Source organism: Corallococcus sp. CA047B (assembly GCF_003612065.1).
In the GTDB taxonomy this organism is placed as follows: Bacteria; Myxococcota; Myxococcia; order Myxococcales; family Myxococcaceae; genus Corallococcus; species Corallococcus praedator.
Map to the genome: position 1 here is coordinate 1 of NZ_RAWD01000025.1, position 50,927 is coordinate 50,927.

23 protein-coding genes are annotated in these 50,927 nt (G+C 71.6%); 11 read left to right on the forward strand and 12 right to left on the reverse strand.

Features of this window, described 5'->3' with window-relative positions; all coding sequences use genetic code 11:
* The 3 genes from D7X74_RS06745 to D7X74_RS06755 all read right to left on the reverse strand — a co-directional run.
* Positions 1-917 (reverse strand): metallophosphoesterase (locus tag D7X74_RS06745; protein ID WP_120532094.1); only part of this gene is annotated, 917 nt, incomplete at its 3' end.
* 76 nt (positions 918-993) lie between these two features.
* Positions 994-1,296, reverse strand: a complete 303-nt coding sequence (locus tag D7X74_RS06750) for a hypothetical protein (protein ID WP_199741781.1) — start codon at positions 1,294-1,296, stop codon at positions 994-996.
* A gap of 79 nt (positions 1,297-1,375) precedes the next feature.
* Complete coding sequence (locus D7X74_RS06755) at positions 1,376-2,743, reverse strand: hypothetical protein (RefSeq protein WP_120532095.1); 1,368 nt, start codon at positions 2,741-2,743, stop codon at positions 1,376-1,378.
* Between the two features lie 79 nt (positions 2,744-2,822).
* Here D7X74_RS06755 and D7X74_RS06760 point away from each other — a divergent pair, with 79 nt between their 5' ends.
* Positions 2,823-3,281, forward strand: a complete 459-nt coding sequence (locus tag D7X74_RS06760) for a YaiI/YqxD family protein (RefSeq protein WP_120532116.1) — start codon at positions 2,823-2,825, stop codon at positions 3,279-3,281.
* 9 nt (positions 3,282-3,290) lie between these two features.
* On the opposite strand, the gene D7X74_RS06765 is transcribed toward D7X74_RS06760, so the two are convergent.
* Both D7X74_RS06765 and D7X74_RS06770 read right to left on the reverse strand, forming a co-directional pair.
* Entirely contained in the window at positions 3,291-3,815 is a 525-nt protein-coding gene (locus D7X74_RS06765; protein ID WP_120532096.1) for a hypothetical protein, read from the reverse strand.
* Positions 3,816-3,927: 112 nt separating this feature from the next.
* Positions 3,928-5,262, reverse strand: coding sequence for an amidohydrolase (locus tag D7X74_RS06770; protein WP_120532097.1), 1,335 nt, complete (start codon positions 5,260-5,262; stop codon positions 3,928-3,930).
* Between the two features lie 244 nt (positions 5,263-5,506).
* On the opposite strand from D7X74_RS06770, the gene D7X74_RS06775 reads away from it, so the two are divergent.
* The 7 genes from D7X74_RS06775 to D7X74_RS06805 all read left to right on the forward strand — a co-directional run bounded on the left by D7X74_RS06775 (position 5,507) and on the right by D7X74_RS06805 (position 39,797).
* Positions 5,507-6,124, forward strand: a complete 618-nt coding sequence (locus D7X74_RS06775) for an outer membrane beta-barrel protein (protein ID WP_120532098.1) — start codon at positions 5,507-5,509, stop codon at positions 6,122-6,124.
* Between the two features lie 101 nt (positions 6,125-6,225).
* Positions 6,226-35,427 carry a non-ribosomal peptide synthase/polyketide synthase gene (locus D7X74_RS06780; RefSeq protein ID WP_120532099.1) on the forward strand — a complete coding sequence of 9,734 codons (29,202 nt, stop codon included), beginning with the start codon at positions 6,226-6,228 and terminating at the stop codon, positions 35,425-35,427.
* 7 nt (positions 35,428-35,434) lie between these two features.
* A complete protein-coding gene (locus tag D7X74_RS06785) occupies positions 35,435-36,223 on the forward strand; it encodes a hypothetical protein (RefSeq protein ID WP_120532100.1) in 789 nt (262 codons plus the stop codon).
* 110 nt (positions 36,224-36,333) lie between these two features.
* Positions 36,334-37,440 carry an acyltransferase gene (locus D7X74_RS06790; RefSeq protein WP_120532101.1) on the forward strand — a complete coding sequence of 369 codons (1,107 nt, stop codon included), beginning with the start codon at positions 36,334-36,336 and terminating at the stop codon, positions 37,438-37,440.
* Positions 37,441-37,530: 90 nt separating this feature from the next.
* A complete protein-coding gene (locus D7X74_RS06795) occupies positions 37,531-38,271 on the forward strand; it encodes a YqjF family protein (protein WP_120532102.1) in 741 nt (246 codons plus the stop codon).
* A gap of 51 nt (positions 38,272-38,322) precedes the next feature.
* A complete protein-coding gene (locus D7X74_RS06800; protein WP_120532103.1) occupies positions 38,323-38,745 on the forward strand; it encodes a DUF2089 domain-containing protein in 423 nt (140 codons plus the stop codon).
* Between the two features lie 5 nt (positions 38,746-38,750).
* A complete protein-coding gene (locus D7X74_RS06805; protein WP_147444240.1) occupies positions 38,751-39,797 on the forward strand; it encodes a hypothetical protein in 1,047 nt (348 codons plus the stop codon).
* 24 nt (positions 39,798-39,821) lie between these two features.
* On the opposite strand, the gene D7X74_RS06810 is transcribed toward D7X74_RS06805, so the two are convergent.
* Together D7X74_RS06810 and D7X74_RS06815 are read right to left on the reverse strand one after the other, a co-directional pair.
* A complete protein-coding gene (locus D7X74_RS06810; protein ID WP_120532105.1) occupies positions 39,822-40,472 on the reverse strand; it encodes a hypothetical protein in 651 nt (216 codons plus the stop codon).
* Positions 40,473-40,482: 10 nt separating this feature from the next.
* A complete protein-coding gene (locus D7X74_RS06815) occupies positions 40,483-41,232 on the reverse strand; it encodes an endonuclease I family protein (RefSeq protein WP_120532106.1) in 750 nt (249 codons plus the stop codon).
* 298 nt (positions 41,233-41,530) lie between these two features.
* Here D7X74_RS06815 and D7X74_RS06820 point away from each other — a divergent pair, with 298 nt between their 5' ends.
* Together D7X74_RS06820 and D7X74_RS06825 are read left to right on the forward strand one after the other, a co-directional pair.
* Entirely contained in the window at positions 41,531-42,490 is a 960-nt protein-coding gene (locus tag D7X74_RS06820) for a TIGR01777 family oxidoreductase (protein ID WP_120532107.1), read from the forward strand.
* A 3-nt stretch (positions 42,491-42,493) separates the two neighbouring features.
* Positions 42,494-43,375, forward strand: a complete 882-nt coding sequence (locus tag D7X74_RS06825) for an alpha/beta hydrolase (RefSeq protein ID WP_120532108.1) — start codon at positions 42,494-42,496, stop codon at positions 43,373-43,375.
* Here D7X74_RS06825 and D7X74_RS43615 read toward each other — a convergent pair.
* A complete protein-coding gene (locus D7X74_RS43615) occupies positions 43,370-44,434 on the reverse strand; it encodes a helix-turn-helix transcriptional regulator (RefSeq protein ID WP_199732712.1) in 1,065 nt (354 codons plus the stop codon). The two genes, D7X74_RS06825 and D7X74_RS43615, sit on opposite strands and share 6 nt — an antisense overlap.
* Before the next feature lie 189 nt (positions 44,435-44,623).
* On the opposite strand from D7X74_RS43615, the gene D7X74_RS06840 reads away from it, so the two are divergent.
* Positions 44,624-44,962 (forward strand): TerB family tellurite resistance protein, encoded by a 339-nt coding sequence (locus D7X74_RS06840; protein WP_120532110.1) that lies wholly within the window; start codon positions 44,624-44,626, stop codon positions 44,960-44,962.
* A 3-nt stretch (positions 44,963-44,965) separates the two neighbouring features.
* Here D7X74_RS06840 and D7X74_RS06845 read toward each other — a convergent pair whose 3' ends face one another.
* The 4 genes from D7X74_RS06845 to D7X74_RS06860 are packed head-to-tail and all read right to left on the reverse strand — an operon-like array spanning position 44,966 to position 50,741.
* Positions 44,966-46,690 carry an ABC transporter ATP-binding protein gene (locus D7X74_RS06845; RefSeq protein ID WP_120532111.1) on the reverse strand — a complete coding sequence of 575 codons (1,725 nt, stop codon included), beginning with the start codon at positions 46,688-46,690 and terminating at the stop codon, positions 44,966-44,968.
* 29 nt (positions 46,691-46,719) lie between these two features.
* Positions 46,720-48,315, reverse strand: a complete 1,596-nt coding sequence (locus D7X74_RS06850; RefSeq protein ID WP_120532112.1) for an MBL fold metallo-hydrolase — start codon at positions 48,313-48,315, stop codon at positions 46,720-46,722.
* A 21-nt stretch (positions 48,316-48,336) separates the two neighbouring features.
* Positions 48,337-49,371 (reverse strand): nucleotidyltransferase domain-containing protein, encoded by a 1,035-nt coding sequence (locus D7X74_RS06855; RefSeq protein WP_120532113.1) that lies wholly within the window; start codon positions 49,369-49,371, stop codon positions 48,337-48,339.
* On the reverse strand, positions 49,371-50,741 hold the full coding sequence (locus D7X74_RS06860; RefSeq protein WP_120532114.1) for a TAXI family TRAP transporter solute-binding subunit: 1,371 nt from the start codon (positions 50,739-50,741) through the stop codon (positions 49,371-49,373). Before D7X74_RS06860 ends, D7X74_RS06855 begins: the two co-directional genes overlap by 1 nt.
* Positions 50,742-50,927: the final 186 nt, after the last annotated feature.

Sequence of the window (50,927 nt, forward strand, 5' to 3'; positions counted from 1 at the left end):
ATGGGGAGCAGGGGCACGCGGCCCTCCGGGTAGAGGGCGGTGAGGCGGTCCCCGCGCAGCTCCAGCGCGGCCAGGTGGCGGCCGTAGTGGGTGCTGAGCCCGGTGTCGATGACGATGACGCGGCCTGCGAAGCGCACGGTGAGGCGGCCGTCCTTGGAGGGGGTGTGGCCCATCACCATGCGGCGGGCGCCGAAGCGCTCCAGCACCTGGGTGAGGCCCGCGTCCCACTTCGCTTCCTCGTCCAGCGCGTAGCCGCGGAACCACACCGGGCCGTTCGGATCCACGGCGCCACCCGGCGGCTGGCCCGGCGTCAGGTCCTGCCACACCCAGCGGTTGACGGCGTCCAGCGTCGCGCCCGGGACGCTGGGGGAGAGGCCCCCGTGCATGAAGAGCGTGTCGTTGACGCGGATGACGGCGGGATGGCTGCGCAGCCATTGTCCGTAGCGTCCGTCCGGGGCGTAGGCGGCGGCGTGGCCGTGGAGTCCCTTCGCTTCGCCCGGGCCGTCCACGGTGGGCGACTGGTCCGCGAAGGAGGCCAGCTCGCCCGGCGTGACGTAGCGCAGGTCTCCGCGCATGTTCATGCACTCGTGGTTGCCCAGCAGCGCGTGCACGCGGCCGCCGGCCTTGCGGGCCTCGGTCTCCAGGCGCATGAGCAGTTCGAAGGCGTCGCGGGTGCGGTCGCCCCGGTCGGGCAGGTCGCCGGTCTGCACGAGGTGCGCCTTGCCCCCAACCCAGCGGTCCTTCGCGTCGATGAGGCCCGCCAGCCGGAGCACCTCCTTGAAGGCCTCCACGTCGCCGTGGACATCCGCGACGGCGACGACGCGCTCCACGCCCTGGAAGGTGAAGGGGTCTTCCGCCCTGGGGGCGGCGGCGGTGGCGAGCGCGGGCAGCAGCAGGCAGAGCAGGACGGGACGCACGGGCTTCCTTCTTCGCCGCGAGGAACACCGCGCGCGGCGGTCAGGGGAGGAAACCTATCGCACATCCCGCCCGGGCCTACGCGCGCGCGGCGGCGTAGATGTCCAGCAGCGTGACTCCCGCGACGGCGCCGGTGGCGGCCAGCAGGCGGCCCTTGCGCGCGCCCGGTTCACGGAGGCCGTAGCCCAGCGTGGCCAGGTCCATGGCGTCCCCCGCCACCCGGGCCCAGAGCCACGGACGCTTGCGCGCCGGACCCAGCAGGGCCATGCCCGCGGCGAGCTCACGAACACCGTACCCGCGCATCAACCGGTGCCCTTGCGAGAAGCCAAGGAACCGCAGCAGCGGCTTCGCTCCCAGAAGCTCCGTGATGCCCAACCCCACGCTGAACCAGCCCAGCGCACGCGGCAGCTGCCTCTTCCAGCAGGCGGGCGACGGAGCCCCTGCCCTCCTTGAGTCACCCTCACCGATAGCGGGCGGGGATGGCGCGCAGGAACTGCGCATCCTTCCAATCCCAGACGCGCGAGGGGTCGCGATCCACGTCCGACGGCAAGGAGTTCCAGGCGTGGACGTCATAGGAGGTGGAAGCGCGCCAGTGGACGACGACGCTGAACACGGCCGTCACGGCGAGCACGCCCGCGAGGACGCGGTGCCGCGACGGGGCCTCCAGCACGCTCTGCACGGGGTACGCGAGGAAGTAGACGAGGAAGGGCAGCGCGTCGGTGAAGAAGCGCGGACCAATGGAGTGCCCGGCCCACCAGATGGCGAAGGAGGAGATGGCCACCCAGTGCAGGACCAGGATGACGGCGAAGACGACCTCGTAGGCCTCCAGGCTCCCGCGGCGCCACTGCTGGACGAAGCCCACGACGCCCAGCACGAGGAACGGCGAGAAGGCGAACAGGCCGCGCGAGGGGCTCACGAGGTTGGCGGCCAGGGCCATGAAGAACCGGCTGGCGAGCGGATCCAACGAGTGCCGGTAGTAGGGCGACAGCAGCGCGCCGTAGACGGACAGGTTGTAGGCGCAGAAGGGAATCGCCACGAGCACCGCGCCCGCGAAGTAGGCCGGCAGCTGGCGCCGGTACTTCAGGACCATGAACCCGGTGACGACGATGACGCTGATGGAGTGCGTGGGCCGGCAGACGTAGGCGAGCGCGACGCTGAGGCCCAGGAGGAACGCGGAGCGCGCGGTCTGCGCGGGCCGGACGAGCAGCAGGATGATGCAGGCGATGGCGAGCAGACCGGGCCCGTGCTGCCAGAGCACCCGGCTCGCGGTGGAGTACGCCGTGGTGCCCAGCCCGAAGAGCAGCACGGTGACGAGCGCCGCGCCCGGGGACACCCGCTTGCGCAGCGCGATGAGGAGCACCGCCGCCGCCGCGCAGACGTAGAACGAGGCGATGAGCTGTTCGGTGCGGTTGTAGGCCCCCAGGTCCACCGAGCCGGTGCGCCGGAACAACTCCAACCACGACAGCGCGCCGGCACCGAACTCCCCCAGGTGGGGCAGCACCGGCCGCATCAGGGAGAAGAGCCCTTCGGCGGCGGCCACGAACGGGAGCGCGGAGACCACCACGCCCGGCGGGTACACGTAGTACGTGTGGCCGCCGGCCTCGTTGCGCGCATAGGCGGTGCCGGGAAAGAACGTGGGCCGGAACTCGTCCAGGTCGGTGTTGCCTTCGTGGAGGATGCTGGCCGCCGAGGGAATGGACCACAGCGAGTCCGTCTGCATCCGCACCTGGCTCATCGAATAGATGACGAACAGGGCCAGACACATCAGCCAGAGCGCGAGCGGCGAGGCCGCGAAGTCACGACGGGGCGATGCGGAGGGGGTCGGCACGCGGTGACTTCTAGCGAATCCGACCGCTCCCCGTCTTGGGTGTTCGAATCCCGCCGTGGAATCAACGAGGATGGGCCCCATGCAAATCTGGGTTGATGCCGATGCATGCCCTGGCCCCGTGCGGGACATCCTCCTGCGCGCCGTCCAGCGCCTGAAGGTCCCCATCGTCTTCGTGGCGAACAAGCCGCTGGCGCTGCCGCGACTGGCCTATGTCTCCACGGTGCAGGTGGGCGCGGGGCTGGACGTGGCGGACCGGCACATCGCCACCTCCGCGCAGCCGGGGGACCTTGCCGTCACCCAGGACATCCCCCTGGCCGCGCTGCTCGTGCCCAAGGGCGTGGTGGTGATGGATCCGCGCGGAGAGCTGTTCACGCCGGAGAACATCGACGAGCGGCTGTCGGTCCGCAACTTCATGCAGGACCTGCGCGACAGCGGCGTCACCACCGGCGGCCCCAGCAGCTTCTCGCAGCAGGACCGCCAGCAGTTCGCCGCCACGCTCGACCGGGAGCTCACCCGGCTCGTGAAGCAGCAGGGCTGAGAAGGTCGCCTATCGGCCGCTCGCGCCGCCACTGCCCTCCACCGCGGGCGTGCCCGTGGACGGCGACACGGGGCTGGTGCCGATGGCCTTGTTCTTCTTCCAGGCGTCCGGGGTGATGTCGAACCGCGCCCCGGGGTTCTGCGGCGCGACGAGCGGAATCAGGGGCGTCGCACCCACCGGGTCCGTGGCGGATTCACCCGAACCGCCCGTGCCCACCGGGTCGGCGTCCACGCACTCGTATTCGTCCGACGACGCCTGGGTTTGACCGGAGCTGCCAGAGCCTCCCACGGCCACTTCGGAGTCGGAGTCTCCGTAGAAGTTCATCCCGTGGTCGCGCAACATCGCCTGCGTGCGCGGGGACGCCTCCGCGTCCCAGGACAGCTCGTCACTGGCCCCCACCGCGGGCTCCATGCGCTGCGCTTCTGAACCCGACCCTCCGGTGCCACTGGCTTCCTTCGATGCGTGGGAGGCCCCCTCGTGGGCACAGCCTCCCAGCAGGAGTGCGGTCAGCGCGGCCATGAGCGGAAGCTTCATTGGGGGTTCCTCCGGAAGTGTCGTCCGTCATTCAAGGTGGACGCACTTGCGTCCGGGGCAAGCGACAGGAACCCTCCAGGCCAGCGCCCCCGTCGCCCCTCCCCTCCTTGGCTCAGTGGTCGGTGGGCGTCGTGCCGCCGTGCAGGCAGGCCAGCGCCGCCACGGTCAGCGACTCACAGCCCTTGCGCAGCGAGCCCGCCCGGTCCGGCGCATAGAAGGGCGAATGCGGCCCCGGCACGTGCGCCACCTTCTCCATCGGGGTCGTGCCCGGAGCCTCCGCCCAGGTCTTCAGCGGCGTGATGCCCACGTACCAGTACGCCGTGGGCACCGGGCGCTCCGGCCCCTGCGCGAAGAAGGGGAAGTCCTCGCTCGCGGTGACGAGCACGCCCGGCACCAGCGCGGCCTGTCCGAACCACTCCGCGTGCGCGGCCTGGACCTTCCGGAGCAGCGCCGGATCATTGCGGTTCACCGGCGTGCTCAGCTCCACCTCCACCTCCGGAGGCTTCGGTGAGCCCGAGGCCAGGGCCTCGCCCTTCACGATGCGCTCGATGGCGGCGAGGACGCGGGCCTGCACCGCTTCGTCCTCCGTGCGCACCGTCACCTCCAGCAGCGCTTCGTCCGGAATCACGTTGGCGCGCGTGCCCGCCTGGAAGCGCCCCACCGTGACCACCGCCGCCTCCAGCGGGGACAGCTCGCGCGACACGATGGTCTGCAGGCGCAGCACCACGCAGGCCCCCAGCACCACCGGATCCACCGACAGCTCGGGCTGCGCGCCGTGCGCCCCCCTGCCGAAGAGGCGGATGCGCACGCTCGCGGAGCCCATCATCGTCACCCCCTCGCGGTGCATGAGCGCGCCCACCGGCAGCGGCGCGGTGTGCTGCCCCAGCACTGCGTCCGGCGTGCCGAAGCGCGCATACAGCCCGTCCTCCAGCATCGCCTTCGCGCCCTTCGCGGTCTCTTCCGCGGGCTGTCCCACCACCAGCACCGTGCCGCGCCACGCGTCGCGCGAGCGCGCCATCAGCGCCGCCGTGCCCACGAGGCACGCGGTGTGGACGTCGTGGCCGCACGCGTGCATCACCGGCTCGCCGTCCTCCGTCTTCACCTGGCTCGCGTACGGCAGCCCTGTCTTCTCCTCCACGGGCAGCGCGTCCATGTCGCCGCGCAACAGCACCATGGGGCCCTCCCCGTTGCGCAGCCGCCCCACCACGCCGTGGCCGCCGATGTCCCGGCTCACCTCGTAGCCCTCGGCCTCCAGCCTTCGGGCCACCTCCGCCGCCGTGTGGGCTTCCTGCCCGGACAGCTCCGGGTATTCGTGCAGGTCGCCGTAGAACGCGTCCACGTCTGGCAGCACGGCGTCCAGGTGTTCGAGCACGCGACAGGCGCGGGCCTTCAGGTCGGTGTCGGGGGGTTCGTGAACCGGGACATGTGGGGTGCCGGTGTCGTTCATTGCTTTCGCTCCTGGGATGGATGCGCGTTGGGGGACATCGCGCGGACCACCGCTCAAGGTGGAAGTTCCGCGGGGCGCGTCACAGGTGGAAGCAGGGCGGCAGGCGGGGGCTCGCGAGGTGGCGACGGATGCCCGGTCCGCCAGGGTGACGTGGGCCTTCAGGGCAGCGCCTGTCCGTTCGTTGTCCGCCCATCCCTGGGAGGCCAGCTTGAAGACGCGCAGCCAACAGAGGAAGGGAGCCGTCATGAAGCGAGGCATCGGATTGGGGCTCTGCCTGGTGGGATTGACGGGCGGAGCCGCGGGGGCCCAGGCACCTCCGGATGACGCGCCCGTGCGGTCGCGACAGGTGGAGTGGAAGGGCCCCTACTTCCTGCTGGGACTAGGGGTGGAGGGCTACACGGGGAAGCTCGCGCCCAACCTGGATCCGGGTCCGTCCTACGGCGTCATCGTCGGCTACCGCCCCAACGACTTCCTGGGCCTGGAGGTGGGCTACAGCGGCGGCGCCAGCAACCTCGCCGTGTCGGAGAGTCCTTCCATCGGCAACCCGGACATCGTGCGCAACGGCGCGCAGGCGGGCGTCACGCTGGGCTTCACCTCCAAGCGGCTCCAGCCGTTCGCGCTCGCGGGCATCGGCGTGGAGCGCTACTCGGTGCGCTCGGGGAACTTCTTCCAGTTCCTCGACGACACGGGTGGCTACGCACCTGTAGGCCTGGGTCTGCGCTACCAGCTCAGACCCCGGCTCACGGCGGAGGTGCGCGGCAGCTACAGCTTCCTGTTCGGGCAGGACTTCTCGAGGGCGCAGGACCTGGGCGCCGGAGACGGCCGCTACCAGGGAACGCTCCAGATTGGCGGCAGCTACTGAAGGGACTCCCGCCCGCGGCCGGGTTCGCGGGCGCGGCGAGGTCTTGAGGTATCGTCCGGGCAGGTGCGGGCTCCCCCCGAAGCGCCCGCGTCTCCGCTCCCATGCCCGTGACCCTGATCGATCTCCTCGAAGAGCGAAGCACGCGTCGTCCGGACCAGCGCCTCTACACGTTCCTGGAGGACGACGCGGAGGTGACCCTCACGCAGGGTGGACTGGCCTCGCACGCCCACCGCATCGCCGCCGCGCTCCAGGCCCTCGCCGCCCAGGGGGAGCGCGCGGTCCTGCTCTACCCGCCGGGCGCGGACTACCTGGCGGGCTTCTTCGGGTGCGTGTGTTCAGGGCTGGTGGCGGTGCCCGCGTACCCGCCGGATCCCTCGCGGCTGGAGCGCACCCTGCCCCGCCTGCGCGCGCTCATCGCGGACTCGGGGGCGACGGTGGTGCTCACCACCTCCGTCATCCTGTCGATGGCGGAGTTCCTCTTCACGGACGCGCCGGAATTGCGCGCGCTGAAGTGGGTGGCGACGGACGCGTTGGAGGCGGGCGGCGAGGCGGCGTGGAAGCGGCCGGACGTGACGGCCGACACGCTGGCCTTCCTGCAATACACGTCGGGCAGCACGGGCACACCCCGGGGCGTGATGCTGAGCCACGGCAACCTGCTGCACAACCTGGACGCCATCCGCCGCGCCTTCCAGACGCGCGACGACAGCGTGGGCGTCATCTGGCTGCCGCCGTACCACGACATGGGGCTCATCGGCGGCGTGCTGGTGCCGCTGGCGCAGGGCTTCCACACGGCGCTGATGTCGCCGCTGTCGTTCCTCAAGCGCCCGCGCGCGTGGCTGGAGGCGCTGACCCGCTTCGGCGGCACCATCAGCGGCGGCCCCAACTTCGCGTTCGAGTTGTGCGTGCGGCGCATCCCGCCCGCCGAGCGCCAGGGCCTGGACCTGAGCCGCTGGGAGGTGGCGTTCTGCGGCGCGGAGCCCATCCGTCCGGACACGCTGGCGCATTTCACGGAGGCCTTCGCGCCCCACGGGTTCCGCCGCGAGGCGTTCTACCCGTGCTACGGGCTGGCGGAAGCGACGCTCATCGTCTCCGGAGGCGCGAAGGAGGCAGCGCCCATCCTGCGCGACGTGGACGCGTCCGCGCTGGAGTCGGGACAGGCGAAGGCGCCCTCGCGGCAGCCCCGGACGCTGGTGGGCTGCGGCACGACGCTTCCTGAGCAGCGACTGCTCGTCGTGGAGCCGGAGTCGGGCCGGGTGCTGGCGCCGGGCGAGGTGGGCGAAATCTGGGTGAAGGGGCCCAGCGTGGCCCAGGGGTACTGGCGGCAGCCGGAGGAGTCCGCGCGGGTCTTCGGCGCGCGCATCGCCACGGGGGAAGGGCCGTTCCTGCGCACCGGGGACCTGGGGTTCCTGGACGCGGGGGAGCTGTACGTCACGGGCCGCGCCAAGGATCTGATCATCCTGCGGGGCAGGAACCTGTACCCGCAGGACCTGGAGGTGGTGGTGGAGGAGAGCCACCCCGCGCTGCGGCCCGGGTGCGGCGTGGCCTTCGGCGTCGAGGTGGACGGCGAGGAGCGGCTCGTCGTGGTGCAGGAGGTGGATCCGCGCAAGTGGGATGGGGACGCGGCGCAGTTGCTGGGGGCCATCCGTCGGCGGCTGGCGGAGACGCATGAGGTGATGCCCCACGCAGTGGTGCTCATCGAGTCCGGGAGCCTGCCGAAGACGTCCAGCGGCAAGGTGCAGCGGCGGGCCACGCGCGCGGCGTTCCTCGCGGGCGGACTGCGGGAGCTGCATGCGTGGCGTGCACCCGAGTCGGAGACGCACGGGCCTGCCGCGGGCCGCGCATCAGGACCCGAGCAGCGGAACGCACCGCCTCCGGCCCCGGCGCTGGAATCACGTACGGGCGCGAGGACGGAGGCGTTCGATGCGCACGCCTCGGCTTCGGAGCTGGAGTCCCACGTGCTCGCGCTGGTCGAAGCGCAGGGGGAGAAGGCCGATGCACGGGCATCGGCGTCGGATCCGGTGGGCGGAACCGACTCACGCACTCCACCTTCGGAGCTGGAATCCCGCGTGCTCGCACGGGTGGCAGCGCGACTGGGCTCCCGCGTCGAGGACCTGGATGTCGATGTGCCACTGACGCAGTACGGGCTGGACTCGCTGGCGGCGGTGGAGCTGGCGCACACGCTGGAGCAGACGCTGGGCGTGCCCGTTTCGATGGAGACGCTGCTGCGCGGCGCGAGCGCGGCGGAGCTGGTGCGCGAAGCGACGGCCTCCGGGTCCGCTTCGCGTCCGGCGCCGACTCGCGTGCCCCGCACGGAGTCGATGCCGCTGTCCTTCGCGCAGGAGCGCCTGTGGTTCCTGGACCGCCTGGAGCCGGGCAGCGCCTTCTACAACGTCCCCATCGTGTCCCGACTGGACGGGACGCTCGACGTGTCCGCGCTGGAGAAGGGCCTCCAGTTCCTCGTGCGGCGACATGAAGCCCTGCGCACCGTGTTCGTGGAGACGCGCGGTGAGCCCGGCCAGCGCATCCTCGCGGACCTGAAGCTGTCGCTGCCCGTCGTGGACCTCGCTTCGGTTCCCGCCGATGCGCGCGAAGCCGAGGCCCGGAAGCTCGCGAACGAAGAGGCCCGGCGTCCCTTCGACCTTGCCCGGGGCCCGCTGATCCGGGTGACGCTGCTGCGCCTGGAGCCCGCGCGGCACTGGCTGCTGCTCACCGTGCATCACCTGGTCGCGGACGGCTGGTCCATGCGCGTGCTGCTGCGGGAGCTGGCGGAGGCCTACGCGGCGCTGTCCGCCGGGCGCGTCCCCACCCTGCCCGAGCTGCCCCTCCAGTACGCCGACCATGCGTCGTGGCAGCGCTCGTGGCTGCGCGGTGAGCGACAGGAGGATCTGCTCGGCTGGTGGCGCGAGCACCTGGCCGGAGCCCCGCCCGTGCTCGACCTTCCCGGCGATCGTCGCCGGCCCCGCGTGCAGTCCTACCGGGGCGCCCAGCGGACCCACCGGTTGGAGAAGGCGGCCTGGGACCGGGTGAAGACACTCGCTTCGCGCGAGGGCACCACGCCCTTCGTGGCGCTGCTCGCGGGCTTCCAGGTGCTGCTGCACCGCTACACCGGGCAGGAGGACGTGGTGGTGGGCGTGGACACCGCGCACCGCGCGCGGCCGGAGACCGCGGGCATCGTCGGCCTGTTCGTCAACCAGCTTCCGCTGCGTGGCGACCTCTCCGGCGCGCCGTCCTTCCGTGAGCTGCTGCGCCGCGCCCACCGCACGTCGCTGGAGGCGTGGGCCCACCAGGACCTGCCCTTCGACGCGATGGTGCGCGGCCTCAATCCGGAGCGCAGCCTCGCGCACGCGCCCCTCTTCCAGGTGAAGCTCGTCCTCCAGGACGCCGCGTCCCACCCGGTGCACCTGCCCGGCCTCACGCTGAGCAGCACGCTCGGAGACACCGGCGCCACCAAGCTCGACCTGACGCTCTCCGTCACCGACTCCGGGAACGGGCTGGAGCTGATGTGCGAGTACGCCACCGACCTCTTCGACGCGGACACCATCGCGCGGATGCTCGGGCAGTTGGACACGCTGCTGGTCGGCGCGGCCGCGCACCCCGAGCAGGCCATCACCGCCCTGCCCCTGCTGACCCCGGACGACCGCCGACAGGTGATGGAGGCATGGCGCTCCACCGGCCCCTCCGTGGCCCCGGACCTCGCGCACCGTCTCTTCGAGGCGCAGGCCCGGACCACGCCCGAGGCCATCGCCGTCGCGCTGGGCGAAACGACGCTGACGTACGCACAGCTCGACGCCCGCGCGAACCAGCTCGCGCGGCACCTCATCGTGGCAGGCGTCCGTCCGGATCAAATCGTCGGCGTGCAGTTGGAGCGCACCCCTGACCTGGTGGTGGCGCTGTTCGGCGTGCTCAAGGCGGGCGCCGCCTTCCTGCCGTTGGATCCGGGACAGCCCCCGGCGCGCCTGGAAGCGATGCTGCGCGAGGCACGGGGGGCCGTGCTGTTGAGCAACGAAGCGCTGGCGGACCGGCTGGCGCCCCAGGGTGAGTTGCTGGTGCTGCTCGACGAGGAGCGCGCTTCGCTGGAGGCACGGTCCCCCCTGCCTCCCGAACCCGCGCCGGCCATCACGCCCGCGCACCTCGCCTACGTCATCTTCACCTCCGGCTCCACCGGCACGCCCAAGGGCGCGCTGCTGGCGCACCACGGCCTGTGCAACACCGCCTCCGCCCTGGGCGACGCGCTCAAGCTGCGTCCGGGCAGCCGGCTGCTGCAACTGGCGTCCATCGGCTTCGACGCGTCGGTGGGTGAGATCTTCGCCGCCCTCCTGTCCGGCGCGACGCTGGTGCTCGCGCCGCCGGAGTCGCTGCTGCCGGGGCCTCCGTTGCAGCAGGTGCTCGCCTCCGAGCGCATCACCGCCGTCACCGCCACGCCCACGTCGCTTGCGCCCCTGGAGCCCTCCGCGCTGCCCCTGCTGGAGGTCGTGGCGTCCGTGGGCGAGGCGTGCACGCCGGAGCTGGCCTCGCGCTGGAAGCCGGGCCGCCGCTTCCTCAACGCCTACGGCCCCACGGAGATCACCATCTGCGCGACCCTGGACCCGGACGTGGACGCCACGCGTCCGTCCATCGGCCGCGCCATCCCTGGCGTGCGCATGTTCGTGCTCGATGGACGCGGTGAGCCCGTGCCCGTGGGCGTGCCGGGAGAGCTGTACGTGGGAGGCGTAGGCGTGGCGCGCGGCTACCTGGAGCGGCCCGCGCTCACCGCCGAGCGCTTCGTGCCCGACCCGTTCTCCCAAGAGCCCGGCGCCCGGCTGTACCGCACGGGGGACCGCGTGCGCACGCTGTCCAATGGCCGCCTGGAGTTCCTGGGCCGCCGCGATGCCCAGGTGAAGGTGCACGGCATCCGCGTCGAGCTGGGTGAGGTGGAGGCCGCGCTGGCCCAGGTCCCGGGCGTGCGTCAGGCGGTGGTGCTCCCACGCGAAGTCGCGGGCGAGACCCAGCTCCGCGCCTGGATGGTGGCGGATGAATCCCTGGAGATTCCGGCCGTGCGCCGCTTCCTCAAGGAGCGACTGCCCGATGCCTTCGTGCCTTCCTCCTTCGTGCGGATGGACGCGCTGCCCCTCACCCCGGGCGGCAAGCTGGACCGCGACGCCCTGCCCGCGCCCACAGTCGCGCAACCCGCGTCGGACGCGCCCTTCGCCACGCCCGGCACCGCGATGGAGCAGCGCATCGCCGAGGTCTGGGCGCGCGTGCTCGACGTGCCGCGCGTGGGCCTGCACGCGCACTTCTTCGAGGACCTGGGCGGCGGTTCGCTTCTGGTGGTGAAGGCCAGCACGCAGCTTCGCGAGGCCCTGGGCCTGGACATCCCCGTCACCCACTTCTTCGAACACCCGACGGTCGCCCAGCTCGCCGCGAGGCTGGAGCGCGAGGCCAGCGCGCCCCGTCCCACGCCCCGCCCGGAGGTGCCCCGTGAGGCGTCCGGGAAGGACTCCGGCGACATCGCCATCATCGGCATGGCGGGCCGCTTCCCCGGCGCTCCGGACGTGCACGCGTTCTGGCGCAACCTGCGCGAGGGCGTGGAGTCCATCACGCGCTTCACCAAGGAGGAGCTGGAGCCCTCCCCGCTGTTCCCGGACGCGCTGCGCGACCATCCCGACTTCGTGCCGGCGGGCGGTGTGCTGGAGGAGGCGGACGGCTTCGATGCAGCGTTCTTCGGCCTGTCCCCGCGCGAGGCGCAGTGGATGGATCCGCAGCAGCGCCTGTTCCTCCAGTGCGCGTGGAACGCCCTGGAGGACGCGGGCTACGACGCGGAGCGCCTCTCCGAGCCCGTCTCGCTGTACGCGGGCGCGGGCAGCTCCAACGTGCACCTGCTGTCGCTCCTGGGACAGACGCGCAAGGACCCGGCCTCCCTGTTCGAGGCGCTGGGGACGACCGGCGGCGAGAACGTGGCCACCAAGACGGCCTACAAGCTGAAGCTCGGCGGAGAGAGCCTCAACGTCTTCACGGCGTGCTCCACCGGGCTCGTCACGGTGCATCTGGCCTGCCAGAGCCTGCGCACCCGGCAGTCGGACCTGGCGCTGGCGGGCGCGGTGAAGGTGTCCCTGCCGCAGCGCACGGGCTACCTCTTCCAGGAGGGGATGATCCTCTCGCCGGACGGCCATTGCCGAGCCTTCGACGCGAAGGCCCGGGGCACCGTGCTGGGCAGCGGCCTGGGCGTGGTGGTGCTCAAGCGGCTCGACGACGCCATGCGGGACGGGGATCGCGTGTACGCGGTCATCAAGGGCTCCGCGCTCAACAACGACGCGGCGGCCAAGGTCAGCTACACCGCGCCCAGCATCCAGGGGCAGAGCCAGGTGATTGCCCGGGCGCTCGCGGCGGCGGGCGTGGACGCGGACAGCGTGGAGTACGTGGAGGCGCACGGCACCGGCACCTCGCTGGGCGACCCCATCGAAGTGGCGGCCCTCACGCGGGCGTACAGGGCGCACACGCAGCGCACGGGCTACTGCGCGCTGGGTTCGGTGAAGACGAACATCGGGCACCTGGACACGGCGGCGGGCATCGCCGGTCTCATCAAGGCCGCCCTCGCCCTGCACCACGGCGAGCTGCCCCCCAGCCTCCACTTCGAGCAGCCCAACCCGGAGATCGACTTCGCGCGCAGCCCCTTCTTCGTGAACACCACCCTTCGCCCGTGGGAGCGCACCGGCGGGCCCCGCCGCGCGGCCGTCAGCTCGTTCGGCATCGGTGGCACCAACGCTCACGTGGTGCTGGAAGAAGCGCCCGCGCGCGAGCCCGTCTCCGGAGGACGTCGTTCACGGCAGCTCGTCACGCTGTCCGCCCGCACGCCCGCCGCGCTGGAGACGGTGACGCGCGAGCTGGCCGACGCGGTGGAAGCCCGCTCCGACGTGGAGCTCGCGGAGGTGGCCTTCACGCGCAACGTGGGGCGCAAGGGCTTCGAGGTGCGCCGCACGGTGGTCGCGGAGGACGTCACCGGACTCGTGGAGGCCCTTCGCAAGCCCGGCACGACGTCCACCGTGCGCGACGTGGAGGCTCCGCCGTCGCAGCGCGTGGCCTTCCTCTTCCCGGGTCAGGGTGCGCAGTCCGTGGGGATGGCCCGCGAGCTGTTCGACGCCGAGCCCCGCTTCCGACAGGAGCTGGAGGCCTGCCTCGCGCTGCTGCCGTCCATGGGGCTGACACAGGACCTCAAGTCCGTGCTGTTCCCGTCCGCCGGAGAAGAGGCCCGTGCGGAGGCGGCCCTCGCGGAGCCCCGCTTCGCGCTGCCCGCGTTGCTGGCCGTGGAGGTCTCGCTCGCGCGGTGGTGGATGGGGCTGGGGTTCAAGCCTGGCGCCCTGCTGGGGCACAGCTTCGGTGAGTACGCGGCGGCCTGCGTCGCGGGCGTGCTGTCGCTGGAGGACGCGCTGCGGCTGTCCGTGGTGCGGGGCGAGCTGATGTCGCGGCTGCCCGCGGGCGGGATGCTCGCGGTGGGCCTGTCCGCGGAGGACGTCCGTCCGCTGCTCTCCGACTCACTGGAGATCGCCGCCCTCAACGGTCCGGACCGGTGCACGGTGTCCGGGCCGCTGGAACCGCTGGCCGCGTTGGAGCGCACGCTCGTGGGGCGGCGCGTGGGCGTGGTGCGGCTGCCCGCGTCGCATGCGTTCCACTCGCGCGCCGTGGAACCGCTGATGCACGAGCTGGAGCGGGCCGTCGCGGGCCTCACGCTGAAGGCCCCGGCCGTGCCCTACGTGTCCAGCCTCACCGGCACGTGGATCCGTCCGGAGGAAGCCACCTCGCCTCGCTACTGGGCGCGGCAGATGCGGGAGCCGGTGCGCTTCGGCGCCGGCCTGGAGGCGCTGCTGCAATCCGGCCATGGCCTGCTCATCGAGGCAGGGCCGGATCAGGGCCTCACCGCGCTCGCACGGCTGCGGCTGCGCACGGCGCCGGACACCGTGGCCGTGTCCTCGCTGCGCCGCGCGGGCACCTCCACGTCCGATCTCCAGACCCTGCTGGAGTCCGTGGGCACGCTGTGGCGCCTGGGCACGAGCGTGGACTGGGAGGCACTGCACGCCCACGGTCCCCGCCGCCGCATCTCCCTGCCGGGCTATCCGTTCGAGACCGTCCGCATCACGGTGGACGTCCGGCCCGCGCTCCCCCTGCCGGAGGTCGCGTCCCCGGTCGCGGTCGCGCCGTCGCCTGCGGTGGAACCCGTGGCCCCGGTGGCCGTCGTGGCCGCGCCCTCCGGCCTGAGCGACATCGAGCAACGGCTGATGGAGCTGTGGCGCGAGCGGCTGGGCATCACGGACATCGGGCTGGACGACAACTTCCTCGACCTGGGCGGCAACTCGCTCATGGCGGCGCAGCTGCTCACACGGCTGCGTGAGACGTTCCGCACGCAGGTGCCCCTGAGCGACCTGTTCGAGGCGCCCACCGTGGCGGGCCTCGCGGAGCGCATCGAAGCGCGACTCCAGGCGGAGGGCTTGCTCGGCGCGGATGAAGGGGAAGCTCCGACCGCGGCGGCAGCGGCCATCCAGCCCTGGCCCCGCAAGGAGCCCCTGCCCCTGTCGTACGTGCAGGAGCGCGTCTGGGAGATGGGGGCCCGGGAGCCGGGCAGCTCGCTGTTCAACGAGCCGCTCGCGGTCCGCATCTCCGGTGCGCTGCGCCCGGACCTGCTGGAGCGCGGCGTCAACGAGGTCATCCGCCGCCACGAATCCCTGCGCACCGTCTTCGTGGACGTGAATGGCCAGGGTGTGCCGCGCCTGCTGCCCGAGGTGCGCATCTCCATTCCCGTGGTGGACCTGCGCGGCTTCGCCGGGGACCTGGAGGCGGAGGCCCTGCGGCGCGCGCGTCTGGAGCCGGCGGCGCCGTTCGCGCTGGACCGGGGCCCGCTCGTGCGCGTGAGCCTGCTGCGGATGGCGGACACGGAGCACGTGCTGCTCGTGACCATCCATCACATCGTCGCGGACACGCTGTCGCTGGTGAACCTCATCCGCGAGGCGCTGGCCCTCTACACCGGCTTCGTGCACGGCGTGACCGTGCCGCTGCCGGCGCTGTCCATCCAGTACATCGACTTCACGCTCTGGCAGCGGCATGTGCTCGCCGACGGCACGCTCGCGGATCAGCAGGCGTACTGGCGACGCCAGCTCGCGGGACGTCCCGGGGCCCTGTCCCTGCCGCTGGACCGCCCGCGCATCCCCGGTGCGAAGCGGCGCGGGGCGCGGCACGCGTTCACCTTCTCGGAGGAGCTGAGCGTCGCACTGAACGCGTTCAGCCAGCGGGAGGGGCTCACGGGGTACATGACGCTGCTCGCCGGCTTCACGGCGCTCCTGGCCCGGTGCTCGGGGCAGGACGACATCCTGGTGGGCACGTCCATCGGCAACCGGACGCGGCCGGAGCTGGAGCCGCAGATCGGCTACGTGGCGCACGCGCTGGCGCTGCGCACGAGCGCCGCGGGGGATCCGGACTTCCGCACGCTCGCGATGCGGGTGCGCGACACCACGCTCGGGGCCTTCGCGAACCCGGACGTGCCCTATGAGCAGTTGCTGGGGGAGCTGGAGCCCGGAGAGGAGCACCGGCTGGGCCGCCTCTTCGACGCCATCTTCCTGCTGCACGCGGAGAGCGTGTCCGCGCCCATCGAGGACTTCCCCGGCCTGCGGCTGGTCTACTACGACGTCACCGAGCTGCCCGCGCAGTACGGCACGTCGCTCGCGGACCTCACGATGTTGATGCGGGAGGACGCCCGGGGCTTCTCCGGGACGCTGGAGTACGCCGTCGATTTGTTCGACGCGGAGACCATCGCGCGGCTGCTGTCCCAGTTGCAGGCCCTGCTCTCCGACGCCGTCGCCTCGCCCACGAAGCCGCTGTCCCGGTTGTCGCTGGACGCGATGCCCGTGCGCGCACGGAGCACCGAGGTCCGCGTCTCCGGAAACGGCTCGCTGCCGGCCCTGCTCGCGTCCCGCGCGGAGCAGACGCCGGACGCGATGGCCGTGGGGCAGCACGAGCGGGTCCTGTCGTGGCGGTCCCTGCGGCAGAAGGCACTGGCGCTCGCGGCTCAACTGCGGGCGCGAGGCGTGGGGCCGGGCGTTCCGGTCGCCGTGTGCGTGGAGCCGTCTCCCGAGCGCGCCGTCGCGCTGTGGGGGGTGCTGGCGGCCGGGGGCGCGTATGCGCTGGTGTCGCGTGACGGGCTCGGGGAGCTGGCGTCATTCGGACACGAGGGCGGCCCGCTCCTGGTCGTGACCGACGCAACGCTCACCCTTCCGTCCGGTGTGTCCGCGTCCGTCCTCCGCGTGGAGGACGCTTCGGCCGGAGGCGCCGCGCCAGGGGCACACGGGCCGGAAGTGGCCGTGGACGGCCTCGCGTGCCTTGTGCGCGAAGGCACGGACCTGTCGCGTCCCCGCGTGATGCTGAGCCACCGCAACCTCGTCCACCGCCTCGCCGCGCTGGATGCGCGCGTGGAGTCACGGCCGGGCGAGCTGTGGCTGAGCACGTCGGATGCGGATTCGGATCCGGCGGGCCTGGAGCTGCTGTGGGCCCTGTCCCGTGGGCTTCCGGTGGTGCTGCCCTCGCGCGCCGAATTCCGAGAGGAGTCACGTCGGACGGGCACCGCCACGAAGCGGGCCCTGGACTTCAGCCTCTTCTACTTCGCCAATGACGCGGAGGCCTCGGGGCGGAAGAAGTACCAGTTGCTCATCGACGGCGCGAAGTTCGCGGACGCCCATGGGTTCAGCGCCGTCTGGACGCCGGAGCGCCACTTCCACGACTTCGGGGGCCCCTACCCCAGCCCCACCGCCACCAGCGCCGCGCTGGCCATGGTGACCGAGCGGGTGTCCATCCGCGCGGGCAGCGTCGTGCTGCCGCTGCATGATCCGCTGCGCGTCGCGGAGGAGTGGTCGGTCATCGACAACCTCTCCAACGGCCGCGCGGGCGTGTCCTTCGCCACGGGCTGGAACGCGAACGACTTCGTCTTCGCGCCGCAGAACTTCCACCAGCGTCCGGAGGCCGTGCGTCGGGGCGTGGAGGAGGTACGCAAGCTGTGGAAGGGCGGCACGGTGCGCCGCACCAACGGCGCGGGCGTGGAGGTGGACCTCGCCATCCGTCCCCGCCCGGTGCAGGCGGAATTGCCGGTGTGGATCACCGCCGCCTTCAACCCGGAGACCTTCCGGCTCGCGGGCGAGCTGGGCACGGGCCTGCTCACCAACGTGCTGGGCCTGGGCCAGGACTTCGTGGAGCTGGAGCGGAAGATCGCCATCTACCGCGAGGCCCGGCGCAAGGCGGGCCACCCCGGCCGCGGCCACGTCGTGTTGATGCTCCACACCTTCGTCACCTCCAGCCGCGAGGATGTGAAGCGACAGGCGCGTGAGCCGCTGCTGCGCTACTTCCGCAGCTCGGTGGAGCTGGTGAACGGACTCGTGGCCAGCCAGGGCCCGGGCTTCGACGTGCGCTCGCTCACGCCCCAGGACATGGATGTGCTCCTGGAGCAGGGCGTGTCGCGCTACCTGGAGTCGGGCGGCCTGTTCGGCACGCCGGATTCGCTGGCGGCCCGCGTGGAGCAACTGCGACAGGCCGACGTGGACGAGGTGGCCTGCCTCATCGACTTCGGCATCGCCCCGGAGATCACCCTGGAGGGCCTGCGGCACCTGGACGTGTTGCGCCGCCAGAGCCAGGAACACACCGCGCCCATGACGGACGCCGCGCCCGTCGAAGAGGACCGGGCAGGGATGCTCGCGCGCCTCCTGCGCATGGGCCCGTCGGTGCACCTGCGCGGCTCGTTCGAGATCGCGAGGACGCTCGCGGAGATGCCAGATGCGGCCGGCGTGTTGGGGCAGGTGCGGACGCTGGTGCTGGACGACGCGGAGGGCCTGTCGCCGGACCTCGCGCGCGCGCTCCAGCGCGCCACCTCCGCGCGGATTGTCTCGCCCGTGTCGCTGCTTCCTGGAGCCCGGGAGACCACGACGCCAGGGCCGCGCTTCGTGCTGGATGCCGCCGGTCGGCGTGCTCCGGTGGGCGTGGTGGGGGAGCTGTTCCTGGGCGGGGATGCCGTGCCGCTCGGTTTCTGGAAGGCCCCGGAGTTGACCCAGGCGCGCCTGCCGGCGTCACCGGAAGGCACGGGAGCAAGGCTGTACGGCACTGGCGCTCGAGCGCGTTATCGCTCGGACGGTGAGGTGGAGCTGCTCACGCCCGCTCCGCGCGTGCCGCCCCCGTCCCCGGCTTCGACTCCGGGCATGATCGCGAGACCTGCGACGACGGCGGATGCTCCATCGAGGTCCACGCCGACGCCGGGTGGCGCTGTCCACACGGCTGCACTGCCGAGCACCAGTGCCCCATCCACGTTTCCGATGGGATCCACTGCTCGCACAGTGACCTCGCAAGGTGCCACGGCTCACGTCACGCAACCGGGCGCCACCGCGCACGCCGTGACGCCGCAGGGTGCCACGGTCCGCGCAGCGCAACTTGACGCTCCCGCGCACACCGCTTCCCCCCAAGCCGCCACGGTCCGCGCCACGCCGCCAGCGGCACCCGCTCGCCCCGCCGCCTCCCCGGGTTCGCAGTCCATCCAGCGCGTGCCCCGCACGGGGACGCTGCCGTTGTCGTTCGCGCAGCAGCGCCTGTGGTTCCTGGACCAGTACGAACCCGGCAGCGCGCTCTACAACATCCCGTCCGCGATGCGGCTGGAGGGCACGCTGGACGTGTCCGCGCTGGGCCGCGCCTTCGCGGAGGTGATGCTCCGCCACGAGGCCCTGCACACCGCCTTCCAGGTCCAGAACGGCGATCCCATCCAGGTCATCGCGCCCACCGCGGACTCCACCCTGGAGGTCGAGGACCTGCGCGACTGGCCCGCCGCCGAGCGCGAAGCCGAAGCCCTGCTCCGCGTCCGCGAGGAGGCCCGCGCCCCGTTCGACCTGTCGCGAGGCCCCCTGCTGCGCACCCGCCTGCTGCGCCTCGCGGAGCGCGAACACCTGCTGCTCGTCACGATGCACCACATCGTCTCCGACGGCTGGTCCATCGGCGTGCTCATCCGTGAAGCCGTCACCCTCTATGAAGCCTTCACCGCCGGACGGCCCTCGCCCCTGCCGGAGCTGCCCATTCAGTACGCCGACTTCGCCATCTGGCAGCGCGACTGGCTCCAGGGCGCCCTGCTGGACAAACAGGTCGACTACTGGCGCAAGCAACTGGAGGGTGCCCCGCCCGCGCTGGAGCTGCTCACCGACCACCCGCGCACCGGTGACACGAGCAACCCCGGCGCCACGCACCGGGAGGTGTTCCCGCACGCGCTGATGCAGGGCCTGCGGGCCCTGTGCCGCCGCGAGAAGGGCACGCTCTTCATGGGCCTGCTCGCGGGCCTCCAGGCGCTGCTGTCGCGCTACACGGGCCAGGACGACGTCAGCATCGGCGCGCCCATCGCCGGCCGCAACCAGCCGCAGACCGAGGGGCTCATCGGCTTCTTCGTCAACACGCTGGTGCTGCGCACGCAGTTGGACGGCGACCCGACCTTCGTGGAGCTGCTGCGCCGGGTGAAGGCCGTGACGCTGGGCGCGTACGCGCACCAGGACGTGCCCTTCGAGAAGCTGGTGGAAGCGCTGCAACCGCCCCGGCAGGCGGGCCACACGCCCTTCTTCCAGGTGACGCTGGTGCTGCTCAACACGCCGATGGCGGAGCTGACCGGCCCGGGCCTCACCTTCCGCACGGTGGACGTGGACAGCGGCACGTCCAAGTTCGACTTCACCCTCGTCTTCACCGAAACGCCGCGAGGACTCCAGGTCGCCTTCGAGTACCGCAGCGACCTCTTCGAGGCGACCACCGCCGCGCGGATGATGGAGCACCTGCGCGTGCTCCTGGAGGACGCGGTCGCGAACCCCGAGCGCCGCCTCTCCGAGCTCAACCTCCTGAGCGACGCCGAGCGCCAGCGCGTCCTCGTGGACTGGAGCACCACCGCGTTCGACGGCCCCCCCGAACCGCTGGTGCACGAGTCCTTCGAGGCCCAGGCCCGCCGCACGCCCGACGCCGTGGCGGCCCTCTTCGAAGGCCAGGCCCTCACGTACGCGGAGCTGGACCGCCGCGCGAACCAGCTCGCGTGGCACCTGCGCGACAGCGGCGTGCGTCCGGGAGACCGGATCGCGCTGTGCCTGGAGCGGTCGCTGGAGATGGTGGTGAGCGTGCTGGGCGTCCTCAAGTCGGGCGCGGCCTTCGTCCCCATGGATCCGGCCTATCCGGCGGAGCGCCTGTCCCTGATGTTGGAGGACTCGGGCTCGCAGGTGGTGCTCACCCAGTCATGGATCCTCCCCAGGATTCCCGCGACGGATGCGCGCGTGGTGTGCATGGACACGGAGGCCGCGACCTTCGCCGCCCTGCCGTCCCATGCGCCGCCGTCCGCCATCTGGCCGGACTCGCTCTGCTACATCATCTACACGTCCGGCAGCACCGGCCGTCCCAAGGGCATCGCGGTCGCGCACCGCACGCTGTCCTGGGTGGTGGCGTGGACGCGCCAGCGCTCGCCCAAGGTGGACGCCGTCACGTTGCAGTTCGCGTCGCTCAACTTCGACATCACCTATCAGGAGATGTTCACGTCCTGGTCCGTGGGCGCCTCCATCGTGGTGCCCACGTCGGAGACCCGTCAGGACATGCCGGCGCTGCTGGCCTTCATGGACCGTCACGGCGTGGAGCGGTTCTTCCTGCCCTTCATCGCGTTGCAGACGATGGCGGACTCCGTGGCCCACGGCGCGCCCGTGCCGAAGCGGCTGGTGGAGGTGGTGACGGCCGGTGAGCAGTTGCAGGTGACGCCCGCGCTCGTGGCCCTCTTCGAACAACTGCCCCACTGCACACTGGAGAACCAGTACGGCCCGTCCGAAGCGCACGTCGTCAGCGCCTACCGCCTGCGCGGCCCGCCGAACACCTGGGAGCGGCTGCCCCCGGTGGGAATGCCCGTGCCCGGCACGCGGCTGTACATCGTGGATCCCACCGGCCGCCCCTGCCCCGCCGGCGTCCCCGGCGAGGTGATGGTCGGAGGCCCCCAGGTGGCGCTCGGCTACCACGAGCGCCCGGAGCTGACCGCGGAGAAGTTCGTCCCGGATGGCCTCTCCGGAGAAGCCGGCGCGCGGCTGTACCGCACTGGAGACCGCGCCCGCTGGCGCGAGGACGGCGCCATCGAGTTCTTCGGTCGGCTCGACAGTCAGGTGAAGGTGCGGGGCTTCCGCATCGAACTGGGAGAAGTGGAAGCGGCCCTGCGCGACGTGCCGGGCGTGCGCGCGGCGGCGGCGCTGGTGCGTGAGGACGTGCCCGGCGACAAGCGGCTCGTGGGCTACGTGGTGCTCCAGCCGGACACCGCGTGGGAACCGGAGGCCCTGCGGCAGGCCCTGGGACGGCGACTGCCGGAGTACATGCTGCCCACCGCGCTGATGCGCCTGGACGCGCTGCCGGTGATGCCCACGGGCAAGCTGGTGCGCCGGCTGCTGCCCGCGCCGGACGTGGACAGCCTGCGCGGCGGGGCGCTCCTCATCACGCCCCGCACGCCGCTGGAGCAGACGCTGGCGGACATCTTCGCGCAGGTGCTGGGCCTGGCCCACGTCGGCATCACCGACAGCTTCTTCGACCTGGGAGGCCACTCGCTGCTGGCCACGCAGGTGACGTCGCGCCTGCGCACCGGCCTGGGCGTGGACGTGCGGCTGCGCGAGGTGTTCGACCACCCCACGGTGGAGACGCTCGCCCGCCGCATCGAGGACCGCGTGCCCGAAGCGGACCGCGCGCCGCGCCCGCCCGCCATCACCGCGCGCCCCGGCGTCACGTCCGCCGAGCTGTCCTTCGCGCAGCAGCGGCTGTGGTTCCTGGACCAGTACCAACCGGGCAGCGCGCTCTACAACATGCCCGCCGCGCTGAGCCTGGAAGGCGTGCTGGACGTCACCGCGCTCACCGAGGCCTTCACGGAGCTGGTGCGCCGGCATCAGGTGCTGCGCACCACCTTCCAGGTGATTGACGGCACGGCCGCCCAGGTCTTCGCGCCCCCCGCGCCGTGGACGCTGTCGGTCGAATCGCTGGAGCACCTGCCCCTCGTTGAACGCGAGGAAGAGGCGGGACTGAGGGCGAAGGACGAAGCCCGTCAGCCCTTCGACCTGTCGCAAGGGCCGCTGTTGCGCACGCGCCTCTTGCGGCTCGCGGAGCACGAACACCTGCTGCTCGTCACGATGCACCACATCATCTCGGACGGCTGGTCCATCGCCGTGCTCATCCACGAGATGGTCGCGCTGTACGAGGCGCGGCTCGCCAGCCGGCCCTCGCCGCTGCCGGAGCTGCCCATCCAGTACGCGGACTACTCCGCCTGGCAGCGCGAGTGGCTGCGCGGGGACGTGCTGGAGGCGCAGGTCGACTACTGGCGCAAGCAGTTGGAGGACGCGCCTCCCGCGCTGGACCTGCCCACGGACCACCCGCGCACCGCGGACACCCGCAACCCGGGCACGTGGCTGGAGGTGGAGCTGCCGCTGGAGCTGGTGCAGTCGCTGCGCTCGCTCTGCCAGCGTGAAGGCGCCACGCTGTTCATGGGCCTGCTCGCGGGCCTCCAGACGCTCCTGTCGCGCTACTCGGGCCAGGACGACATCTGCGTGGGCGCGCCTGTCGCGGGCCGCACGCAGTCGGAGATGGAGGGACTGGTCGGCTTCTTCGTCAACACGCTGGTGATGCGCACGAAGCTGGACGGCGACCCCACCTTCCGCGAACTGCTGGGCCGGGTGAAGGACGTCACGCTCGGTGCGTTCGCGCACCAGGACGTGCCCTTCGAGAAGCTGGTGGAAGCGCTTCAGCCGCCGCGCATGCCGGAGCGCACGCCGTTCTTCCAGGTGGCGCTGGTGATGCTCAACACGCCTTCGGCGGAACTGACCGTGCCGGGCCTCCAGATGCAGCTGCTGGAGCTGGACAGCGGCACCGCGAAGTTCGACTTCACCTTCACGCTGAGCGAGTCACCCCAGGGCGTCCGTGGCGCGCTGGAGTACCGCACCGACCTGTACGAAGCGGCCACGGCCGAGCGGCTGGTCACGCACCTGCACGCGCTCCTCAAGGACGCGGTGGCCCGGCCCGAGCAGCGCCTGTCCACGCTGTCGCTCCTGTCCCAGACGGAGCGGCAGCAGGTGTTGGTGGACTGGAACACCCGTCCCGCCCTGCCCGTGACGACCACGGTCCACGGCCGCGTCGAGGCCCAGGCCGCGCGCACGCCGGAGGCCGTTGCGGTGAAGTTCGAAGGCCAGCACCTCACGTATGCCCAACTGGAGCGACAGGCCAATCAGGTCGCCCACGACTTGCGCGAGCTGGGCGTGCGCACCGGGGACCGCGTAGGGCTGTGCGTGGAACGCTCGCTGGAGATGGCGACGGGCGTGCTCGGCATCCTCAAGGCAGGCGCGGCCTACGTGCCGCTCGATCCCACCTATCCAGCCGAACGGCTGGCGCTGATGCGCGAGGACGCCGGGATCCGCGCGGTGCTGACCCAGGCGGCGCTGGAAGCCACGCTGCCCAGGAGCCCGGACGTCGCGGTGCTGCTGCTGGACGCGGTGTCGTCGCAGCCCACGCACGCGCCCCACGTGGACGTGCCGCTGGAGTCGGCCTGCTACCTCATCTACACGTCGGGCAGCACCGGGCGGCCCAAGGGCGTGGAGCTGTCGCACCGCGCGCTGTCGCACATGCTGGACTGGCAGTGCCAGCGCTCGGTGAAGGCGAACGCCACGACGTTGCAGTTCGCGTCGCTGAGCTTCGACGTCTCCTTCCAGGAGATGCTGTCCACCTGGAGCGCGGGCGGCACGCTGGTGGTGCCCACGGCGGGAGTGCGCCGGGACATGCCCGCGCTCCTGCGCCTCATGGCGACCGAGGGCGTGGAGCGGCTCTTCCTGCCCTTCGTCGCGCTCCAGTCGCTCGCGGATGCCGTGGCGCACGGAGCCCCGCTACCGGAGCGCCTGCGGGAAGTGGTGACGGCCGGTGAGCAGTTGCAGGTGACGCCCGCGCTGGTGTCCTTCTTCGAGCGCCTGCCGGACTGCGTACTGGAGAACCAATACGGCCCCACGGAGAGCCACGTCGTCAGCGCGCACCGGCTGCAAGGTGCGCCTTCCACCTGGGAGCGGCTGCCCTCCATCGGCGCCCCGCTGCCGGACACCCAGCTCTACGTCGTGGACGCGAGCGGCCAGCCCTGCCCCGTGGGCGTGCAGGGCGAGCTGCTCATCGCCGGCATCCAGGTGACGGCCGGCTACCACGGCCGCCCGGAGCTGACGGCGGAGAAGCTGGTGCCGGATGCGTTCTCCCCCGTCCCGGGCGCGAGGCTGTACCGCACGGGCGACCGCGCGCGCTGGCGGACGGACGGAACGCTCGACTTCCTGGGCCGCATCGACCAGCAGGCCAAGGTGCGTGGCTTCCGCGTGGAACCCGGCGAGGTGGAGGCCGTCCTGCGAAGCCTGCCCGGCGTGCGCGACGCGGCCGCGGTGGTGCGCGAGGACGTGGCCGGAGACAAGCGACTCGTGGGCTACGTGGTCCTCCCGGCCGACGCGGCCTGGGATCCGGAGGCCCTGCGCCGGCAGCTCGCGAACCGACTGCCGGAGTACCTGGTGCCCTCCGCGCTGCTGCGGCTGGAGGCCCTGCCGCTCACGCCCAGCGGCAAGCTCGCCCGCCGCATGCTGCCCGCGCCGGACGCGGACAGCCTGCGCGGCGAAGCGCCCTTCATCGCGCCCCGAACGCCGCTGGAGCAGACGCTGGCGGACGTGTTCGCGCAGGTGCTCGGCGTGCCGCGCCTGGGCGTGACGGACAACTTCTTCGCGCTGGGAGGCCACTCGCTGCTGGCCACGCAGGTGGCGTCGCGCCTGCGCACCGCCCTGCGGCTGGAGGTCCCGCTGCGCGAGCTGTTCGAGTCCCCCACCGTGGAGGGACTGGCCCAGCGGCTCCAGGGACGACTGGCCACGACGGCGCGCAAGGGCATGGCCGCGACCATCGCGCCGCGCGCCATCGAAGCGCCGGTGTCCTTCGCGCAGCAGCGGCTGTGGTTCCTGGATCAACTCCAGCCGAACCTGCCGCTCTACAACATGCCCGCCGCGCTGCGGGTGGAAGGCGCGCTGAACGCGGAGGCCCTCCAGCGGGCCTTCACGGAGCTGGTGCGTCGGCACCAGTCCCTGCGCACCACCTTCCGCGCCCGCGACGGCCGGCCCGTGCAGATCATCAGCGCCGCCACGACGTTCCCGCTGAAGGTGGACGACCTGCGCGCGCTGGAGCCGGGCCTTCGGGAGGAAGAAGTCCAGCGCCGGGCGAATGAAGAGGCCCGGGCCCCGTTCGACCTGGCGCAGGGACCGCTGCTGCGCGCAGGACTCCTGCGCCTCGCGGAGCGGGAGCACCTGCTGCTCATGACGATGCACCACATCGTCTCCGACGGCTGGTCCATGTCCATCCTCATCCGGGAGCTGGGGGCGCTCTACGAAGCCTTCGTCGCCGGCAAGCCGTCGCCCCTGCCGGAGCTGCCCCTCCAGTACGCGGACTACGCCACGTGGCAGCACGACGGCCTCCAGGGCGAGGTCCTGGACGAACAGCTCGCGTACTGGCGCGGCCAGTTGGAGGACGCACCGCCGACCTCCGAGCTGCCCACGGACCGCCCGCGCACCGCGGAGCCGAACCAGCCCGGGACCTCGCTGAAGGTGGAGCTGTCCCCGAAGCTGACGAAGGACCTGGCGGCGCTGTGCCAGCGCGAAGGGGCCACGCTGTTCATGGGCCTGCTCGCGGGCCTCCAGGCCGTGCTCGCGCGACACGCGGGCCAGGACGACGTCATCGTGGGCGCGCCCATCGCGGGCCGCACGCAGGCGGAGACCGAGGGCATCATCGGCTTCTTCATCAACACGCTGGTGATGCGCACGAAGCTGGACGGCGACCCCTCCTTCCGCGAGCTGCTGGGCCGGGTGAAGGACGTCACGCTTGGCGCCTACGCGCACCAGGACGTCCCCTTCGAGAAGCTGGTGGAGGTCCTCCAGCCGCCCCGGCTGCGCGGCGTGCCGCCGTTGTTCCAGGTGGCGCTCTCGCTCCAGAACACGCCCACGACGGCCATCGCGTTCCCAGGCGTCACCTTCCACCGGGTGTACACGGAGAGCGGCACGTCCCGCTTCGACCTGTCGCTCACCCTGTCCGAAACGTCCTCCGGCCTGCAAGGCGCGCTGGAGTACCGGACGGACCTCTACGACGTGGCGACCGTCACCCGCCTGATGGACCACCTGCGCCTGCTGCTGGAAGCGGCGGTGGCACAGCCCACGCGGCGCCTGTCCACGCTGTCGCTGCTCTCCGACGCTGAACGGCACCGCGTGCTGGTGGAGTGGAACGCCACCACCGTGCCGTACCCGCGTGACACGGCCGTGCATGCGTTGTTCGAAGCCCAGGCCGCGCGCACACCGGACGCGGTGGCCGTGGAGTTCCAGGGCCAGACGCTCACCTACGCGGCGCTGGACCGCCGCGCGAACCAGCTCGCGTGGCACCTGCGCAAGGGCGGCGTGAAGCCGGGCGCGAAGGTGGCGCTGTGCCTCGCACGTTCGCTGGAACTGCCGGTGGCGGTGCTCGGCATCCTCAAGGCGGGCGCGGCCTACGTCCCGCTCGACCCCGAAGCGCCTCTGGAGCGGCAGTCCTTCTTCCTGGAGGACACCGGCGCGGTGCGCGTCCTCACCTCGGAGGCGATGAAGCAGCACCTGCCCGCCAACGCACCCCGGGTCCTGTTGCTCGACACGGAAGCGGCACGCCTGGACGCGGAGCCGGATACGGCGCCGAATGCCACACAGGGCGGAGACGCGCTCGCGTACGTCCTCTACACGTCCGGCACCACGGGCCGGCCCAAGGGCGTCTGCGTCCCGCACCGGGCCATCGTCCGGTTGGTGGTGGGCACGGACTTCGCCCGGTTCGGACCGGACGAGGTCTTCCTCCAACTGGCCCCGCTGGCCTTCGACGCCTCCACCTTCGAGCTGTGGGGCTGCCTGCTGCACGGAGGCCGGCTGGTCCTGGCGGATCCGAAGGCGACTTCATTGGAGGAGCTGGGCCGCACGCTGGAAGCGCACCACGTCACCACGCTGTGGCTGACGTCCGCGCTCTTCGAGCAGATGGCCGCCACGCAGCCGGAGGCCCTGGCCCGCGTGCGCCAGGTGCTCGCCGGAGGCGATGTGTTGAACCCGGTGCGCGTGCGCGAACACGTGGCCCGCGCGGGCCGGCTGGTGAACGGCTACGGCCCCACCGAGGGCACCACCTTCACCACCTGCCACGTGATGACCGACGCGAACGCGGTGGAGTCGCCGGTGTCCATCGGCCGGCCCCTCGCGAACACCCGCGTGTACGTGCTCGACGCGCACCTGCGGCCCGTGCCGCCGGGAATCCCCGGGGAGCTGTACGTGGCCGGTGACGGACTGGCCTGGGGCTACCTCCAGCAGGCCGGGCTCACCGCCGAGCGGTTCCTGCCGGATGCGTTCAGCGACGTGCCGGGAGCGCGGATGTACCGCTCCGGCGATCAAGTGCGTTGGAAGGCGGACGGCACGCTCCAGTTCCTGGGCCGCCGCGACACGCAGGTGAAGCTGCGTGGCTTCCGCGTGGAGCCGGGTGAAATCGAGGCCGTGCTCCTGGGCCATGCGTCGGTGCGCGAAGCGGTGGTCCTCGCGCGCGACGACATGCCGGGAGGACGCGCGCTGGTGGCCTACGTGGTGCCTCGCGCCACGGCGACCCCGTCGCACGCGGGAGCCCCGCCGCTGCTGGATGTCGCGGCCCTGAAGGTCTGGCTGCGGGAGCGGCTGCCCGGATACCTGGTGCCTTCCGCCATCGTCATGCGGGCCTCGCTGCCCGTCACGCGCAACGGCAAGGTGGACCGCCGCGCGCTGCCCGCACCGGAGGTCCAGGGCACGGAGGGCGACTTCGTCCAGCCGCGCACGGACACCGAGGCCCGGCTCGCCACGCTGTGGAACGAGCTGCTGGGAACGAAGGGCACGAGCGCGAAGGACGACTTCTTCGATCGCGGCGGACACTCGTTGCTCGCGACGCAGTTGCTGTCACGCATCCGCGCCACGTTCGCGGTGGAGCCCCGACTCCAGGAGCTCTTCGAGGCGCGCACGCTGGAGGCCCAGGCCGCGATGCTGGACGCTGCGCTGGCCCGCGCCGTCCGGCTCCAGGCGCCTCCGCTGCGTCCCGTGCCGCGACAGGGGAACCTGCCGCTGTCGTTCGCGCAGCAGCGGCTGTGGTTCCTGGACCAGTACCAGCCGGGTCTCCCCGTCTACAACATGCCGGTCGCGCTGCGGCTGCATGGCGCGATGGACGCGGCGGCCCTGGAGCGCGCCTTCACGGAGCTGGTGCGCCGCCACGAATCCCTGCGCACCACCTTCACCACCCACGCGGGCACGCCCGTCCAGGTCATCGCCCCGAAGGCGTCCTTCCCGCTGGCGGTGGAGGACCTGCGGAAGCTGCCCGTGCGCGACCGCGAGGAGACCGCCCGTCGCCTCGCGGAGGACGAAGCGCGCCGGCCCTTCGACCTGGCGAAGGGACCGCTGCTGCGGGCGCGGCTCCTGCGGTTGACGGACGTGGAGAACCTGCTGCTCGTGACGATGCACCACATCGTCTCCGACGGCTGGTCCATCGCCATCCTCATCCGGGAGATGGTCACGCGCTACGCGGCCACCCTCTCCGGTCAGCCGCTGGCGCTGCCGTCGCTGCCCATCCAGTACGCGGACTACGCCGTCTGGCAGCGCGAATGGCTCCAGGGGGACGTGCTCAAGGCACAAATCGATTACTGGCGTCACCAGCTCGCGGGAGCCCCCTCGGCGCTGGAGCTGCCCACGGACCGCCCCCGCGTCGCGGGCTCCCAGCAGCCGGGCGCGAGCTTCCACCTGATGTTCCCCAAGAAGCTGGCGCAGGACCTGACAGTGCTCTGCCAGCGCGAAGGGGCGACGCTGTTCATGGGCCTGCTCGCGGGCTTCCAGGCGGTGCTCTCCCGCTGGGCGGATCAGGACGACGTCAGCATCGGAGCACCCATCGCGGGCCGCACGCGCGAGGAGACCGAAGGGCTCATCGGCTTCTTCGTCAACACGCTGGTGCTGCGCACGCGGCTGGACGGCAACCCCACCTTCCGCGATCTGCTGGGCCGGGTGAAGCGCGTCACGCTGGATGCCTACGACCACCAGGACGTGCCCTTCGAGAAGTTGGTGGAGGTCCTCCAGCCGAAGCGCCAGGTCGAAGGCACGCCGTTCTTCCAGGTGTCGCTGGTGATGCTCAACACGCCGACAGCGGAGCTGTCACTGCCCGGCATGCGCATCGAACCGCACCCGGTGGAATCCGGCGCCGCGATGTTCGACCTCTCCCTCACGCTCACGGAGAAGCCCGAGGGCATGGAGGGGGCGGTGGAGTACCGCACCGACCTCTACGACCGGAGCACCATCGAACGCCTCATCGGACACCTGCGCGTGCTGCTGGAGGACGCGGCGGCCCACCCGGAGCGGCGGCTGTCCGACCTGCCCCTGCTCACGGAGGCGGAGCGACAGCAGGTGTTGGGTGCATGGACCCGCGCGCGCGCCGACTTCCCGCGCGACACGCCCGTCCATGCGCTGTTCGAGGCCCAGGCCCGGGCGACGCCCGACGCGGTGGCCGTGGAGCATGACGGCGCCACCGTCACCTACCGGGAGCTGGATGCACGCGCCGACGTCCTCGCCCGTCGGCTGCGGACGCTCGGCCTGCCCACCGGCGCGCGGGTGGCGCTGTTCCTGGAGCGCTCGCACGCGCTGCCCGTGTCCCTGCTCGGTGCACTCAAGGCCGGCGCGACCTACGTGCCGCTGGACCCGTCCGCACCGTCGGAGCGGCTCGCCTTCCAGTTGGAGGACGCGGGCGTCACGGTGCTCCTCACGGAGACGCGGCTGCGCGACCGCCTGCCCGCCTTCACGGGACCGGTCGTCGAAGTCGAAGCCGCGCTGGAGTCCCCGCTCGCGGAAGCCCTGCTCCCCGACGTGACCCCGGAGCTGCCCGCCTACGTCCTCTACACGTCCGGCAGCACGGGGCAGCCGAAGGGCGCGCTGATCTCCCACCGCTCGCTGGCGAACCATGCGACGTGGATGGGTACCACCTTCGCGCTGGGCGCCGACGACCGGCAGCTCCAGCTCGCAGCCCTTGGCTTCGACGCCTCCGCCGCGGAGGTCTTCTCCACGCTGTTGTCCGGCGCCACGCTCGTGCTCGCGCCGCCCGAGGCCCAGCGCGACGTCGCGCTCCTCGCGGACACGCTGTCGAAGCAGCGCATCACCGTCCTCCAGGCCGTGCCCTCCGTGCTGCGCTTCCTGGCGGCGGAGCCGGCCTTCGCGAAGGCTGCGGACCTGCGCCTGCTCTTCTGCGGCGGTGAAGCGCTGACGCCGGACCTGGCCACGCGGCTGCGCTCGCTGCTGCCCACGGTCCGGCTCGTCAACGCCTACGGCCCCACCGAGACGACCATCGACGCCACCTGGTCCTCCGTCACCGGCGAGGAGTCCGGCGCGACGGTGCCCATCGGCCGGCCGGTGGCGAACGCGGAGACGTACGTGCTGGACGCCTCGCTGCGGCCGGTGCCCGTCGGCGTTCCGGGAGAGCTGCACCTGGGCGGCGTGCCCCTGGCGCACGGCTACCTGGGCCGTCCCGACCTCACCGCCGAACGCTTCATCCCCCACCCCTTCGCCACCGAGCCCGGCGCCCGGCTGTACCGCTCCGGAGACCGGGCCCGCTGGCTGTCGGACGGACGCCTCCAGTTCCTCGGCCGGCTCGACACCCAGGTGAAGCTGCGCGGCCTGCGCGTCGAGCCCGGCGAAGTCGAAGCCGCGCTCGTCCTGCACCCCGGCGTGCGCGAAGCCGCGGTCGTGGTCCGCGACGATGAAGCCCACGGCCCCGCGCTGGTGGCCTACGTCGTGTCGCGCACCATGCCCCGGGTGGAAGCTGAAGCGCTGCGCACCTTCCTGCGGCGCACCCTGCCCGAAGCCCTGGTGCCGGCGGTCTTCGTCGCGCTGGAGGTACTCCCCCGCACGGCCAGCGGCAAGCTGGACCGACGCGCCCTCCCCGCGCCCGAAGCCCAGCGCGCCGACACGGCCCTCGTCGCCCCGCGCACGGACACGGAGACCCGCCTCGCCGCGCTCTGGCGCGAAGTGCTCAAGCAGGACGCGGTGGGCGCGACGGACGACTTCTTCTCGCGCGGCGGACACTCGCTGCTCGCGACGCAGTTGCTGTCACGCATCCGCACGGCCTTCCAGGTGGAGCTGCCGCTCCAGGCCCTCTTCGAGGCCCGCACGCTGGAGGAGCAGTCCCTGCGCGTGGAAGCCCTGATGCGGGACGGAGCCGCGCTCCAGGCCCCTCCGCTGCGCCCCGCGCCGCGCGATGAGCGCATGCCGCTGTCGTTCGCCCAGCAGCGGCTGTGGTTCCTGGATCAGCTCGAACCGGGCACGTCCACGTTCAACATCCCCGTCGCCCTGCGCGTGGAGGGAGCGCTGGACGTGCGCGCGCTGGAGCACTGCTTCCAGGAAGTGGTGCGTCGGCACGAATCCCTGCGCACCGTCTTCCGGGATGGCCCCGAAGGACCGTCGCAGGTCGTCCTGCCCGACCTCGCGCTGCCGCTCGAAGAGGTGGACCTGCGAGCGCTGCCCGAGGACGCGCGGGATGCCGACGCCCATCGCCTGGAGGTGGAAGAGGCGCTGAAGCCCTTCGACCTGGCGAAGGGACCGCTGCTGCGGGCCCGACTCCTGCGCCTGCGGGAGGACGCATGGCGGGTGCTGCTGACGATGCACCACATCGCGTCGGACGGCTGGTCCATGGACGTGCTGGTGCAGGAGGTGAGCGCGCTGTACGTCGCCCACCAGCAGGGCCGGCCCTCGCCGCTTGTGCCCCTGGCCATCCAGTACGCGGACTACGCGGTCTGGCAGCGCCAGTGGCTGCGAGGCGACCTGCTAGAGAAGCAACTGGACTACTGGCGCAACCAGTTGGCGGGAGCCCCGGCCGTGCTGGAGCTGCCGTTGGACCGCCCCCGCCCCGCGGTGCGCGCCCACCGGGGCGGCCTGGTGGCGCGGACGACGGAGCCGGCCATTTCGAACGGGCTGGAGGCGCTGGCCCAGCGAGGACGGGCCACGCTCTTCATGGCGGTGATGGCGGCCTTCCAGGGCCTGCTGCACCGCTACAGCGGACAGCCGGATGTGGTGGTGGGCACCGACGTGGCCAACCGCGACACGAAGGAGACCGAGGGCCTCATCGGCTTCTTCATCAACCAGCTCGTGGTGCGGCTGCGGATGGAAGGCAACCCCACCTTCCTGGAGCTGCTGGAGCAGACGCGGCGCGTGTCCCTGGGCGCCTTCGCGCACCAGGACCTCCCCTTCGAGGAGGTGGTGCGCGCCATGAACCCGGAGCGCAGCCGTTCGCACGCGCCGCTGTTCCAGGTGAAGCTCATCCTCCAGAACACGCCGCAGACGGCGCTGGAATTGCCCGGGCTGACCCTGAGCGTGGAAGGCGTGAACACCGCCGCCGCGAAGCTGGACATCACGCTGTCCGTGACGCCCACGCCCGAAGGTCTGGTGTGCGCCTGGAGCTACGACCGGGACCTCTTCGACGAGGCTACCATCGAGCACATGGCGGAGCGCTTCCACGCGGTGCTCGCGAGCATCGTCGCGCACGCCGGAGCGCTGCGCCTGTCGGACTTCCCACTGCTGCCGGAGCCGGAGCGTCAGCGGCTGCTCGGGACGTTCAACGACACCGCGCTCCCGTACGCGGAGCGCTGCATCCACGCCCTCATCGCCGAACAGGCGGCGCGGACGCCGGAAGCGCTGGCGGTGGTGGCCCCGGATGGAACGCTCACCTACGCGGCGCTGGAGCGGCGGGCGAACCAGCTCGCGCACCTGCTCCAGCAGTACGGCGTCGCGCCGGAGACACGGGTGGGCCTGTTCGTGGAGCGCAAGGCGCACGCGCTCGTGGGCCTGTTGGGCATCCTCAAGGCGGGCGGGGCCTACGTACCGTTGGATGCGGGGGCGGCCAGTGCGCCGGAGCGCATGCGCCACATGCTGAAGGGCGCGGGCGTCCAGCTCATCGTCACGGAGGAAGCGCTGGCGGACGAGCTGCCTTCGCAGGGTGAGCTGCTGGTGAGCCTGGACGCGGACGACGGACTGCTGGACGCACAGCCGGAAGGTGCCCCCGACACGGGCGTCCTGCCGGGCAACGCGGCCTACGTCATCTACACGTCGGGGAGCACCGGTCAGCCCAAGGGCGTGGTCATCGAACACCGTCAGCTCGCCTGCTACGTGGCGGGCGTCAGCGACCGGCTGGAGCTGCCCCAGGGCATGTCGTTCGCGACGGTGTCCACGCTGGCGGCGGACCTGGGCCACACGGCGGTGTTCCCCACGCTGTGCGCGGGCGGCGCGGTGCACCTGGTGGACCGGGACACGGCGTCGGACGCGGGAAGGCTCGTGGCATACGGCCGGGCGCATGAGGTGCAGGGCCTGAAGATCGTCCCCACGCACCTGGAAGCGCTGCTCGCGGGACAGGATGCGGAGCGGCTGCTGCCGCGTCGCAGGCTGGTGCTGGGCGGCGACACGGTGTCGTGGACGCTGGTGGAGCGGGTCCACGCGCTGGCCCCCGACTGCGAGGTGTTCAACCACTACGGCCCCACGGAGACGACGGTGGGCGTGCTCGCGCAGCGGGTGGAGCGCGGCGTGCGCACGCCGGGAACGCGGTCGGTGCCGCTGGGCCGGCCGCTGGGCAACGTGCGCGTGTACGTGCTGGATGCGTACGGGCAGCCGGTGCCCACGGGCGTGCCGGGCGAGTTGTTCATCGGCGGCGAGAGCGTGGGCCGGGGCTACCTGGGCCGACCGGACCTGACGGCGGAGCGCTTCGTACCGGACGGCTTCGCGACGAAGCCCGGCGCCCGCATGTACCGGACGGGGGACCGGGTGCGCTGGCTTCAGGACGGCCGCATCGAGTTCCTGGGCCGCGTGGACCACCAGCTCAAGATTCGCGGCTACCGCGTGGAGCTGGGTGAAGTGGAGGCCGTGCTCTCAAGGCACCCGGGCGTGAGCGAGTGCGTGGTGGTGGCGCGCGACGACGCGTCCCAGGGCCGGCAGCTCATCGCCTACGCGGTGGGCCGCTTCGAGAAGGCGCTGGAGGAGTCCGTGTTGCGCGCGCACCTTGCGGCGCGGCTGCCGGACTACATGGTGCCCGCGACGTTCATGGTGCTGGACGCCCTGCCCCGCACGTCCAACGGCAAGGTGGATCGCAAGGCCCTGCCCGAACCGTCTCGCTCCAACGAGGACACCGGACACGTCGAGCCCCGCACGCCCACCGAACAGCGGCTGGCGGCGCTGTGGAAGGAGCTGCTGGGTACGCCCAGGGTCGGCGTGCACGACAGCTTCTTCGACCTGGGTGGCCACTCGCTGCTGGCCACGCAGGTGGTGGCCCGGGCGGCGACGCTGTTCAGCGCGAGGCTCGCGGTCATCGACCTCTTCGAGGCGCCGACGCTGGAGGGACTGGCCGCGCGCATCGACGCGGGGACGTCCTCGGACTCGCCGCTGGTGATGCTGCGCAAGGGAGGCGAGCGCACGCCCTTCTTCTGCGTGCATCCGGTGGGAGGCAGCGTGCTGGGCTACCTGGAGCTGGCGCGGCGCATGGATCCCACCCAGCCCTTCTACGGATTGCAGGTGCCGAAGGATGGCGCGGGCACGACGGTGGAGGCCATGGCCACGCGCTACCTGGAGGCCGTGCGCGACGTGCAGCCCGCGGGTCCCTACCGCCTGGGCGGTTGGTCCATGGGCGGACGCGTGGCGTACGAGATGGCGCGCCAGCTCCGTGCCCGAGGCGAAGCGGTGGAGGTGCTCGTCGTCATCGACGCGATGGGCGAGGAGCCGGCTTCCGAGCAGGTCCTCACCCCGGACGAAGCCGTGGGCCAGCGGGTGCTGGAGTTCGCGGATCACCTGTCACGGCTGGCGGAAGTGCATCCCCGAGCAGCGGAGGTGCTGGGGCTGGTGGATCCGGTGGAGCTGCGCCTGGTGCTGGAAGGGCCGCCCGAGTTGGGCATCGGCATGGGCCTGGAAGAGGTCGCCTGCGAGGAGCTGCGCGAGCTGTGGCACCGCTTCCTGGTGAACCAGGGCGCCACGAGGTCCTACGTCCCCGGGCCCTATGACGGAGCGCTGGTCCTGCTCCGGGCCGAGCAGGGCCCGGAGGCTCCGGCGGACCTCGGCTGGGGCGCGCTCGCACACGGTGGGGTGACGGTGCACACCGTGCCGGGAGACCACTTCACCCTCGTCCGTCCGCCCCACGTGGACGCGCTGGCGGAACGCCTGCGGACGCTGCTCGCCGCCCCGCCGAAGTCGGACGGAAGGGACGGGTAGCCACGCCATGTCCCGACGCTTCACTCGCACGGAGGACGCGGCCCTGCGAACCCTGCTGGGCGCGGCCTCCACCACCGACCCGGCGGCCCTGGAGGACCGGGCGCCGGTCCCGTTCCGGGAGGTCCAGCGCATCCTGGCCCTGCCGGAGCTGCCGCACCTGGACCTGCTGGGCGACGACACGTGGCTGTTGGGAGGCCGCATCCTGCGGTGGCTCACCGGGGAGATGCGCGACGGTGGGGACACGGGTGACTACGACCTGTTCTGCGCATCGCTCGAAGCGCTGGAGCGGACCGCGCGACGAATGCTGGCCACCGGCTACACACCTTGCCGGCGGCAGGGGGCCACGCAGTGGGGGCCCTGGCTGATGGACCGGCTCCGTGGGCGTGACGACCATGCCCCTTGCGCGGGGGCCGTCTTCGAAGAAGGCGCGCTCCAGGAGCGGTTGCGACTGCGGCGGTTTCCCGACGGCCGGGAGATGTACGCGCTGGAGCTGCACTCGCCGGAGGGCCACCTGCTCCAGCTCGTCCACATCCCCGCCCTCTTCGCCGGGCGAGGCGACCCCATCCGCCACCAACTGGCGTTCACCGACCTGAGCATCTGCCAGTTCCTGCTGGATGGCCGGCTGCTCCACGCCGGCCCGCACGCCTGGGTGGACCTCTTTCAACGCCGGGTCCGGGTGGTGAAGATGGTCCGCCCGGGCATCACCGCCCAGCGGTTGCTCAAGTACGCCGGACGGGGCTTCTGGCCCGACGCGGACTCGGTGCGCACGGTGCACCGGGCCCTGCGCCAGCGGTGAGCGGAAGCGGCTGCATTCCCCAGGGGCCTTGCTAGCATCGGGCCCGCGCCCTTCCGCCGAAAGCCGCTCCCCTGAACACGCCCGAATCGCGTCACCTCGCCGGCCTGGACCTGCTCCGGGGCCTGGCCATCGTCCTCGTGGTCCTCTTCCACCACCCGCGTCCCGAAGGTCATGAGACCTACCGGATGATCGCCAACTTCGGTTGGACAGGCGTGGAGCTGTTCTTCGTGCTCAGCGGCTTCCTCATCGGCGCGCAGTTCCTGGAGCCGCTGGCGAAGGGCGAGACACCGTCGCTGCGGCGCTTCTACCTGCGACGTTCGCTGCGCATCCTGCCGCCGTTCCTCGTCGTGCTGGGCCTGTACCTGTGGGTGCCCGCCTGGAGTGAGCGCCCCTTCGTGACGCCCGCGTGGCGCTTCCTCACCTTCACGCAGAACTTCGGCCTGCACATCGGCGGCTTCTCCCATGCGTGGTCGCTGTGCGTGGAGGAGCACTTCTACCTGGTGCTGCCCCTCACCCTGCTCGCGCTGCGAGGCCGTGCCCGGGCGCCGTATGTGCTCGCGGGCGCGGTGGCCGTGATGCTGGCCGGGATGCTCCTGCGCGGCGGGCTGTGGCTGCACCTGTTCGGGAAGCTGGGCCCCGACGACATGGCCTGGCGCGACTACGACACGTTCCTCTACTACCCGACGTACGCGCGGCTCGACGGACTGCTGTGCGGCGTGCTGCTCGCGGCCCTGCGCGTCTACCGACCCGCGATGTGGGAGCGCTGGACGCGAAGGCCCGGCGTGCTGCTGCCGGGGTTCGGGCTCTTGTGCTTGGGGGGCGCGGCGTACGTGAACCAGCAATACAACCGGGAGCTCTCCTACGCCGTGCTGGCCTTCCCGCTGGTGTCGCTCGGGTACGCGGCGCTGCTGGTGTCGATGGCCGGGCCCGCCGTCTCGCGCGTCTGCGCGCGCATCCCGGGCGTGCGGACCTTCGCGGTGTTGAGCTTCACCGTCTACCTCACGCACAAGTCCGTGCAGCACCTGGTGCGCGTGACCCTGGAGCCCCACGGCCTGGGCACGTTCCACGTCGTCACGCTGGTCGGCGGGGCCGTGGCGGTGCTGCTCGCGTCACTGATGCTGCATCACGGGGTGGAGCGGCCCGCGCTGAGATGGCGCGAACGGCTGGAGCGGCGGCTCGCGGACAGGGAGCGGCGGCTCAGTCCCGTCACCCATTAGGTCCGGGCTTCTGCCCGACAGAAGCCACGGACAGGGGGAAGCCGGGGTCCACGCGAGCCCTGCGCGACGTGGGCGCGCTACACCTTCGCCATGCGCCCCTTCCTGACGGCGACGTGGCGGTACCTGCTGATGCTCAACTACGAGGTGGACCCGGCGGTGCTGCGGCCCCTCGTGCCCCGTGGAACCGAACTTGACGCGTGGCAGGGCCACACGTTCGCGAGCATGGTCGGCTTCCGCTTCCTCGACACGCGCGTGCGAGGCCTCGCGGTGCCGTTCCACCGCGACTTCGACGAGGTGAACCTGCGCTTCTACGTGCGCCGCCTGGGCCCCGAGGGCTGGCGGCGCGGCGTGGTGTTCGTGCAGGAGATCGTCCCCAAGCTCGCCATCGCTACCGTGGCGCGCGTCCTCTACAACGAGCCCTACGTCGCGCTCCCCATGCGCCACGCCGTGAACATGGACGGCGCCGACACGGGCGCGCCCGGACACGTCGAGTACGCCTGGAAGTCCCACGGCCGCTGGCACCAGCTGTCGGCCCGGACGCAGGGCAGCCCGGTGGAGAGCACGCCCGGCTCGCAGGAGGAGTTCATCACCGAGCACTACTGGGGCTACACCGCCCAGCGCGACGGAGGCTGCGCGGAGTACCGCGTGGAGCACCCGCGCTGGACCGTCTGGCGCGCCCAGGAGACGGCCTTCGACTGCGACGTGGCCCGCTTCTACGGCCCCGCCTTCTCCGAGTGCCTCCGAGGCCCACCCCACTCCGCCTTCGTGGCCACCGGCTCGGAGGTGTCCGTCTTCCCGGGAAATGAACTCCTCCCCTTGCCAAGCCCGTAGAAATCAATATTCTCAATCCACAAATTGATTTTCTGAACCCCAGCGCACCCCATGCCGACCTCCAAGCCCGCCTGGCCCGTCCCGACCCGCTGTCCCGTCTGTGGGGGTGGCACCGTCATCGAACGGGTGCGCTGCGAGGGGTGCGAGTCCGCGGTGGAGGGGCGCTTCACGACGGGGTGGGTGCAGCAGCTGTCGCCAGAGCAGCTCGCCTTCGTGCGGGTGTTCATCGGCTGCCGGGGGAAGATCAAGGACGTGGAGCAGGCCCTGGGCCTCTCCTATCCGACGGTGGTGGCGCGGCTGGACGACGTGGTGGAGGCCCTGGGCAACACGCCGGGCGCACCGCCCGCGCCCCCGTCTCCGCCCCCAGCCCGCGAGCGCGCCTCACCGCGCCGGGCCCAGATTCTCGATGACCTCGCGGCCGGGCTCATCGATGCGGATGAGGCCGCCCAACGCCTCAAGAAGGCACGGGAGTAATGCCCATGATGGACTCCGAAGAGACGCCGTCCTCCGACGCTTCCGCTTCATCACGCGACGGCGCCCAGCGCCACGCGATCCCCTGGGGACAGCAGGCGGAATTGGAGCTGCACGCGACGGCCGCCGCGCTCGTCGTGTCGCCGCTGGCGGAGGGAGAGAAGCCCTACCTCGTCACGCACGGCCGGGTGGAGGCGCGCATCCGCGAGCACGGGCGGGTGACGAAGGTGGAGCTGGTGCCGCGCGAGGCGGGCTTCCTGTCGTTGTTCTGGCGCCAGGGCGGACACGCGGAGCTGTTCGTGCCGGCCAACGTGCACGCCCGGCTCCAACTGGACGCGGGCGCGGTGCGCGTCTCCGGGCTGAAGGACTGCGAGCTGGAGCTGTCCACGGACGCCGGCACGGCGAGCCTGCGCGACGTGCACGGCAAGCTCAACCTGCGCACGGGCGCCGGCCGCATCGTCGGTGAGCGCGTGGGCGGCACGCTGCACATCCACGCGCAGGCGGGCGCGGTGAAGCTGGACGTGGACGCGCTGGACGTGGGCGAGCACCGAATCGGAACGCAGGTGGGCGCGGTGGAGCTGCGGCTGGTGCCGGGACTGGACCTGAACGTCGTGGCCCGCTCGTCGCTAGGCTCGGCGCACACGCGCTACCCCACCAATCCCCAGGCCGCCACGACGCTGATCATGGAGACGGAGCTGGGCTCGGTGCGCCTGCGCGAGTCAGGCCGTGCGCGCCACGAAGAGGAAGGGCGCGAGGCGTCCTCGTGGGATGAGGACTCGCTGCGCTGGCAGCGCCAGGCGGAGCGCTGGCAGCGCCGCGCCGAACGCCACGCCAACCAGTGGGCCCACGCCTGGGCGAACTCCTGGGGCGCGCCGCCCTGGTCGCACCACGGCCACCACCACGGACCCCGGCACCACCGGGCAGAGCCCCCCCAGACGCCCTCGCAGTCCGGAGGCATCCCCGCGGCGGAGATGCGCCGCGTGTTGGACCTGGTGGAGGCGGGGAAGCTCAGCGCCGAGGATGCGCAGAAGCTGCTGACCGCGATGCAGCGATGAGGCCTGCCCGCCCGGGCGGCCTGCTCAGGCGCCCTGGGTGAGGAAGCGGAAGGGCCGCACGCAGTCCTCGCGGGTGCACCGGAAGACGTAGCCCCGGCCGTTGTCGCCGAACTCCAGGCCGTACGGCATCGCGGCGAGCTGCGCGACGAAGCGCATGGGCGCGTCACAGCACTCGGGCGTCGCCTCGCCGTTGAGCCAGCCGGGCACGCCGCCCACCTTGCTCTCCGGCGCCTGTTCCTGCGCACGGTCCAATGCGGCGAGCTGTTCGTCGCTGGCCTCGTTGACGTCCACCGACAGGGCCTCGGTGTCCTCGGTGGCGGGCTCGAAGTCGAGCGTCCACTCCACATAGGGCTTCACGCCCTCCGGGGGCTCACTCACGGAAGGCGCGCCAGCCGTCACCGGCACCGCGGCGTTGGCGCCCTCCTCGGGGTCCCAGCGGAAGCAGACGGAGTCGGGGTTCTCGCACTGGAAGACGTGGACCGACGCGTACGGCGCCAGGTCCAGCCGGCCTTCGACGTGCGGAAGCTGGAAGAGGAAGCGCAGCGGCTTGCCGCACATCTCGCAGACGGGCCAGTCCAGCGGACCGGGCGCCTGGGGCGTGCCTCCCACCTTCAGGAGGGGCACGCCGGGACGACTGGGAACGAGCGCCCACAAGGGCGCGACGGGAAGAGGCATGCGGCGGACTCTAGAAGTCCGCGATGCGCTCCGACAACGTCGGGTCGTCCACGAAGGGGTTGCGGTTCTGCTGGACGGCCTCGATGCCGTCGTTGCGCTTCACTTCCGCGGCGTCGACCTTGTCCAGCGTGTTCCACTGCTTGAGGACGGACTCCTCGTCGGGCGGAATGGGCTTGTTGTACACGGTGGAGAAGTAGAACAGCGCGCGAGCGACGTTGCCCTTGTGCGCATCGGGCGGCTCGAAGACGGTGCGGCCCTTCTCGTCGGTGCCGAACTTGGCGCCGTTCTCCGTCCACTTCACGTTCTTCACCGTTCCGAACGGGTAGTTGCCCCGGATGGAGTTGGCCTTGCTGTCGGTGGGGAACAGGTGGTGCAGGTCCGCCTTCGCCGCGCCCGTGGCGCCCTTGGACTGGGGCCAGGTGTGCTCGGTGTTCATCACGTTGCTGCTGGGAATCTTGTCCGTCTTCACTTCCTTGCCCGTGTAGACGCACTTGACGAAGCCGTCATGGTTGTCGAGCGTGGTGAAGATGACCTTGCGCGCGCCGTTGTAGCCCAGGTCCTTGTGCTTGGAGACCGCGTCGTGCAGCGCCTTGATGAGGATCTTGTCCTTCATCCCGTCGTAGCGCGGGTCCGGACCGGCCGGCGTGAAGTCGTCCACCGGCGCCGCCTGCTTGAACGGGGCCTTCTTCGGAGCGGCAGTCTCGAAGCTGGAGGCCGACGTGGTGCGGGGCGCGGTGAGCGGGCGGGACGAGATGATCATGACGGCCCTCGGATTCGAGGTGGGGGGATGACCGATTCTCGCCCACCGGCGGCCCCGGTTGCGTGCCCCCCCGCATTTTCCCTCCGGTCCGGTTGGTTTTTCCGCCCCAACCCGTGACATCCCCGGAAATGGGTTGGCACGGAGGCCCTTTCCGCCCCGAAAGCGGGGCTCATCGCCGGTACCAGGGCCGCCCGGGGCCTGTGGGCACGGTCTCCGGCGGACTCCGGGGTGGGCGCGCTATGCCTGGAAGTACACGGGGCCCGGCGGAGCAGGCCCGTCACGCGGCAGGGGGTGGACGGTGAAGATCGTGATTCCAGGTGGCACGGGGCAGGTGGGCGCACTGCTGGCGCGGGCCTTTCTCGCGCGGGGTGACGACGTGGTGCTCGTGAGCCGGGGCGGCCGGGGCGTGGCGCGCACGGTGTCCTGGGATGGGCGCACGTTGGGGGACTGGGCGAAGGAGGTGGACGGCGCCGACGCGGTCATCAACCTGGCGGGGCGCAGCGTGAACTGCCGCTATTCGGAGGAGAACCTGCGCCAGATGATGGACTCGCGGGTGGACTCCACGCGGGTGGTGGGAGAGGCCATCGCGCAGGCCGCGAAGCCGCCGCGGGTGTGGCTGCAGATGAGCACCGCGACGCTGTACGCGCACCGGCTGGACGCGCCCAACGACGAGGCCACGGGCCTCATCGGTGGGGATGAGCCGGGGGTGCCCGCTTACTGGAAGCGCAGCATCGACATCGCCAAGGCGTGGGAGCGCACGCTGGCGGAGGCGAACACGCCGCGCACGCGCAAGGTGGCGCTGCGCACCGCGATGGTGATGGGCCCGGACCGCGAGGGCATCTTCGACGTGCTCCTGGGGCTGACGCGCCGGGGCCTGGGCGGCACGGCGGGAAGCGGCCAGCAGTACGTGTCGTGGATCCACGACCAGGACTTCGTGCGCGCGGTGCAGCTGCTGCTGGAGCGCGAGGACCTGGAGGGCCCCGTGAACCTGGCGGCCCCGAATCCCCTGCCCCAGCGGGAGATGATGGCGAAGCTGCGCGAGGCGGCGCACGTGGGCGTGGGGCTGCCGGCGATGAAGTGGATGCTGGAGGTGGGCGCGTTCTTCATGCGCACGGACACGGAGCTGCTGTTGAAGAGCCGCCGCGTGGTGCCCGGGCGCCTGCTGGAAGCGGGCTTCACCTTCGAGTACCCCGAGTGGGGGGCCGCCGTGCGAAACGTCGTGGAGCGCTGGCGCAACGCGGAGCCGGCCCGGAGCTGACCTGTGTCCTCGAAGAAACCTGGCGTCCGGTGGTTCCGCGTCCTCGCGCTGCTGCTCGTCCTGGGAGCGGCGGGATTCGGAGCGCTCACGGCGGTGCGGGGCCTGCGCACGGCGGCGTCGCTGGTGCATCCATCGCGCATCCCGGTGGTGCGCCCGTCCGGACCGGAAGCACTGACGGGGCTGGAGGACGTGTCGTTCCAGGCCGCGGGGCAGGTGCTGCGCGGGTGGTATCTGCCGTCGCGCGACGGCACGGCGGTGGTGCTGGTGCACGGCTTCGCGGCGAACCGCACGCAGCTCCTCTTCGAGGCGGGGGTGCTGGCGAAGTCCGGACACGGCGTGCTGCTGTTCGACCTGCACGGCCAGGGCGAGAGTGACGGCGACACGATTGGCTGGGGCGACAGCGAGCGCGAGGACGTGAGGGCGGCGCTGTCCTTCGTCCGCGCCCGGCCGGACGTGACACCCGGAAGGGTGGGCCTGTTCGGCTTCTCCATGGGAGGGACGACGGCCCTGCTGGTGGCGCAGGAGGATCCGCGCGTGAAGGCGGTGGCGGTGGCGGGCGCGTTCCCGGACCTCGCGGGGGACATGGGCTCGCACTACGGCGCGAGCACCTGGGCCGTGCTGTGGGGGCTGCGCCGGGCGGGCATCGACGTGGAAGCGGTACGGCCGCTGGACGGGATGTGCCGGTTGGAGGGAAGGCCGCTGCTGCTCATCAACGGAGGCAGCGACCCGGACGGGCCCCAGAAGCTGGGAGCCAGCCTCTACCGCGCGGCCTGCGAGCCCAAGGAGCTGTGGGAGGTGCCGGAAGCGGCCCACGGGGAGTACGCCCAGAAGGACCCCCAGGGCTACGCACAGCACCTGCGCGAGTTCTTCGACCGCGCGCTATGAGCGCCGGCCCTTCGAGACGAACTCCCCTCGGGAATGGGTGCCCGTCTTCGCGAAGATGGACTTCACGTGGACCTTCACCGTCTCCACGGAGCCAGTCCCAGCGATCTCCTTGTTGGACGCTCCCTCGAACAGCCCGTCCGCCACCTCGAGTTCCCGCTCGGTGAGCAGCCGGTGCCACTCCGGCCGCAGCCAGTGGGAGTGCTCCTTCATCCGCACCTGCCACAACATGCGCCCGGCCCACAGCAGCGTGGACGCCGTGAACGACACCTCCAGCCGCTCCCCGTTCCGCTCCATCACCAGGGCCTGCAGCGAGGGATCCGTCGACTCATCGAAGCGCGACAGCTCCCGCACCCGCCGCGTCCATTCCTGGGGAACGCCGTCGTGGAGTTCATGGGCGGAGAACCACTTCGCCACCAGGGGAATGGCCGTGCCCGACTCCACGACCTTGCGCCCCAGGACGTTCAGGACCAGGGAGGGATTCGGCTCCAGGGAGATGACCTTCAGGAGGTCGTTCTCGAAGCGGTAGGCATACAGCTCCTGGACCGTGGCCATCGCCTTGGCGATGTAGGGCACGAGTTGCTGGAGGAGCCACTGGGCCCGGAGCGAGAAGGCTCGGGAGGCCTCGCGATACATCGCGATGCTTCCTTTCAATCCCTGTGCCTCGAAGAGCAGGGACGCCATCACGCGCCGCAGGTTCAGTCCCACGCTCTGGCTGCGCTGGAAGGTCTCCATCTCCTCCAGCGACCGGCCCTGGAGCATCTGGGTGTCATTGAGCACGACGTTCGGCTGGACCACGGTGGCCTGAAACACGAAATCGTTCTGGGCCCATTCGCTGTAGTCCTTCAGCAGGGGGTGGACCGTCTCCGTCTTCCACTGCAAACCCGCCGAGCCATCCGGATTGACGCAGCCAATCGCGATGTGATCCGCTTCGCAGAGCCGGGCCAGGGTGGTCCCGAGGGCCTCATAGATGGCTTCCAGGGTCCGGGCGCCGTGAAGTCTGTCCTTCAACTCCATGATCAATGCCTGCTCACGCGCCAGGAACTTCAAGGGTCTGCTCATGGTGGTATTGCCCCCGTGTTTCAATACTTCGCGAGCATGACAATGCGGGGTAACCCTGCCCATCCCTCCCAGGAGGTATGTCACCTGTGACACCCTCGCCCACCCGGCGAGCGCCCTGCCCCCGAGACGCCGCTGGACGCGTCCCCCCCGGGCAGGTCAGCCTGGACCACCCTGGAGGATGCAACCCGCATGGTCACCCCGTCGAACCCCGACTCCCACTTCCACATCGAGGTCATCAAGCTGCTGCTCCAGGTGGCGACCAGCGATGACCGCGTCACCCGCGAGGAGATCGAGCAGATCATCGATACCGCGCGCGGCTTCAGCGTCCCCCTGTCGGAGCTCACCGCCCTCACCCAGTGCCTCCAGGAGGGAAAGCCCCTGCCTCCCCCGAACGTGACCGTGCTGCGCGAGAACCCGACCGCCGTCCTCGAAGCCGTCCACGCGCTCATCGCCCGCGACGGCCACATCCACGAAGCCGAAATCGAGATGACCCGGCAGATCCGCGCGATGCTCGGCGTCACCCCGTAGGGCTCAGGCCGCCACGAACTGCCGCTCCACGAGCCGGCGGTAGAGCCCCTCCTGGGCCATCAGCGCCGCGTGGCTGCCGCTCTGCACCACGCGGCCGGACTCCAGCACCAGCACCCGGTGGGCATTGGCCACCGTGGACAGCCGGTGCGCGATGATGAGCGTCGTGCGCCCCTGCATCAGGCGCTCGAGCGCGTCCTTCACTAGGTGCTCGCTCTCCGCGTCCAACGCACTGGTCGCCTCGTCCAGCACCAGGATGCGAGGGTCCTTGAGCACCGCCCGTGCAATGGCCACGCGCTGCTTCTGCCCGCCGGACAGCTGCACGCCCCGCTCCCCCACCTCCGTGCGGTAGCCCTCCGGGAAGCGGCCAATGAAGTCATGCGCGTTCGCGGCCTTCGCGGCGGCCTCCACCTCCGCGTCGGTGGCCTCCGGTCGCCCGTAGCGGATGTTGTCCGCGATGGAGCAGGAGAACAGCAGCGGCTCCTGCGCCACCGCGCCCAGGTTCCGGCGCAGCCAGCCCGGATCCAACGTGGGCAGCGCATGGCCATCCACCCAGACGCCACCGCCCTGCGGGTCGTACATGCGCGCGAGCAGCGCCGCGATGGTGGACTTGCCCCCACCCGAAGGCCCCACCAGCGCCACCACCTCGCCGGGCGCCAGCTCCAGGTCCAGGCCCTGGAGCACCGGCACATCCAGCCGCGAGGGGTACGCGAAGCGCACGTCGCGGAACTCCACGCGCCCCTGCAAGGCAGGCAGCCGCGCGCCGCCCTCCAGCGGGATGGCGGGCACGCGGTCGATCATCTCGAACACGCGCTCGGCGGACCCCGACGCGCGCATGAAGTCCCCCCACAGGTCCGTCAGTCCGCTCAGCGCCGTGGACACGAGCAGCGTGTACGCGAGGAACGACGTCAGGCTGCCCATGGACAGCTCACCCCGGAGCATCAACCGGCTGCCGTACCAGACCACCAGCGCCGCGGCGAAGAGCCCTCCGAAGCCGCTGCCCGCCATGAAGGCCGCCGACAGGCGCGAGCGCTGGCGCATCAGCGACAGCACCTGCGACAGCCGCCCCCGGTAGCGCCCCACCTCGTGCCGCTCGGCGGCGAAGGCGCGCACCGTGCGGATGCCGGTGAAGACCTCGTCCGCGACACCCGTGGCGTCCGCCAGCGCCGCCTGCACCTGCCGCGACGCCGTTCTTATCCGCCGCCCCACCACGACGCCCGCGATGGCCACCGGCGGCACCACCGCCAGCATCAGCAGCGCCAGCGACGGCGACGTGTAGAAGAGCATCGTCATGCCGCCCACCGCCTGCGCGCCGCTGCGAAGCGCGGTGGCGATGTTGTTGCTGACCGCGTGCTGCAACACGGTGGTGTCCGCCGTCAGCCGGCTCGTCAGTTCCCCCGTGCGGCGCGTGTCGAAGAAGGCCACCTCCTGGTCCACCAGCCGCGCGAACAGGTCCTCGCGCAGGCGCGCCACGGTGCGCTCGCCCGCGGTGTTGAAGAAGTAGAAGCGCAGCGCGTCCGCCGCCGAGCGCACCGCGAAGACGACGGAGAGCCACACCGCCGTGCGGTCGATGAGCCCCTGGTCCTTCGCGCCCAGCGCCTCGTCCACGATGACGCGCAGGGCCTGGGGGAACACCAGCGACAGCACCGTGGCGACGATGAGGAAGACCAGCCCCACGCCCAGCGCGCGCCGCTCCTCCCAGGCCAGCCCCAGCAGGCGTCGCACGGACACGGGATTCCGGGCCCCCGGCGTTGGCACCGTCACCGGAGGAAGGACTCCGCCTGGCCGTAGGGCATGTCCGCGTCCACGCCCTGCTCCCTGCAGTACGCGAGCAGCTTGCGCGACTCCACCAGTTGCGGCGACTGCTCGTGGTAGCCCATCACCATCACGTGCCCCAGCCACGGCTCGCGCCCCATGGCGTAGATGCGCACCTGACGCGGCTTCAGCCGCTGGACGATGTCGATGGCGCGCGCCGCGTTGGAGCCGTTGAGCCGCCGCGACTGGTCCATCTTCCGGGACAGCGGCGCGGGCAGCAGCGGCCCGTACATCCAACTGAGCGGCCCGCCCTCCGACTCCATCCCCAGCCACAGCATGTCGATGGGGCCCGTGTGCGCCTGCACGTGCTCATACAGCCGGGGCTCCAGCGCGTTGGAGTCCGCCGCCATCAACAGCGCCTTGCCCTCCAGGCGCACCAGGTGCGCCAGCTTCCCACGCACGTCCAGGTCGCCGTGCTCGCCCAGGAAGGGCAAACCCATCAGCTCCCCCCCTGGCACCGGCAGCGACTCCAGCTCCGACAGCGTCACCACGTTGCGGAAACCCGCGTGTTGGAGCAACAGCTTCAGCGACGGATCCACCAGCGCGCCGCCGCCGCCCGCGGGCACCACCACCGTGCCGATGCGGTGGCGCAACTGGATGAGCGGCTCGAACATCAGGTGGTCCGCGTGGCCGTGCGTGAGCACCACGTAGTCGATGCGCTCCGGCAGGTCCGCGAAGGTGTAGCGCGGCAGGTCGCTGGGAAAGTCGTAGCTCACCACCGGGTCCGTGAGGACGCTGACGTGGCGCGACTCGATGAGCACGCACGCATGGCCGAAGTAGCGCACCCGCACCCCTTCCCCGTCATAGCGGGGCGCGGGCCGGGGCGGCTCGGGCGTGAAGAACGTGGCGAAGGTGTCCCCGTCCTGGGGCGCGATGCCCAGCGCGTCGTGCACGGCCCCCAGGGGCGCCGGCGTGCGGCGCATGGCGAACAGCGTGTCCCAGGCATCATGGCGGAAGGGCAGCCGCACCTGGAGGCTTCCGTCGCGCGTGTCGTCCAGCCGGGGCGTGCTGAAGACATACGGGCGCGCGTCCTCGTGGATGAGCCGCAGCGACAGGCTCTGTGAGGACTCGCGGTGGAAGGGGCTCTTGTAGAGCAGCGGCTCGAAGAAGCGCGGCGACGCGCGGTTCCTCAAGTCGTAGGTGAGCTCCACGTAGCCGCGCAGCAGCTCCGGCACGCGCGGGTACAGTTCCTCCATGGAGAAGCCCTCCGCGGAGGCGAGCAGCGCGTCCAGCTCCCGCATCGCGGCCGCGTACCGCAGCGCCAGCGACTCCTCCTCCAGCGTGCGCTCCAGCAGCGCCTTCACCTCCCCCACGCGGTCCACGCCGCAGTTCAGGTAGGGCCCACCGCGCAGCGCCGGGCTCTTGAGCGCCGCGACGTGGATGGCGGGGTTGGCGACGAAGGACTCCATGATCTTCACGTGGAGGTTCGCCACGAAGAGGGGCGCCGTCATGGGCGACGCCAGGAACCACCACGCGTACCACTGGTTGTGGAGCGGCTCGGCGACGACATTCTGCTTCAGATACACCGGGGGGCGCGACATCCTCACTCCTTCAAAAAGGCTTCAGGCTGCGGACGACGCGCGGTCGCCGCGGTGTCGCGCCAGACGGTCCAACGACTCACGGGCCACCTCGCGCAGCGCTGGCTCCGCATCCTCCAGGAGCCGCTGCAACGCCTCCGGCACCTCGGCGTCCGGATAGGCGATGTCGCCCAGCCGCCGCGCCGCCAGCACCCGGTCCGAAAGCCTCCCCCGCGTCAGCTCCGCCAGCAGGTAGTCGCGGTAGCGCGCGAGGAAGGCGTTCTCCGCGTCCAGCATCCGCGCGCACGCCGCGCGCAGGGTCGCCCGCGCCGCCGCGTCCTCCGGCACGCGGTAGCCCCACTGCTGGCGGCTCGCGAAGATGGATTCATACAGGGGCGTCCAGGTGTCGTGGAGGTGCTCGCGGTGCGCCTGGATGGCGTCGCGCTTGGAGAAGGTGTGCCGGCCCGCGTCCACCGCCACCGCCGCCGTCGCCATCCGGCACGCCAGGGTGACCAGCTCCTTGAAGCCCCGGTGGAGCACGCCGTTCGCGTCCATCACCTCGCGGTAGTCGTAGCCATACAGCTCGCCCCGGGCGTCCGGGTACTCCAGCGGGAAGCGCAGGGGCGCGTCCTCGGCGCGGGCGCGGGCGCGCTCGATGAACCGGTAGGGCTGGTGCATGCAGTGGCGCGTCCACGCCTCCAGCGGCATCAGCGGAATCCGCTCGCGCAGGTCCTCTCCCGCGATGAGCAGCGCGTTCTCCTTGAGGTTGACCTCGCCTTCCGCGACGAGCCGCGCCTCCTCCACCGCGTTCAGGTCCAATGGGTGGCGGGACAGCGGCCCCAGGGCCGTGCGGAAGCGCTCGAAGCGGGCCTCCTCGCCCGGCAGGAACGTGTCCTTGAAGACGAGCGTGAGGTCCAGGTCGCTCTCCCCCACCGCCTCGCTCGTGGCGTGGCTGCCCACCAGGTAGCAGGCCGCCACGCGCCCCGGGAACATCATCGCGTACAGGCCCACGAAGCCGAACAGCACGGCATTGACCTGCATGTCCTCCGTCAACCCGACCAGCGTCACCTCTTCATCCATCACGCGGGCACCTGGTGGAGCGGATGGTCCTTGTGCTCGGGCGCGCCCGCGAGCCTGCGGGTGAGCCGGCGGCGCACGATGTCCAGGTGTTCGCGGAAGAAGTACAGGTTCTCCTGGTAGGCGAGCGGTACCGCGATGCGGTTCACCTCCCGCTCCGCCTCCTCCAGCCGCTTGAGCATGCCCTGGAGCATCTCCTGATCCGGATCCTCCTCCAGCTGGATCTCAATCTCCTTCAGCCGCGCGTACCAGCGGAAGATGCGCGAGCGCACCCGCCAGAGGAACACCGCCGGCACCGCGCGCATCAGCGGCACCACCACCGCGATGATGGGCACCAGCATCACCCACAGCCGGTCCACCAGGTTCGCGGCCCAGAACGGCAGGTAGCGCTGGAGCAGCGGCACGCCGGACGCGTAGTAGCGCTTCGCCTCGCTGCTCAGCGGGAAGCCCGCGGCGAGCGGCGCGGGGAACTCCCCCGTCTTGTCCAGGATGCCCGCCGTGCCGGAGACCTCACTGGCCGCGCGCATCAGGAGATAGGCGAGCGCCGGGTGCAACGAGTCACGCGCCACGAGCAGCGCGTTGGGCGCGAGCAACTGCACGTCCTGATCCGGCAGGTCCGCCGCGAAGTCGAACACGCCCCGGGGCAGCACGTGGCGCGACAGGTACGGGTAGCGGCGCGTGTACGCCTCCGCGCGCGTGAAGCTCAAGAGGCGCACGTCCTTCACCGCCGCCAGCTTCTGGATGCGCGGCGACTCCGCCGGGGCCACCAGGAACACCGCGTCCACGGTCCCATTCTTCAGCGCGTCGATGGCCGCATCCCGGTCCAGGGGCAGCAGCTGCGTGGGCGCCGCGTCCGCGCGGTTCGCCTTGAGCAGCGTCAGCGCCAGTGAGCGCGTGCCGCTCTCCTCCGGCCCCACCGCGATGCGCTTGCCGGCCAGGTCCCGCACATCCTCCACGCGCTCGCCCCGGTAGAAGACCCACAGCGGTACGTAGGAGAGGCTGCCCAGGGACACCACGTGCTCCGACACCTCCTGGCCCTTGCCGCCCGTCGTGCCGCTCTGCGCGAACGCGATGTCCACCCCGCTGTCCTCCACGTCCAGCAGGGCCACGCTGCTGACGGAGCCCTTCGTGGGGCGCAGCTCCAGCGTCACCCCGTGCTGCGCGAGGAACTTCTGGTAGCGCTTGGCCATGAAGCCGAAGCCGCCTTCGTCCGGCGCCAGCGCCATCACCAGCGTCTTCGGGGGCGCGGGTTTGACGAAGTAGAACGTCACCGCGAACGCGGTCGCGATGAGGAGCGCCGCGGGGGCGATGGCAATCCACAGGTCGCGCCGCAACGTGCGCTTGAGCTGCGCTTTCAACGAGTCCGTCTTCATGGGGATGCGCAGTATACCGACCACCCCGTGCGAGGCCCTGCCGTACATTGCGTGGGTCCAGGCAGGCGAGCACGGCCCGACCCGGGGGCACTTGGCGCATCCGCTTGCGCGACACACCCTCCCTCCCAGGCCTTTTTGTAAGGGGTGTGGCATGGGTTGGCGCGGCGGGTGGGCGGTGTCCTTGCT

Coding starts and splice junctions, on each gene's coding strand:
- D7X74_RS06760 (WP_120532116.1), top strand. CDS start 2,823: ATGCAAATCTGGGTTGATGCCGATGCATGCCCTGGCCCCGTGCGGGAC.
- D7X74_RS06765 (WP_120532096.1), bottom strand. CDS start 3,815: ATGAAGCTTCCGCTCATGGCCGCGCTGACCGCACTCCTGCTGGGAGGC.
- D7X74_RS06770 (WP_120532097.1), bottom strand. CDS start 5,262: ATGAACGACACCGGCACCCCACATGTCCCGGTTCACGAACCCCCCGAC.
- D7X74_RS06775 (WP_120532098.1), top strand. CDS start 5,507: ATGAAGCGAGGCATCGGATTGGGGCTCTGCCTGGTGGGATTGACGGGC.
- D7X74_RS06780 (WP_120532099.1), top strand. CDS start 6,226: ATGCCCGTGACCCTGATCGATCTCCTCGAAGAGCGAAGCACGCGTCGT.
- D7X74_RS06785 (WP_120532100.1), top strand. CDS start 35,435: ATGTCCCGACGCTTCACTCGCACGGAGGACGCGGCCCTGCGAACCCTG.
- D7X74_RS06795 (WP_120532102.1), top strand. CDS start 37,531: ATGCGCCCCTTCCTGACGGCGACGTGGCGGTACCTGCTGATGCTCAAC.
- D7X74_RS06800 (WP_120532103.1), top strand. CDS start 38,323: ATGCCGACCTCCAAGCCCGCCTGGCCCGTCCCGACCCGCTGTCCCGTC.
- D7X74_RS06805 (WP_147444240.1), top strand. CDS start 38,751: ATGATGGACTCCGAAGAGACGCCGTCCTCCGACGCTTCCGCTTCATCA.
- D7X74_RS06810 (WP_120532105.1), bottom strand. CDS start 40,472: ATGCCTCTTCCCGTCGCGCCCTTGTGGGCGCTCGTTCCCAGTCGTCCC.
- D7X74_RS06815 (WP_120532106.1), bottom strand. CDS start 41,232: ATGATCATCTCGTCCCGCCCGCTCACCGCGCCCCGCACCACGTCGGCC.
- D7X74_RS43615 (WP_199732712.1), bottom strand. CDS start 44,434: ATGAGCAGACCCTTGAAGTTCCTGGCGCGTGAGCAGGCATTGATCATG.
- D7X74_RS06840 (WP_120532110.1), top strand. CDS start 44,624: ATGGTCACCCCGTCGAACCCCGACTCCCACTTCCACATCGAGGTCATC.
- D7X74_RS06850 (WP_120532112.1), bottom strand. CDS start 48,315: ATGTCGCGCCCCCCGGTGTATCTGAAGCAGAATGTCGTCGCCGAGCCG.
- D7X74_RS06855 (WP_120532113.1), bottom strand. CDS start 49,371: ATGGATGAAGAGGTGACGCTGGTCGGGTTGACGGAGGACATGCAGGTC.
- D7X74_RS06860 (WP_120532114.1), bottom strand. CDS start 50,741: ATGAAGACGGACTCGTTGAAAGCGCAGCTCAAGCGCACGTTGCGGCGC.